61 protein-coding genes and 1 pseudogene (1 of these 62 cut by a window edge) are annotated in these 54,172 nt (G+C 70.6%); 37 read left to right on the top strand and 25 right to left on the bottom strand.

Going from position 1 to position 54,172, the window contains the following annotated elements; translation table 11 throughout:
• On the bottom strand, positions 1–431 hold a 431-nt coding region (locus IPI43_32555), incomplete at its 3' end, for a hypothetical protein (GenBank protein MBK7778792.1).
• 28 nt (positions 432–459) lie between these two features.
• Here IPI43_32555 and IPI43_32560 point away from each other — a divergent pair.
• Positions 460–1,392 (top strand): alpha/beta hydrolase, encoded by a 933-nt coding sequence (locus tag IPI43_32560; protein MBK7778793.1) that lies wholly within the window; start codon positions 460–462, stop codon positions 1,390–1,392.
• Between the two features lie 78 nt (positions 1,393–1,470).
• On the opposite strand, the gene IPI43_32565 is transcribed toward IPI43_32560, so the two are convergent.
• A complete protein-coding gene (locus tag IPI43_32565; GenBank protein MBK7778794.1) occupies positions 1,471–2,589 on the bottom strand; it encodes a site-2 protease family protein in 1,119 nt (372 codons plus the stop codon).
• A 168-nt stretch (positions 2,590–2,757) separates the two neighbouring features.
• Between IPI43_32565 and clpB the strand changes: the two genes are divergently transcribed.
• From clpB to IPI43_32610, 9 genes are all read left to right on the top strand, one after another.
• A complete protein-coding gene (clpB, locus tag IPI43_32570) occupies positions 2,758–5,373 on the top strand; it encodes an ATP-dependent chaperone ClpB (GenBank protein MBK7778795.1) in 2,616 nt (871 codons plus the stop codon).
• A 132-nt stretch (positions 5,374–5,505) separates the two neighbouring features.
• Positions 5,506–5,796, top strand: a complete 291-nt coding sequence (locus tag IPI43_32575) for a hypothetical protein (GenBank protein ID MBK7778796.1) — start codon at positions 5,506–5,508, stop codon at positions 5,794–5,796.
• Positions 5,759–6,073 (top strand): hypothetical protein, encoded by a 315-nt coding sequence (locus tag IPI43_32580; protein MBK7778797.1) that lies wholly within the window; start codon positions 5,759–5,761, stop codon positions 6,071–6,073. Before IPI43_32575 ends, IPI43_32580 begins: the two co-directional genes overlap by 38 nt.
• Entirely contained in the window at positions 6,060–6,299 is a 240-nt protein-coding gene (locus tag IPI43_32585) for a hypothetical protein (GenBank protein MBK7778798.1), read from the top strand. The genes IPI43_32580 and IPI43_32585 overlap by 14 nt, the downstream gene beginning before the upstream one ends.
• A 27-nt stretch (positions 6,300–6,326) precedes the next feature.
• On the top strand, positions 6,327–6,791 hold the full coding sequence (locus tag IPI43_32590; GenBank protein ID MBK7778799.1) for a hypothetical protein: 465 nt from the start codon (positions 6,327–6,329) through the stop codon (positions 6,789–6,791).
• Positions 6,788–7,678: a CPBP family intramembrane metalloprotease gene (locus tag IPI43_32595; protein ID MBK7778800.1), complete on the top strand. Its 891-nt coding sequence runs from the start codon at positions 6,788–6,790 to the stop codon at positions 7,676–7,678. The genes IPI43_32590 and IPI43_32595 overlap by 4 nt, the downstream gene beginning before the upstream one ends.
• Before the next feature lie 3 nt (positions 7,679–7,681).
• A complete protein-coding gene (locus IPI43_32600; GenBank protein MBK7778801.1) occupies positions 7,682–8,767 on the top strand; it encodes a patatin-like phospholipase family protein in 1,086 nt (361 codons plus the stop codon).
• Positions 8,768–8,834: 67 nt separating this feature from the next.
• Positions 8,835–10,235 carry a wax ester/triacylglycerol synthase family O-acyltransferase gene (locus IPI43_32605; GenBank protein ID MBK7778802.1) on the top strand — a complete coding sequence of 467 codons (1,401 nt, stop codon included), beginning with the start codon at positions 8,835–8,837 and terminating at the stop codon, positions 10,233–10,235.
• A gap of 40 nt (positions 10,236–10,275) precedes the next feature.
• On the top strand, positions 10,276–10,716 hold the full coding sequence (locus tag IPI43_32610) for a GNAT family N-acetyltransferase (GenBank protein MBK7778803.1): 441 nt from the start codon (positions 10,276–10,278) through the stop codon (positions 10,714–10,716).
• Positions 10,717–10,742: 26 nt separating this feature from the next.
• On the opposite strand, the gene IPI43_32615 is transcribed toward IPI43_32610, so the two are convergent.
• On the bottom strand, positions 10,743–11,360 hold the full coding sequence (locus tag IPI43_32615) for a DUF2378 family protein (GenBank protein MBK7778804.1): 618 nt from the start codon (positions 11,358–11,360) through the stop codon (positions 10,743–10,745).
• A gap of 83 nt (positions 11,361–11,443) precedes the next feature.
• On the opposite strand from IPI43_32615, the gene IPI43_32620 reads away from it, so the two are divergent.
• Complete coding sequence (locus IPI43_32620; GenBank protein MBK7778805.1) at positions 11,444–11,950, top strand: collagen-like protein; 507 nt, start codon at positions 11,444–11,446, stop codon at positions 11,948–11,950.
• A 2-nt stretch (positions 11,951–11,952) separates the two neighbouring features.
• Complete coding sequence (locus IPI43_32625) at positions 11,953–12,513, top strand: hypothetical protein (GenBank protein ID MBK7778806.1); 561 nt, start codon at positions 11,953–11,955, stop codon at positions 12,511–12,513.
• A 15-nt stretch (positions 12,514–12,528) separates the two neighbouring features.
• Here the strand turns inward: IPI43_32625 and IPI43_32630 are convergent, their stop codons facing one another.
• Both IPI43_32630 and IPI43_32635 read right to left on the bottom strand, forming a co-directional pair.
• Positions 12,529–13,203: a Fe2+-dependent dioxygenase gene (locus tag IPI43_32630; protein MBK7778807.1), complete on the bottom strand. Its 675-nt coding sequence runs from the start codon at positions 13,201–13,203 to the stop codon at positions 12,529–12,531.
• 506 nt (positions 13,204–13,709) lie between these two features.
• Positions 13,710–15,341 carry a GMC family oxidoreductase N-terminal domain-containing protein gene (locus IPI43_32635; protein MBK7778808.1) on the bottom strand — a complete coding sequence of 544 codons (1,632 nt, stop codon included), beginning with the start codon at positions 15,339–15,341 and terminating at the stop codon, positions 13,710–13,712.
• Positions 15,342–15,511: 170 nt separating this feature from the next.
• On the opposite strand from IPI43_32635, the gene IPI43_32640 reads away from it, so the two are divergent.
• On the top strand, positions 15,512–16,873 hold the full coding sequence (locus IPI43_32640; protein MBK7778809.1) for a hypothetical protein: 1,362 nt from the start codon (positions 15,512–15,514) through the stop codon (positions 16,871–16,873).
• 25 nt (positions 16,874–16,898) lie between these two features.
• Here IPI43_32640 and IPI43_32645 read toward each other — a convergent pair whose 3' ends face one another.
• Positions 16,899–18,179, bottom strand: a complete 1,281-nt coding sequence (locus tag IPI43_32645) for an ankyrin repeat domain-containing protein (protein ID MBK7778810.1) — start codon at positions 18,177–18,179, stop codon at positions 16,899–16,901.
• A 102-nt stretch (positions 18,180–18,281) separates the two neighbouring features.
• Between IPI43_32645 and IPI43_32650 the strand changes: the two genes are divergently transcribed.
• Positions 18,282–18,470 carry a hypothetical protein gene (locus IPI43_32650; GenBank protein ID MBK7778811.1) on the top strand — a complete coding sequence of 63 codons (189 nt, stop codon included), beginning with the start codon at positions 18,282–18,284 and terminating at the stop codon, positions 18,468–18,470.
• A complete protein-coding gene (locus IPI43_32655; GenBank protein MBK7778812.1) occupies positions 18,463–19,065 on the top strand; it encodes a nucleotidyl transferase AbiEii/AbiGii toxin family protein in 603 nt (200 codons plus the stop codon). The genes IPI43_32650 and IPI43_32655 overlap by 8 nt, the downstream gene beginning before the upstream one ends.
• Before the next feature lie 30 nt (positions 19,066–19,095).
• On the opposite strand, the gene IPI43_32660 is transcribed toward IPI43_32655, so the two are convergent.
• The 4 genes from IPI43_32660 to IPI43_32675 form a co-directional block, all read right to left on the bottom strand.
• Positions 19,096–20,190 carry a hypothetical protein gene (locus tag IPI43_32660; GenBank protein MBK7778813.1) on the bottom strand — a complete coding sequence of 365 codons (1,095 nt, stop codon included), beginning with the start codon at positions 20,188–20,190 and terminating at the stop codon, positions 19,096–19,098.
• 42 nt (positions 20,191–20,232) lie between these two features.
• Positions 20,233–21,747, bottom strand: coding sequence for a hypothetical protein (locus IPI43_32665; GenBank protein MBK7778814.1), 1,515 nt, complete (start codon positions 21,745–21,747; stop codon positions 20,233–20,235).
• Positions 21,748–21,760: 13 nt separating this feature from the next.
• The gene (locus tag IPI43_32670) at positions 21,761–22,270 is read right to left on the bottom strand and encodes an EF-hand domain-containing protein (protein ID MBK7778815.1); all 510 of its coding nucleotides are present in this window, start codon (positions 22,268–22,270) and stop codon (positions 21,761–21,763) included.
• Positions 22,271–22,421: 151 nt separating this feature from the next.
• Positions 22,422–22,928 (bottom strand): hypothetical protein, encoded by a 507-nt coding sequence (locus tag IPI43_32675; GenBank protein MBK7778816.1) that lies wholly within the window; start codon positions 22,926–22,928, stop codon positions 22,422–22,424.
• Between the two features lie 244 nt (positions 22,929–23,172).
• On the opposite strand from IPI43_32675, the pseudogene IPI43_32680 reads away from it, so the two are divergent.
• Both IPI43_32680 and IPI43_32685 read left to right on the top strand, forming a co-directional pair.
• Positions 23,173–24,469, top strand: a pseudogene (locus IPI43_32680) (replication-associated recombination protein A).
• A gap of 171 nt (positions 24,470–24,640) precedes the next feature.
• The gene (locus tag IPI43_32685; protein MBK7778817.1) at positions 24,641–26,281 is read left to right on the top strand and encodes an alpha-D-glucose phosphate-specific phosphoglucomutase; all 1,641 of its coding nucleotides are present in this window, start codon (positions 24,641–24,643) and stop codon (positions 26,279–26,281) included.
• Here the strand turns inward: IPI43_32685 and IPI43_32690 are convergent.
• The 3 genes from IPI43_32690 to IPI43_32700 are packed head-to-tail and all read right to left on the bottom strand — an operon-like array spanning position 26,278 to position 27,520.
• Positions 26,278–26,847 carry a hypothetical protein gene (locus IPI43_32690; protein ID MBK7778818.1) on the bottom strand — a complete coding sequence of 190 codons (570 nt, stop codon included), beginning with the start codon at positions 26,845–26,847 and terminating at the stop codon, positions 26,278–26,280. The two genes, IPI43_32685 and IPI43_32690, sit on opposite strands and share 4 nt — an antisense overlap.
• A gap of 45 nt (positions 26,848–26,892) precedes the next feature.
• Entirely contained in the window at positions 26,893–27,165 is a 273-nt protein-coding gene (locus tag IPI43_32695; protein ID MBK7778819.1) for a hypothetical protein, read from the bottom strand.
• 10 nt (positions 27,166–27,175) lie between these two features.
• Entirely contained in the window at positions 27,176–27,520 is a 345-nt protein-coding gene (locus IPI43_32700) for a hypothetical protein (GenBank protein MBK7778820.1), read from the bottom strand.
• A gap of 393 nt (positions 27,521–27,913) precedes the next feature.
• On the opposite strand from IPI43_32700, the gene IPI43_32705 reads away from it, so the two are divergent.
• From IPI43_32705 to IPI43_32725, 5 genes are all read left to right on the top strand, one after another.
• Positions 27,914–28,624, top strand: coding sequence for a hypothetical protein (locus tag IPI43_32705; protein MBK7778821.1), 711 nt, complete (start codon positions 27,914–27,916; stop codon positions 28,622–28,624).
• Entirely contained in the window at positions 28,621–28,884 is a 264-nt protein-coding gene (locus tag IPI43_32710; GenBank protein ID MBK7778822.1) for a hypothetical protein, read from the top strand. Before IPI43_32705 ends, IPI43_32710 begins: the two co-directional genes overlap by 4 nt.
• Positions 28,881–29,855: a hypothetical protein gene (locus tag IPI43_32715; GenBank protein ID MBK7778823.1), complete on the top strand. Its 975-nt coding sequence runs from the start codon at positions 28,881–28,883 to the stop codon at positions 29,853–29,855. Before IPI43_32710 ends, IPI43_32715 begins: the two co-directional genes overlap by 4 nt.
• A gap of 112 nt (positions 29,856–29,967) precedes the next feature.
• On the top strand, positions 29,968–30,558 hold the full coding sequence (locus tag IPI43_32720) for a hypothetical protein (GenBank protein MBK7778824.1): 591 nt from the start codon (positions 29,968–29,970) through the stop codon (positions 30,556–30,558).
• Positions 30,559–30,682: 124 nt separating this feature from the next.
• The gene (locus IPI43_32725; protein ID MBK7778825.1) at positions 30,683–31,354 is read left to right on the top strand and encodes a bifunctional phosphoribosyl-AMP cyclohydrolase/phosphoribosyl-ATP diphosphatase HisIE; all 672 of its coding nucleotides are present in this window, start codon (positions 30,683–30,685) and stop codon (positions 31,352–31,354) included.
• A 3-nt stretch (positions 31,355–31,357) separates the two neighbouring features.
• Here IPI43_32725 and IPI43_32730 read toward each other — a convergent pair whose 3' ends face one another.
• From IPI43_32730 to IPI43_32745, 4 genes are all read right to left on the bottom strand, one after another.
• Positions 31,358–32,386 (bottom strand): penicillin-insensitive murein endopeptidase, encoded by a 1,029-nt coding sequence (locus IPI43_32730; GenBank protein MBK7778826.1) that lies wholly within the window; start codon positions 32,384–32,386, stop codon positions 31,358–31,360.
• A 3-nt stretch (positions 32,387–32,389) separates the two neighbouring features.
• Positions 32,390–32,947, bottom strand: coding sequence for an aminoacyl-tRNA hydrolase (locus IPI43_32735; protein ID MBK7778827.1), 558 nt, complete (start codon positions 32,945–32,947; stop codon positions 32,390–32,392).
• Positions 32,948–33,063: 116 nt separating this feature from the next.
• Positions 33,064–33,690: a 50S ribosomal protein L25 gene (locus tag IPI43_32740; GenBank protein MBK7778828.1), complete on the bottom strand. Its 627-nt coding sequence runs from the start codon at positions 33,688–33,690 to the stop codon at positions 33,064–33,066.
• A gap of 74 nt (positions 33,691–33,764) precedes the next feature.
• Positions 33,765–34,706 (bottom strand): ribose-phosphate pyrophosphokinase, encoded by a 942-nt coding sequence (locus IPI43_32745; GenBank protein ID MBK7778829.1) that lies wholly within the window; start codon positions 34,704–34,706, stop codon positions 33,765–33,767.
• A gap of 850 nt (positions 34,707–35,556) precedes the next feature.
• On the opposite strand from IPI43_32745, the gene IPI43_32750 reads away from it, so the two are divergent.
• Genes IPI43_32750 through IPI43_32760 form a run of 3 tightly spaced genes read left to right on the top strand, consistent with a single transcriptional unit; the run spans position 35,557 to position 36,871 of the window.
• Complete coding sequence (locus IPI43_32750; GenBank protein ID MBK7778830.1) at positions 35,557–35,763, top strand: helix-turn-helix transcriptional regulator; 207 nt, start codon at positions 35,557–35,559, stop codon at positions 35,761–35,763.
• Positions 35,760–36,599 (top strand): NUDIX hydrolase, encoded by an 840-nt coding sequence (locus tag IPI43_32755; protein ID MBK7778831.1) that lies wholly within the window; start codon positions 35,760–35,762, stop codon positions 36,597–36,599. Before IPI43_32750 ends, IPI43_32755 begins: the two co-directional genes overlap by 4 nt.
• Complete coding sequence (locus IPI43_32760; protein MBK7778832.1) at positions 36,596–36,871, top strand: DUF1971 domain-containing protein; 276 nt, start codon at positions 36,596–36,598, stop codon at positions 36,869–36,871. Before IPI43_32755 ends, IPI43_32760 begins: the two co-directional genes overlap by 4 nt.
• A gap of 4 nt (positions 36,872–36,875) precedes the next feature.
• Here IPI43_32760 and IPI43_32765 read toward each other — a convergent pair whose 3' ends face one another.
• Positions 36,876–38,165: an EAL domain-containing protein gene (locus IPI43_32765; protein MBK7778833.1), complete on the bottom strand. Its 1,290-nt coding sequence runs from the start codon at positions 38,163–38,165 to the stop codon at positions 36,876–36,878.
• Positions 38,166–38,304: 139 nt separating this feature from the next.
• Here IPI43_32765 and IPI43_32770 point away from each other — a divergent pair, with 139 nt between their 5' ends.
• A complete protein-coding gene (locus tag IPI43_32770) occupies positions 38,305–38,841 on the top strand; it encodes a hypothetical protein (GenBank protein MBK7778834.1) in 537 nt (178 codons plus the stop codon).
• A 33-nt stretch (positions 38,842–38,874) separates the two neighbouring features.
• Here the strand turns inward: IPI43_32770 and IPI43_32775 are convergent, their stop codons facing one another.
• Positions 38,875–39,516 carry an exonuclease domain-containing protein gene (locus IPI43_32775; GenBank protein ID MBK7778835.1) on the bottom strand — a complete coding sequence of 214 codons (642 nt, stop codon included), beginning with the start codon at positions 39,514–39,516 and terminating at the stop codon, positions 38,875–38,877.
• Positions 39,517–39,600: 84 nt separating this feature from the next.
• On the opposite strand from IPI43_32775, the gene IPI43_32780 reads away from it, so the two are divergent.
• A complete protein-coding gene (locus IPI43_32780; protein ID MBK7778836.1) occupies positions 39,601–41,172 on the top strand; it encodes a response regulator in 1,572 nt (523 codons plus the stop codon).
• Positions 41,173–41,178: 6 nt separating this feature from the next.
• Here IPI43_32780 and IPI43_32785 read toward each other — a convergent pair whose 3' ends face one another.
• A complete protein-coding gene (locus IPI43_32785) occupies positions 41,179–41,655 on the bottom strand; it encodes a nitroreductase family deazaflavin-dependent oxidoreductase (protein ID MBK7778837.1) in 477 nt (158 codons plus the stop codon).
• A 9-nt stretch (positions 41,656–41,664) separates the two neighbouring features.
• Positions 41,665–42,117 (bottom strand): DUF1801 domain-containing protein, encoded by a 453-nt coding sequence (locus IPI43_32790; GenBank protein ID MBK7778838.1) that lies wholly within the window; start codon positions 42,115–42,117, stop codon positions 41,665–41,667.
• Between the two features lie 87 nt (positions 42,118–42,204).
• Between IPI43_32790 and IPI43_32795 the strand changes: the two genes are divergently transcribed.
• Positions 42,205–42,540 (top strand): antibiotic biosynthesis monooxygenase, encoded by a 336-nt coding sequence (locus IPI43_32795; protein MBK7778839.1) that lies wholly within the window; start codon positions 42,205–42,207, stop codon positions 42,538–42,540.
• On the opposite strand, the gene IPI43_32800 is transcribed toward IPI43_32795, so the two are convergent.
• Positions 42,524–43,555, bottom strand: a complete 1,032-nt coding sequence (locus tag IPI43_32800; GenBank protein MBK7778840.1) for a GGDEF domain-containing protein — start codon at positions 43,553–43,555, stop codon at positions 42,524–42,526. The genes IPI43_32795 and IPI43_32800 overlap by 17 nt on opposite strands.
• Positions 43,556–43,811: 256 nt before the next feature.
• Between IPI43_32800 and IPI43_32805 the strand changes: the two genes are divergently transcribed.
• The 4 genes from IPI43_32805 to IPI43_32820 are packed head-to-tail and all read left to right on the top strand — an operon-like array spanning position 43,812 to position 48,968.
• Complete coding sequence (locus tag IPI43_32805; GenBank protein ID MBK7778841.1) at positions 43,812–45,362, top strand: cellulase family glycosylhydrolase; 1,551 nt, start codon at positions 43,812–43,814, stop codon at positions 45,360–45,362.
• Positions 45,359–46,855, top strand: coding sequence for an NAD-dependent epimerase/dehydratase family protein (locus IPI43_32810; protein MBK7778842.1), 1,497 nt, complete (start codon positions 45,359–45,361; stop codon positions 46,853–46,855). Before IPI43_32805 ends, IPI43_32810 begins: the two co-directional genes overlap by 4 nt.
• On the top strand, positions 46,800–48,167 hold the full coding sequence (locus IPI43_32815) for a phosphotransferase (protein ID MBK7778843.1): 1,368 nt from the start codon (positions 46,800–46,802) through the stop codon (positions 48,165–48,167). Before IPI43_32810 ends, IPI43_32815 begins: the two co-directional genes overlap by 56 nt.
• A 9-nt stretch (positions 48,168–48,176) precedes the next feature.
• Positions 48,177–48,968 carry a tyrosine-protein phosphatase gene (locus IPI43_32820; GenBank protein MBK7778844.1) on the top strand — a complete coding sequence of 264 codons (792 nt, stop codon included), beginning with the start codon at positions 48,177–48,179 and terminating at the stop codon, positions 48,966–48,968.
• Between the two features lie 4 nt (positions 48,969–48,972).
• Here the strand turns inward: IPI43_32820 and IPI43_32825 are convergent, their stop codons facing one another.
• From IPI43_32825 to IPI43_32835, 3 genes are read right to left on the bottom strand one after another with little or no spacing between them, the layout of a single operon-like run.
• Entirely contained in the window at positions 48,973–49,359 is a 387-nt protein-coding gene (locus IPI43_32825) for a hypothetical protein (protein MBK7778845.1), read from the bottom strand.
• A gap of 31 nt (positions 49,360–49,390) precedes the next feature.
• Positions 49,391–50,407 (bottom strand): hypothetical protein, encoded by a 1,017-nt coding sequence (locus tag IPI43_32830; GenBank protein MBK7778846.1) that lies wholly within the window; start codon positions 50,405–50,407, stop codon positions 49,391–49,393.
• 11 nt (positions 50,408–50,418) lie between these two features.
• A complete protein-coding gene (locus IPI43_32835; GenBank protein MBK7778847.1) occupies positions 50,419–50,931 on the bottom strand; it encodes a hypothetical protein in 513 nt (170 codons plus the stop codon).
• Positions 50,932–51,025: 94 nt separating this feature from the next.
• Between IPI43_32835 and IPI43_32840 the strand changes: the two genes are divergently transcribed.
• From IPI43_32840 to rpsF, 5 genes are all read left to right on the top strand, one after another.
• Positions 51,026–51,766: a hypothetical protein gene (locus tag IPI43_32840; protein MBK7778848.1), complete on the top strand. Its 741-nt coding sequence runs from the start codon at positions 51,026–51,028 to the stop codon at positions 51,764–51,766.
• Positions 51,767–51,779: 13 nt separating this feature from the next.
• Entirely contained in the window at positions 51,780–52,265 is a 486-nt protein-coding gene (locus tag IPI43_32845) for a hypothetical protein (GenBank protein ID MBK7778849.1), read from the top strand.
• 14 nt (positions 52,266–52,279) lie between these two features.
• Positions 52,280–53,074, top strand: a complete 795-nt coding sequence (locus IPI43_32850; GenBank protein ID MBK7778850.1) for a metallophosphoesterase — start codon at positions 52,280–52,282, stop codon at positions 53,072–53,074.
• Between the two features lie 68 nt (positions 53,075–53,142).
• Positions 53,143–53,709, top strand: a complete 567-nt coding sequence (locus tag IPI43_32855) for a helix-turn-helix domain-containing protein (GenBank protein MBK7778851.1) — start codon at positions 53,143–53,145, stop codon at positions 53,707–53,709.
• Between the two features lie 85 nt (positions 53,710–53,794).
• On the top strand, positions 53,795–54,172 hold the 5' portion of the coding sequence (rpsF, locus tag IPI43_32860) for a 30S ribosomal protein S6 (GenBank protein ID MBK7778852.1). 156 nt of this gene lie beyond the right edge of the window; the window shows 378 of its 534 coding nt (coding positions 1–378); its start codon is at positions 53,795–53,797; the stop codon falls past the right edge of the window.

The following is a 54,172-nucleotide window of genomic DNA, read 5'->3' on the forward strand; positions in this document are numbered from 1 at the left end:
AGCGTCACGTCACACGCCAGCATGGAGCCCTGCGAGAAACCGCCCAGCACGGTGCGCGCGTCGGTCACGCCGAGCGAGGCTTGTAGTGCGTCCAGCATCTCCACCACCACGTCGTGGGCGGAGGTGAGCCCGGGCGGAAGGTCGCCCGTGAGGTCGCGTGGCTGCCCGCTGGCGAACGCGCGCTCGATGGACGCCATGTCGATCTCCCACCAGGCGCGCGCGCCGTACATGCCCGGCAGCGCGTGCGGCGCCGCGGGGAAGGCGAAGCGCACCTCGCGCGGCACATCGAAGGCGCGGTAGAGGCCTACCAGGTCGTCGCCCGACGCGCCGAAGCCGTGCATGAGCACCACCAGCGGGCCGTCACCGCCACCGAGTCGGTCGGTGCCGCCAGCCAAGACCACATCCAAGGAACCGAATCGTTCGCGACGCATGGCGGGGGTATAGCGCACACTCCCGCTCATGCGCAGTCCGCACCGCCCGCTCCACGAACACCGCGTCTCCATCGGCCGTGGCCGCACGCTGGGCGCCGCCGAATTCGGAGACCCCAACGGCTTCCCGGTGCTGTGGTTCCACGGCACGCCGGGCGGTCGCCTGCAGGTGCCGCCAGATGGCCCAGCCTCAGCTGCGGCGCGTGGCATCCGCTTGTTCGGCGTGGAGCGCCCGGGTACCGGCTGGTCCACGCCCCACCGCTACGGGCACGTGCGCGACTTTGCCACCGATGTGCGCGCGCTGGCCGACAAGCTGGGCTTCGAGCGCTTCGCGGTGGCGGGGCTCTCGGGCGGTGGCCCCTACACGCTGGCCTGCGCCCACGACCTGCCGGACCGAGTGGTGGCCGCGGCCGTGGTGGGTGGCATCGGCCCCACCGCAGGGCCCGACGCCGTGCGTTCCTACACACGTGCCCTGCGTGCGCTCGGCCCGGCGCTCGCGCTCATCGCCGAGCCCATGGGCAAGCGGCTTCCGGGGCTGCTCGCGCCGGTGGTGCCCCACGCCGAGAAGGCCGTGCGCGCGTTTGCGCTCGTCGCGCCCAAGGCCGACCGGCCCATCCTGCGCGACCCGCTGTTCATGCAGGTGCTGGCCGGTGACTTGATCCACGTCATGGGCGACGGCCTCACGGCGCCCATGCACGACGCGCGGCTGTTCTCACGGGACTGGGGCTTCCGCCTCGAGCACATCCGAGTGCCGGTGCACTTCTTCCAGGGCGACGCCGACGGCATCGTGCCCGAGTCGCACGGGCACCATCAGGCGGGCCTGGTGCCCAACAGCGCGCTCACCATCCTGCGCGGCGGCGGCCACCTGGCGGGGTACGTGGACGCTGGCCGGGTGTTCGACACGCTGGTGCCGTTCATGCCGAGCCGGCCGGTGAGCCGGGTGGCCGGGCAGCCGGCGGAGTAGCCGTCGTTTGAAGGTGCTTCCGTCGCCGTCGCCGTCGCCGACAACGCTCAGGTCAACGTCCACGTGGGGGGAGCGTCTTCAGGGCGCGATGATCGGCGCGACGGCGGGGACGCGGGCGCCCGCCTCCACCCCCGGGACGGGCAGCAGCATCAGGAGCGTGAGCACCGTGAACACGAAGCCGAAGGCGAGCGCGCCGCGGAAGTCGCCCTCGGGCGTCCCATCGTTCTTCCATACGCGGTAGGCCGCGCCGGCGGCAATGAACAGCAGCAGCCCGTCGCGCACCACGGCGAAGCCGGCTAGCACCAGCACGAAGAGGGCGATTCGCTCGGGACGCGAGAGCGGCGCGAAGGCGCGGCCTCCGTCCAGCTGCCAGACGGGGATCAGGTTGAACAAGTTGATGAAGGCTCCCACGTGCACCAGCGCGGCCCAGATGGGCGAGCCCGTCAGCTGGTAGACGCCCAGGCAAGCGAGCGCCGCGCCCAGGCCCCACCAAGGGCCGCCGAGGCCGATGCGCGCGTCTTCCATCGGGGAGCGCGGGGCCTCTTTGAGCCGCACGAAGGCCCCCACGAAGGGGATGAACATGGGCGCGCTGGCGGCCAGGCCGGCGCGGCGCAGGGCCCACACGTGCCCCATCTCGTGCACGTAGATGCTGAGCACGAACCCGGCGGCGAAGGCCCAGCCCCAGATGCTCCAGTAGGCGCCGAAGGCCAGCAGCATGGACAGCAGGGTCTTCCACTTGGTGAAGCCCATGAGCAGCAGCTTGCCCTTGCTCAGGATCAACAGGAGCACCCCCTTGAACTTCCAGAGCATGAGCCCGAACACCCCCAGGGGCGCCAGCCACTTGGGCAGCTTCGACTCCTTGTGGCGGTCGTAGGCGTCGGGCCCGGGGCTCAGCTCGTCGGCGTTCTCGTCGGTGGGGCGCGCGGTGGCTTCGCCAGCAGCAGGCTGCCCGGGCGCGGTGAGCAGGGCGCTCAGCTCGGCCTCCAGCAGCGCGTGCTCGGGGTGGTCTTCAGGCACCAGTTGGACGGCGCGGCGCAGCGCCCCGATGGCCATCTCCGGGTCCTTGGCCATGCGCCCGATGCGCGCCCGCGTGCGCAGCTCGGCCACCTGCTCGGCATGCACCAGGGCCCCGCACTCGCAGACGCGGTCGTAGAGGGACCAGGAGGCACCACAGGCGCTGCAAGACTTGGCTGGCACGCAGGCGTTGTAGCGCGGCGGCGGCCCCGTGCGAGTGGCCCCGTTGCGCGCCGGGTAACGGTGCTTAGCTTGGCGACGCCTGTCTGACGCGCGGCGTTGGTGACCCGCAACAGATGGGGCGACCCGACACACTGGGCACGGCGCCACGCGCCGTGGATGGAGACACGAATGCGAATCGACCGCCTGACCACCAAGACCCGTGAAGCCCTCATCGCCGCGCAGCAGCTGGCTGCGGACAGAGGCCACCCCGAGGTCTACCCCGAGCACTTCCTCGTGGCCCTGCTGGCGCCCGCCGATGGCGTGGCCGCCGCGGTCCTGACCAAGGCGGGCAGCGACCCGAAGGCCGTGTCGGCCGAGGCCGCGCGGGCGCTCGGCAACAAGCCCACCGTGCAGGGGGGCGACGAGGCCAGCCTGTCACGGCGCGTGCGCGACATCCTGACCGAGAGCTGGAAGCAGACCGAGTCGTTCGGCGACGAGTACACGTCGGCCGAGCACGTGCTGCTGGCCATCACCAAGCTCGAGCCCAAGCTCCTGCCCGTGAACGAGAAGACGCTGCGCGCCGCCGTGGACCAGGTGCGCGGCAGCGCCAAGGTCACGGACGCGGACCCCGAGGGCAAGTACCAGGTCCTCGAGAAGTACACGCGCGACCTCACCGCCATGGCGCGCGCCGGCAAGATCGACCCTGTCATCGGGCGCGACGAAGAGATCCGCCGCGTGCTGCAGGTGCTCAGCCGCCGCACCAAGAACAACCCGGTCATCATCGGCGAGCCGGGCGTGGGCAAGACCGCCATCGTGGAGGGCATCGCCCACCGCATCGCGCAGGGTGACGTGCCCGAGGGGCTCAAGAACAAGTCGGTGCGCGCGCTCGACCTGGGCGCCCTCATCGCCGGCGCCAAGTTCCGCGGCGAGTTCGAGGAGCGCCTCAAGGCCGTGCTCAAGGAGCTGGAGGGGGCCGAGGGCTCCATCATTCTGTTCATCGATGAGCTCCACACCCTGGTGGGCGCTGGCGCGGCCGAGGGCTCCATGGACGCCAGCAACATGCTCAAGCCCGCCTTGGCGCGCGGTGAGCTGCGCTGCATCGGCGCCACCACGCTCAACGAGTACCGCAAGCACATCGAGAAGGACGCGGCCCTGGCGCGGCGCTTCCAGCCCGTGTTCGCCAACGAGCCGAGCGTGAACGACACCATCGGCATCTTGCGCGGGCTGAAGGAGCGCTACGAGGTGCACCACGGCATCCGCATCCAGGACAGCGCCATCGTGGCCGCGGCGATGCTCAGCAACCGGTACATCACCGACCGCTTCCTGCCGGACAAGGCCATCGACCTGGTCGACGAGGCCGCTTCCAAGCTGAAGATGGAGATCGACTCGCTGCCCGGCCCCATCGACCAGGTGCAGCGCAAGGTCATGCAGCTGGAGATCGAGCGGCAGGCGCTCAAGAAGGAGAAGGACGACGCCAGCAAGAAGCGCCTCGAGCTGCTGGAGTCCGAGCTGGCCGACCTGAACGAGCAGCGCAGCGCCATGCGCGCGCAGTGGATTCGCGAGAAGGAGGCCATCACCGAGATCCGCGAGAAGAAGGCGGACGTGGAGCAGCTGCGCATCGACCTCGAGCGCGCCCAGCGCGTGGCGGACTTCGACCTGGCGGCGCGCCTGCAGTACGGTGAGATCCCCGCGGCCGAGAAGGCCGTGAAGGCCGCCCAAGACGAGCTGAAGGCCGTGCAGAAGGACCAGAGCTTCCTCGAGGAGGAGGTCACCGAGGAACACATCGCTGCCGTGGTGTCGCGCTGGACGGGGGTGCCCGTGAGCAAGATGCTGGAGAGCGAGAAGGCCAAGCTGCTGGACATGGAAGAGCGGCTCGGCAAGCGCGTGGTGGGCCAGCACGAGGCCGTGGTGGCGGTGTCCAACGCGGTGCGGCGCTCGCGGGCAGGCCTCGGTGAGCCCAACCGGCCCATCGGCAGCTTCTTGTTCCTGGGCCCCACGGGCGTGGGCAAGACCGAGCTGGCGCGCGCGCTGGCGGAGTTCATGTTCGACGACGAGCGCGCCATGATCCGCCTCGACATGAGCGAGTACATGGAGAAACATTCCGTGTCGCGCTTGATCGGCGCGCCTCCCGGCTACGTGGGCTACGAAGAGGGCGGCCAGCTGACCGAGCCCGTGCGCCGGCGCCCCTACAGCGTGGTGCTCTTCGACGAGGTGGAGAAGGCCCACCCCGACGTGTGGAACGTGCTGCTGCAGGTGCTGGACGACGGCCGCCTGACCGACGGCCAAGGCCGCACGGTGGACTTCAAGAACGTGGTCATCATCCTGACCAGCAACATCGGCAGCCACTACATCCTCGAGAGCTCGGGCGACGGCGCCGACGAGAGCGCCATGCGCGAGGCGGTCACGCGCGAGCTGCGCGCGGCCTTCCGCCCGGAGTTCCTCAACCGCCTGGACGAGACGGTCATCTTCCACCGTTTGGACAAGCAGGAGATCGGCCACATCATCGACATCCAGCTGCAGCGCTTCGCGGGGCGCCTGAAGGAGCGCGACCTGGACCTCGAGCTCAGCGACAGCGCGCGCACCTTCCTGGGCAACGTGGGCTTCGACCCGGCCTACGGCGCGCGGCCCCTCAAGCGGGCCATCCAGAAGCACCTCGAGAACGGCCTGGCCGAGGCCATCCTGGCGGGGCGCTTCAAGCCCGGCCAGGTGGTGGTCGTGGACGCTCGCGACGGTGGGCTGGTGTTCGAGGCGCGCGATGGCGCGCCACGGGAGCGGAAGAGCAGCCCGCCGGTGGCGCAGGCCTGAACACAAGGTGAGACCGAGGACTCGGGATCCGAGAGGACCCGGGGTCCTCGGTGACCGGCCGCCATCGACCGTCCCGCAGCCTGCCGGGAGGGAGATCTTGATTCACGCGTGGTACTATTTATAATGGTACCCGTGCCCATCGAGATGCAGCCAGCGGAGGTAGTCCCAGCGTTCGACGAGTTGCTCGCCGCATGTGGACTCCAATTCACCGGAGTCATCATCGGCGGCTCTGCGCTCGTGCTGTTGGGCGTGGTTCAACGGACCACAGAAGACTGCGACATCCTTGACCCGGACATTCCGTCTGCCGTGCGGGAAGCAGCCGAGGCCTTCGCTGAACAGCGAGGAATCGACCGCGACTGGTTCAAACTGCAAGGCCCACGACTTCGTGACCATCGAAGGCTGCGTTCCGATGGGGTGGCGTGAGCGCTTGCGAAACGTGTTTCAGGGCAAGGCACTCCAACTCCAGACCCTTGGAGCGCAAGATCTGCTCTGCACCAAGCTCGTGGCGCTAATTGATCGCGGCACCGACTTCGACGACTGCGTGGCGCTCGGGCCCAGCGCGGAGGAGTTGGTGGCTGCTTGGCCGTTCGTGGCCGAGTACGAAGGCAATCCGGAGTCACGGGCCAAGCACTGGATTCCATTGGCAAGGAAGCAGCTGGAGCGGCTTGCCAAGAGGCTTGGGTACGATGTCGTTCTCTAGGACATCACCGGATCTGCTGACGGGCGACGCGCTGGACGAGGCCATCCGAGGAATTGGGCTGCGCCTCGGTCCCACGGCCGCAGGCTCGAGCGTTCCCGCAGACATAGAGCTCACGTTGGTCTCGGCTGTCGAGGACTCGTTGCCGACGGGCTATCGCACGCTCGGAGTGGTCACCGCGTGGCTCGAGGTGCACCACACACACGTGAACGTGCCGCGGTTGCTTTGACTCGTGGACCGGAGCGAGTTGGCCGCGGTGGCACGCGCATACTGGGCTGCCGTCGGCGCATGGCTCGGGCAACGCGACAAGCGCTGGCAGACGCTGGCTCGCGTGTACTCCGGTCCACCGGTCACGCTCGAAGACCCGGAGATCACAGCCATGCAGATAGCCCGTGTCGGTGAGGACCCACGCTTCGCTGGAACACCGCTGAGGATCCACGCGAAGCTGCTGCGCTCGCGGAGCGCGGACGTGGATACCCCCACCCAGCTCGCCGCGCGCCACCCGGGTTACCTCCGGCGAGTGCAGTTCGGAGCCAACCATCGCGCTGATGTATGGACCGCACTCGATGCCGACCCCGACGCCACACCTGCCGAGGTCGCTCGCCGCGTGGGGTGCGCCTACGAGACGGCCCGAAACATCGCCCAAGACTTCCACATCGTGAGCGACGTGGCGCGGGCCCGCTTTCCCGCGGCGGCACTTGCTGGTATCCCGCGCAAGTGAGCGTGTCTCGGCCCCCCACCCCACCGGACGACGTGCCCGATGACGCAGCCCTTCCCGCGCTGAGCGTGCCGGCTGCCGTGGCGCTCACGGCGCTGGGCTTCGCGCTCACCCACGCGCTGTTCTACGCGGCGGGCGCGCTTATCGCGTGGCGCGCCAACGGGCCACTCGGGGCGGGGCTCGAAACGGCCCACGCCGACGCGCTGGTGCACGGGCTCGCGCTGGCGTTCGGGTTGGGCACGGTCACGTTGCTCGTGATGCTACGGGGGCCGAGCACGCTGCGTCTGCGCGACCGCGTGGGCCTGGTGGCCGTGCCCCTCGGCGCGCTCGGCTGGGCGGCCCTGCTGGGCGTGAGCGTGCACGTGGCCGGCGCCGAACTGGTGAACGTCATGCGCGAGTGGTTCCCGCTACCACCCGCGCTCGCCATCGCGCAGCAGCGCCTGCTCACGCCCATGACGTGGCAGCAAGGGGTGGGCGCGGTGCTCGCGTTCGTGGCGCTGGCACCGCTCGCGGAAGAGGTGTTCTTCCGCGGCGTGGTGTTCCCCGGACTCACGCGCCGCTACGGGCACCCGTGGTTCTCGCTGCTGATCTCGGCGCTGCTGTTCGGCATCTCCCATGTGGAGCCGGTCGCCATCTTCTACGCCGCGTTGTTGGGCGCGGGCCTCGGGCTGCTCACGGTGCGCGCACGGTCCATCGTGCCGGCGCTGGTGGCGCACGCCGCGCACAATGCCGTGCCGCTCTTGCTGCCCGAGAGGCTCGTGCGCATCGAAGGGCTCAACACGCTGGGCGAGGCGAGCTACCATCTGCACCCGCTCGTCGTGCTGGCCGCGACGTTGAGCGCCCTGCTCGCCGCCCGTGCCCTGCACCACAGCCTCGAAGGCCCTCCCTGACACATGCCTGCCACTGACTCGGCTCCTCAATTGCCCAAGCTCGGCTTGTCCCTCCTCGGCGGAGGCATCACCGGCGCGATGTACAGCGTGGGCGTGCTGGCCGCGCTCGAAGATGGCCTCGAGGATTTCCGCGCCACCGAGCTGGACGCCTACGTGGGCGCGGGCACGGGCGCCGTGCTGGCCGTGGGGCTGGCGGGCGGCTTCACGGCGCAGCGCCTCTACCGCGCGCTGCTCAACCCGGCGGACGACCTCTTCCCCATGAAGCGCAACCACCTGCTGCGCATCGAGAAGCGGGAGCTGCGGCGCGCGTTCGGGGCCACGTTGATGGCCACCCAGAAGCTCTTCGGCAGCGTCACGCGCCGGCCCCTCGACGTGGACCTCTGGAACCAGGTGGACCGCTTCTTCGACGCGCTCCCCGCCGGCGTCCTGACCATGGACGCCTTCGAGCGCTTCCTGAACGACGTGGTGGACCGCCGCGGCATCCCCAGCACGCTGGACGCGTTCGAGCGGCCCTTGCGCATCATCGCCAACGACCTGGACGCGGGCACGCGCGTGGTGTTCGGCGAGACCCCGCACGAGACCATCTTCGTGACGCGCGCCGTGGTGGCTGCGTGTGCCGCGCCGGTGCTCTTTGCGCCCGTGGAGCACGAGGGCCGCGACTACATCGGCAGCCACGCGGGCGAGATGGGGCACGTGGACGTGGCGGCGCGCCTGGGCTGTGAGCACGTCCTGGTGATCAACCCGCAGGTGCCCATCCGGGTGGGCCCCGACAGCGACCGCGTGCAGCGCCTGCGCCACCGCGGGTTACTGTGGGTGTACTCGCAGAGCTGGCGCATGGTGGCCGAGGCGCGCCTGCTGCAGGGCCTCGAGCGCTTTCGCGCGCTGCACCCCGGGGTGGCGCTGCACCTGGTGGAGCCCGACCGCGACGACACCACCATGTTCACGCACTCGCCCATGAACTTTGCGGCGCGCCGAGAGATCCTCGAGGACGCCTACCGGCGCACCACGCTCTCGTTGCGCGAAGGGCGGCACCCGCTGCGCCTGGCGCTCGAAGCGGCGGGCCGGCGCGTGCGCACCATCCCCAGCTGAGGGCCGCGACGACGGCCACCGCTCAGGTTGCTTGACCCGCGCGCGCCGAACCACGGACGATGCGCGCATGCCATACCAGAAGCGCCTCGGACCCCTGGACCTCTCGTTCCTCGCCGCCGAGACGCGCGAGTCGATGATGCACGTGGGCGCGCTGCTGCAGTTCTCGCCGGTGGCCAAGGGCGCACGCGAGGACTTCCTGGTGGAGCTGATGGACGAGATCAAGCGCGACGCCACCATCGCGCACCCGTGGAACCTCAAGCTGCGCTTTCCGGAGCTGCTGGCCAGCCCACTGCAGACGTGGGTGGAGGACACGCACTTCGACGCGGAGTACCACGTGCGCCGCTCGGCCCTGCCGCGCCCCGGCGGGGAACGCGAGCTGGGCATCCTGGTGTCGCGCCTGCACAGCCACTCCATCGACTTCCACCGGCCGCCGTGGGAGGTGCACTTCATCGAGGGCCTCGGAAACGGGCGCTTCGCGCTGTACTTCAAGGTGCACCACTCGCTGGTGGACGGCTACACCGGCATGCGCCTGCTGTCGCGCTGCCTCTCGAGCGACCCGGAGGAACTGGACACGCCCATGTTCTTCGAGCGTGGCGTTCCTCCGCGCGCGCCCAAGGGCGAAGAGGCCGCGCCCACCCTGTCGGTGCTGCTGGAGCGCGCGCGCGAAGAGCTCATCGGAACGCGTGCGGCGGCCAACGCCCTCAGCCGCGTGTTCCGCGCAGGGCAGCGTCACGACCGCGACCTGATCGCGCCGCGTGAGGCGCCGCGCTCGGTGGTCAACCGCGCCATCGGTCGCAACCGCCGCTTCGCCACGCAACAGCTCGAGACCAAGCGCTTGCGCGACGTGGCGCAGGCGCTCGACGGCACGCTGAACGACGTGATCCTGGCGCTGTGTGCCGGCGCGCTGCGCCGCCTGTTGAGCGAGCAGGGCGCGCTCCCGACGGAGCCCATGACGGCCATGATCCCCGTGAACACGCGCCCGAAGGACGACCCTGGCGGCGGCAACGCGGTGGGCGCCGTGCTGGCCACGCTGGCCACGGACCTCGACGACCCGCTCGAGCGCTTCCACAACATCACCGCGTCCACGCGCCGCGCCAAGGAGCAGCTGGCGGGGCTGTCCCAGAACGCCATCCTGCAGTACAGCGCCATGATCATCGCGCCCGTGCTGTTCTCGCAGATCCCGGGTGCAGCCGAGCGCGTGCGCCCCGCGTTCAACATCGTGGTGTCCAATGTCCCGGGCCCGCGCGAGCACCTCTACTTCCGCGGGCACCGGCTGGATGCGTACTACCCGCTGTCCATCCCGTTCCACGGCTACGCGCTCAACATCACGGCCGTGAGCTACGGCGACACGCTCAACTTCGGGTTCACGGGGGACCGTGACGCGGTGCCCCACATGCAGCGGTTGGCGCTGTATGCCCGCGGCGCGCTCGAAGAGCTGGAGGCGTGCGTGGCGGCGCAGCAGACCTGACGTTGGGCGCCGTCGGCCAGCCCGCTGCTATCCTGCGGGCATGGAGATTCGCCCGGCGACCCCTGCTGACCTGCCGACCCTGCTGCCGCTGGTGGAGCGCTTCTGGGTGTTCGAGAAGCTCCCATGGGAGCAAGTGGACGTCCGCAGGGTGATGGGTGCCCTGCTCGCGGATCCGACGCTGGGGAGGGTGCTGATCGCCGAGCACGAGCAGCAGATCAGTGGATACCTCACGCTCACCTTCGGATACAGCATCGAGCACCGCGGCCGGGACGCGCTGGTGGACGAGCTCTACGTCGAGCCCGCCACACGAGGCCTGGGCACGGGCACGCTGCTGCTGGAAGCGGCCGCCGAGGTGTGTTGTGCGCTCGGGATCACACGCGTGCACCTCGAGGTGGACCACACCAACCCGCGCGCCCATGCGCTGTATGCGCGGCTCGGGTTCCGCGGGCAGGACCGCCAGCTGCTGACGCGCCCGCTCTGAGCCCGTGGCCCCGTGCCGCTCGGCCCTCAGCGCGGCAGGCGAACCACGTAGTCCGCGTCACGTGGACTGAGCACGCTCACCTCGATGCTGTAGTCACTGCGGTAGTGTTTGCAGGTCCCTTCGATGGTGCCGATGGGATAGAACTCGACCGGGCCCGCATAGTCGCGGTAGCGGATGGTCACGCCCGTGGGCGTCTCCTCGGACTCGACGCGCGGGCCCTTCAGCACCTGCGCGTAGAACGCACCCGACTTGCCGAGCGTGGACTTCGCTGTCCCGGTGAAGGCCAGCATCACGCTCCCGAGGCGGCTCTCGGCGAACTCCGTGAAGTCGTGGCTGGAGACCCGACGCATGGCCTCCGGCAACGCGACGCGGGGGTGCTGTGCGCGCCCCACGGCAGCCACCCAGCGGAAGTAGTCGGTCACAGGGTAGTCGCCGAAGGCCGAGTAGCGGTCGCCCGGCTGTGCATGCTGGAGCTGCGCCGCTTCGGCCGTCACGCCCAGGTACTTGGCCACCTCCACCACCCGCCGATAGAACATCCCCTTCACGGTGTCGCGCGAGGTCGCCGAGGCCAAGCGCGCCTCGAGGTCCAGGTTCGAGGTCAGCACCGACGTGGGTGTCACGAGGAAGGTGTGGGTAGCAGCCATGTCCCAGCGGGAGCATACGCGTGCCACGATGGAGACTGGCTGGAAAAATACCGTGCGCGAGGAGACGGCGCTTCGTGGTACCCATGCGAGGCGCGAGCCTGTGCGCACCACCTGCGAGGAACACGATGAAGCAACTTCGACTACTGGGAATCATGCTGGCTCTGATGGGGGTCGGCTGTGGCGAGGACGCTGGAGCAACGGGTCCGGCTGGCCCCGCTGGCCCCACCGGCCCCACCGGGCCGCAGGGCATCCAGGGTGAGCCAGGCCTCCAGGGTGATCCGGGCATTCAGGGCGACCCCGGCATCCAGGGCGACCCCGGCGTCTCCCCCGTCACGGCCTTCGTGGGCACGTGCGACACCGTCGTGGGCCCGTTCACTTGCACGGTCACCTGCCCCGGGGTGGGCGCCGTCGCGATGGCCAGCGGAGACTGGGACAGCACGGCAACGCAGGTCCAGTACGCGCTCTACCTGAACTCCGACAACCGCAAGGTCGATGACGTGGCCTCGTGGGAGTTCAACTTCGGCACCGAGGGTGTCGAGGTGGGCGTGCCCATCAACATGACCGTCATCTGCTTCACCCCGCCCACCTGAGCGTGACGGCGGGCAACGACGGCAAGCCGCAGACCCAGCCCGGACTGCTGCAGATCCTCGAGCAACTCGCGCCCGAGGATCTGCACCGTGACGTCTGGGCGGCCTGCATGGCGCCGCGCTGGTTCTTCGGGAACCGCTCCACCGACGCGCAGTCGAGCCGCCCGTTCTGGAAGATGGACCTCGAGGGCGTGGACGCGGTGGACCGCCTGTGGCGGCACGCGCAGCTCGAATGTGAGCGCCTGGCGGGGGCCCCGCTGATGGTGGCCCGGCAGTACGCCAACGGGCACACGTACGGCCTCGGCGGGCGGCCGCACTACGACGACCTGCGCGCCGGCACGTTCACCCTGCTGTACTACCCCATGCCCAAATGGGAGCCCGCCTGGGAAGGGGAGACCCTGTTCTTCACGCCAGCCGGCCACGTGGCCGCGGGCATCGCCATCGCGCCCAACCGCGCGGTGCTGTTCGACTTGCGCATGTCGCACTCGGCGCGCGCGCCCAGCCGGGACTGCCCCGAGCTGCGCGTGACGCTGGCGTTCAAGCTGGAGCCGGACCGCACGCGCTGACGGCGGGGCTCCTGCTCAGACCTCCGCCCAGCGGCGCAGCAAGTTGGAGTGGCTCTTGATGAGCAGGTCGTAGACGCGGCTCTTGCCCTCCGACGCGTGCACCAGCTCCATGGCCACGCTCAGGTCCCAGAGGGTCTCGCGCGCGGACTGCTCGCGCACGAAGCTCTGGATCCACCCCAGCACCACCAGCCGCTCGCCGTGAGTCACCTCGCGCACCTCGTGCAGCTGGCCCGTCGGGTACACCACCATGTGCCGCGCGGGCAGCTTCAGGCGTGCGTCGCCGCTGCCCGTCTCGAGGCACAGCTCGCCGCCCTCGTACTCTTTGGGCTGGCTGAGGAAGAGCGTGAACGACAGGTCGGCGCGAAGGGCCATGGGGCCGTCTTGCATGAGCGGCGCGTCCACGTGCTTCCCGTACCGCATGCCGGCGCGGTAGCGCGACAGCCGCAGCGAGTGCACCTGGCGGGGAATGGTGGCTGCCCGCAGCGCGCTGTGCCGCGAGAGCGCTGCGCCCACGATCTTGGCCACGTCGGCGCAGGCCGGGTCGGCCAGCATCATCTGCTCGTTCAGCTTGGTGCCGGCCAGCCGCTTGTTGGCGGTCTCGAGGCCCGAGACGAAGGTGGTGCGGCCCGCGATGGCGAGCAGCGCCTCGTGCTCTTCGGGCGTGATGACGTCGGGGAAGGTCTGCAGCATGACGCGCATGGTGCCGGCACGCGCGCCCGGGGTCGAGCGCTTCGCGTGCCGGCTGTGCGGGCAGGGGGGGCCCGCGGGGGGGGGGGGGGGGCGCCGGGGGGGGGGGGGGCCCGGGGCCCCCCCCGGGGGGGGGGGCCGGGGGGGGGGGGGGCGGGGGGGGGGGGGGGGCGGGGGGGGGGGGGGGGGGGGGGGGGGGCGGGGGGGGGGGGGGGGGGGGGGGGGGGGGGGGGGGGGCGGGGGGCGCCCCGGGGGGGGGGGGGGGGGGGGGGGGGGGGGGGGGGGGGGGGGGGGGGGGGGGGGGGGGGGGGGGGGGGGGGGGGGGGGGGGGGGGGGGGGGGGGCAGGGCGCCGCCGCGGGCCCTGGGCGGGCCCCCCCAGAGGGCGGGCCTGCGCACCCACCGAAGGCGGGGGGGGGGGGAGGCGGCCGGCGGCGTCCCACGCTGCGCGCCACCTGACGACGAGCCCACGTGGCGCCGGCGCTCGCCGGGCCCGGCGATGCCCGCGGCCTCAGCCCTGACGGATGATGGCCGCGGCCTTCTCGCCGATCATGATGCAGGGCGCGTTGGTGTTGCCGCCCGTGATCTGCGGCATGATGGACGCGTCCGCGACGCGCAGGCCCGTCACGCCGTGCACGCGGCACTTCGGGTCCACCACGGTGTCCTTGTCCCAGCCCATGCGGCAGGTGCCCACGGGGTGATACACGGTGGTGGCGCGCAGGCGCACCTCGTCGGCCAGCGCCTCGTCGCTCGCGGCGTGCGTGCCGGGCTGCAGCTCGTCGCCCAGCAGCCCGCGGATCTTGGGGCTGCTCATGATCTGGCGGCCCAGGCGCATGGCCGTCACCAGCAGCTTCATGTCGTCCGGGTGCTCCAAGTAGTGCGGGTCGAAGATGGGCGTGCCCTCTGGGTCGCTGGTGCGCAGCTTCACCTCGCCGCGGCTCTTCGGGTAGATGAGCGTGGGCATCAGGGTGAAGCAGTAGCCGTCGTCCACGTGCGGGCGGTCCGGGCCGTCCTGGTTCGGGTCGGGGTAGCCCCAGGGCAGCGTGTGGAACTGGATGTCGGGGATGGGCTGGTCCGGCGAGCTCTTGAGGAACGCGCCCGACTCGAAGACCGTGCGCCCGAACCAGGTGCCGCCGCGGCCCATGGTGCCCAGCGCCAGCTCCTTGAACATGCCGGCGAAGAAGTGCCCCGGCGAGCCACGATGCCCGCTGGTGGGCGCGCGGAAGGTCATGGGCACGAACAGGTGGTCGTGCAGGTTCTGGCCCACGCCGGGCAGCTCGTGCACCACCTCGATGCCCTGCTCGCGCAGGTGTGCTGCGGGGCCCACGCCGCTCAGCAAGAGCAGGTGCGGCGAGCCCACGGCGCCCGCCGCCAAGATGACCTCGCGCTTGGCGCGGGCGGTGAGCAGCGCGCGCTCCTGGCGGTAGCGCACGCCCACGCAGTGCTTGCCCTCGAACACCAGCTTGCGCACGTGCGCGCCGGTCTCGAGCGTGAAGTTGGGCCGCTTCAGCGCGGGCTGCACGAAGGCCTCGCCGGTGCCGTAGCGCAGGCCGTCACGGCAGTTCATCTGGAAGAGCGAGGGGCCGTGCTGCTCCTTGCCGTTGAAGTCATCCGTGCGCGGCACGCCGGTCACGTCGGTGACGGCCTCCATGAAGGCGCGCGAGACGGGGCTGATCTCGCGCTCGTCGTGCTTGCCGATCTTCACCGGGCCGCCGCGCCCGTGCCACGTGTTGGGCGCGTCGGGGTGGTCCTCGAAGGACTTGTAGTAGGGCAGCACGCCCTCGTAGTCCCAGCCGTCGGCGCCCATCTCGGCCCACTTGTCGTAGTTGGCCTTGTTGCCGCGCAGGTAGAGCATGCCGTTCACGGAGCTGCAGCCGCCCACGACCTTGCCGCGCGTCTGCGGCACCTTGCGGCCGTTCATGAAGGGCGCGGGCTCGGCCTTCACGCCCCAGTCCACCTTCTCCTTCAGCTCCTTCACCTGATGCAACAGGGAGATCATCCCGGGCACTTGCACCATCTTCTGGCGGTCGCTGCCACCGGCTTCCAGGAGCAGCACGCTCACGCTGGGGTCCTCGGCGAGGCGGGCGGCGATGACGGCCCCGGACGACCCGGATCCCACGACGATGTAGTCGAATTCACGCATGCGGTGCTGTCTCCTTGGCCGGCGCAGGTCCTGCGCGCCGCGCTCAGTGGGCGGCAATATACAACGTACACACCCACCCTCAACCCTTACCGTTCCGGGCGGAGTGCGACGCTTGGTGTAGCGGCTAGAGAGGGTGCGCGAGGCGCGCGCGGTGTATGCTCCGCGCCCTCGTGACCTGGTTCCAACGCGCCCGCATCCCGCTCGCCCTCTACGTGCTGACCGCCGGGGTGTACTGCGCCGTCTTGGGGCCACGCTTGCTCGAGACGTCGCCGGACAACCACTACGCGCACTTGGCGGAGGGTTTCCTAGAAGGGCGCTTGTCGCTCCCCGGTCGCCCGCCGGGCACCAACGACTGGGCTTGCTACGACACGCAGCTGCGTGGCCCCTGCCCGCCGGGCTTCTTCTTCCCGGGCGCCGAGCCGGGCCGCTACGTCTGGTACGTGTCGTTTCCGCCCTTCCCCGGCGTAGTGATGACGCCGCTGGTGGCGGTGATGGGCGTGGACGCGCCAGACAGGCTCTTCTGGGCGCTCATCGCGGGGCTCGGGCCCATGCTGCTGTTCATCACGCTGCGGCGCCTGCGCGAAGACGGGCTGAGCGAGCGCTCGCTGCGCGACGACCTGCTGCTCACGCTGCTCTTCGCGTTCGGGAGCGTGTTCTTCTTCGTGGCCGTGCAGGGCACCGTGTGGTTCGCGGCGCACGTGGTGGCCACCACGCTGCTGTGCTTGTACGTGCACTTCGGCCTCGGCGCGCGCCGGCCCGTGCTGGCCGGGCTCATGCTGGGGCTGTGCTTCCTCACGCGGCCCACCACGGCGCTCCTGGCCATCGTGATGGCGCTCGAGATCGTGCGCGTGGCACAGCGGGAGCGGGCCGCGACCGAGGCCGGTGAGAGCCCGCCGGCGGGTGCACTGGCCAGCTTGCGCAACCTGGACTGGCCGCGCGCGCTGCGCCTCGGGGCCCTGTTCAGCGCGCCCATCTTGGTGTGCGGCGCCGTGGCCATGTGGATGAACCAGGCGCGCTTCGACGACCCCTTCGAGTTCGGCCACTCGCTGCTGCAGATCAGCTGGCGCGGGCGCATCGAGAAGTGGGGCCTCTTCAACTACCACTACGTGGGCCGCAACCTCGCGGTGTTCACTTCGTCGCTGCCCTGGCTCACCGCCGAGCCGCCGCACTTCATCATCAGCCGCCACGGCCTCGCGCTGTGGGTGACCACGCCCGCGCTCCTGCTGCTGCTCTCGCCACTGCGCCAAAGCCCCGTGCTGCGGGCGCTCACGTGGGCGGTCATCCCCGTGGTGATCGTGAACCTCATGTACCAGAACAGCGGCTGGGTGCAGTTCGGGTATCGCTTCGCGCTCGACTACCTACCGCTGCTGTTCGTGATGCTGGCGCTCGGCGGGAGGCGCTTCGGCAAGCGCTTCATCGTGGTCGGGGTGTTCGCGGTGGCGCTCAACACGTTCGGGGCGGTCACGTTCGACCGAGCGCACCAGTTCTACGACGGGGACCGCACGCAGACGGTGCTGTTCCAGCCGGACTGACGCTCGCCGAGAGACTGACACGCACTCAGGCCGGAGGCAGATCCTTTCGCTGCGCCTGGGCGGCGATAACCCGCTGCACGTGCTCGTCGGTGGCGTTCGCGCGCGCATAGTCCAGCAGCGGGACCTTGGTCTCCACGATGCCTCCGGCGGCGAGCAGCAGGTCCAGGATGGCCACCGGGGGCAGCGGGTCGGGGTGCGAGACGGTGACTGCGGTGTGCAACGGGGTGTGGTCGTACGAGTCGCGGCGCGAGGTGCTGCCGCCGGCTGCGAGGAGCTTCGCCACGAGCGATGTGCGTCCGCGCGCCACCGCTAGGTGCAGCACCGTCGCGCCGTTGACGCTGGGCCCGTTGGGGTTCGCGCCACGCGCCAGCAGTAGGTCTTGTACGCGGTCGTCGCTGGACCACATGGAGCGAGCCAAGGCGGACCCGTACCTGTCCCTCGCGTTGGCGTTCGCGCCGGCGTCCAGCAGCAGCGTCACCGCGTCTGGCCGGTCGTGGTGGGCGGCCACGCACAGCGCCGCGTCCAAGTGCTCACGACCGAGGCCGCGAGCGGACGCATCGGCGATCAGCTCCGCGAGCCGGCGCACGGCCCCTTGCTCGGCAGCCGCGAGCAGCGCCTTGCTCAGCTGCGCGTCGCTCAGCTTCTTGGCCTTCTTCGCGGACGCGGCCGGCACCACGGGCGCGTGCTGCACGCTGCCTGGCGCGGGCCCCGGCGCGGGCGTGGGCAAGCGCTTCGGCACGTCGCTCAGGTCGAGGTCCGTCTGGCGGTTCCAGAGGCGCTTGGCCGTGGCCTTCTGCTCCGCCGCGAACGCGCGCGGCCCCAGCATCCCGAGACGCCGGCCCAGCCACACGTCGAAGCCGGGCGCGTCCACGCTCATGACGGGCACGTCGTCTTGGTCGAGCTCCAGCACCGGGTACTCGCCCTCGACGTCCGGATCGCCCAAGTACACGAAGCTGAGCGTGTCACTGCTGCGCTGCAGCGGCAGCACGCGCCCCGGGAACCGCGCCGCGATGGCCTCCGCATAGGCGGGCCAGAGCTCCCCTGCCCAGGCCTCGATCACCTCTCCCGCCGGCCGCGCGGCGAGCGCGCCGCCCTGGAACCAGCCCAGCTCGTGCGCCACCCAGGAGTGGTCGAGCGCCAGCAGCGCATGCATGGTGGGCGAGAGCGCCACGCCGGCGGCGACCTCGGCGGCGTGGAGCGCATCGCTCGCGAGCGGCTGGGCCTCCCCAATGGGCGAGTCGGGCGAAGCCAGCATCGCGACCAGCGCCTCCACCAACCCGCGACCACGCTCCTTCGGTGCCTTCATGCGTTGCGCAGTGTAGCGCGGCTCGCGCTGAGCAGAGGGTGCATCCGGGATGCCCGCCGCCGACGTTGCGGCCCGTGCGACGACAACGCTACGCTCTGCCGCATGGATCCCCTGCGCGCAGAAGAGATTGAGCGGTACCGGCGGCAGCCGAGCGCTGAGCGGCTGCTAGAGGCGCTGCAGGTGATGGCCGACGGCATCGCACTGAAGCGCGGGAACCTGCGGCGTCAGTTCCCAACGCTGAGCGAAGCCGAGATCGACGCGAAGCTGGACGCGTGGCTGCAGCGTGAGTGAAACAACGCCCCTCGGAGCGCTCCAGCATGCGGTGACGTCGCTCACGCGCACCGGGCGTGCGTTCGCGCTGGTGGGAGGCATCGCCGTGACCGTTCGCTCCGAGGTGCGCTTCACGCGGGATGTCGACCTCGCCATTTCCGTGCATGACGACGCGGACGCCGAGCAGCTCATCTTCTCGCTCCGCGACCAAGGCTACGTGGTCACCGCCACGGTGGAGCACGAGACGCAGCAACGGCTGGCGACCGCAAGACTTCGTGGACCATCCGCCGTCATCTGCGATCTGCTGTTCGCTTCGAGCGGCATCGAGCACGAGACGGTGGCGCGCGCCACGCTGCTCGAGGTCGCCCCTGGCCTCTCGGTTCCGGTCGCCCGCGTCGAGGAGCTGCTGGCCATGAAGGTGCTGGCCTCGGCCAAGCGGCGCCCCCTGGACGAGCTCGACATCATTCGACTGATCGAGTTCAACCCCGACTTCGACGAGGCGGCGCTCCGAGCGAATCTCGACCTCATCGCGGCGCGCGGCTACTCACGCGGCGAGGACCTCCACCAGAAGCTCGAGGCTTGCTTTGCACGCGCGCGAGAGGTGCTCGGCCCCTAGAGATGGTGAACGCGCTGGACGCTGGCTGTCTCAGATGGACACGCGGAACGTCCACGCCCACCGCGTGTCCTTGAGCCGCGGGTAGCGGTCCACCGAGACCTCGAGGCCGATCAGACGCGGGTGGAGGGACATCTGCACGCGGAAGCCGCCCGCAGGCTCGGGCAGGATCTGGACAGGAACCCCAACTCCGAATGAGAGGCTCGGGAAAATGATGACCGCGGAGGTCGCGACTTCCGCGAGTACGGCGACCACCAACACCTCGCGTCCGTCCGTCTCGACCAAGCCACTGAGCGACACCATGGTGGGCTCCACGACGAACGGGTGCTCATAGCCGCCGCGCAGCCACGCGCGGTCTCTGGCGACACGTCCCAGCCCAAGGAAGGGGCCTCCACGATTTCGGGGCCGGCTCGTGCGGACCGCCAGATCGGCGTGGATCGTCTGGCCGCCGACGGGCACGTGGATGCGCGTGGTCCGACCGTCGTGGCTTCGCTCGAAGTCCACGCCGTCGTCCGGACGGTCATCACTCAAATGCCACGAGCTGGGGTGAGTGACCACGATGACCAGCGGCAGGTCCGCAACCGCAGCGTCTTCGACGCGGATCGAGAGCCAGGGCGCTCCATACCATCGTGGCGTCGCGTACCGACCGACCACGGCGTGGCGCGCGAACGCCCCAGGGCACCCACTGTGCACGTTCCCCCAGCAGTCTGCGTTCCATGGTCGCCCGTGGAAGTGACTCTGCGAGGCCACGCTCTCCACCTCGACTTGGCGAGGCTGGCCTGGCGAGAGCTCGACGGCTAGTTCGTACCCCGCCCGCTCACCGTCGTCTTCCACCCCATCCAGGCGCACGACGGTCGGCATCTCGGTGAATGAGAACACCGCATCGACGGGGACGTCGCCCCGCGCGACGACCGTGAAGCGTGCCACGAACGCGCAGGTCGCCCCGTAGATCCCGTCTCGGCAGCGGGCCTCGAGATGCGTCAACGCGACCTCCACGCCCTCGGCTTCAGTCTCGAGGAGGGCGGGCGACAGCGGCTGCGCTCGTGCGCGCGCCGTCACGAGCAGCAACGCGCCGACCGCTGCCACGATGGCGATGGTCCAGCTCCGATTTCCCTCCGTCAGCTTCACGCCGTCAGTCTGCCACACCGTCGCGGCGCACTCCCACCGGCCTCAGTACTGGATGCTCGTCGCAATCTCCGCGAGCGGGATGAAGCCATGCCCCGCGAGGTTCTTGTCGTACGCAGCCAAGGCATCCGCGAAGCCCCGGTTGGCCTGCTGCAACGCAGGCTCCTCGAACCCGTAGTCCACGTCCGTGAGCTTCCGCAGCGGCCAGGGCCGCACGTAGAGCTCGTGCCACATGTACTGGCGCAGGCGGTCTTCCACATGCGTGAGGGCGGCCGCGTCGAACGTCTGCCCGCGCTTCTCGAACGGCGGCGGGACGCGCAGGCGCGTGGGCTTGTGCTCCATGGGGATGCCGTAGAACTCCCAGTGGTCCGCGCTGTGCACCACCGAGCAGTTCCACATGATGGTGGCCACGCGGAACGCCAGCTGCTCCTTGTCGAGCACGCCGTCGGCCGGCCCGAAGCCACGCGAGTAGTGCGCGCACTGCTTGGCCCACTCGCGCACGGCGTCGTCGAGCTCCATGTCGGCCAGCACCTCGCGCACGAAGGCGAGGATGACCTGGTGGTAGCCCGCCATGAACTCGAGGTACGCGTTGCGTTCGCGCTCGAGCAGGAAGCCGAAGTGATAGGGAGGGAAGGCCGCGTGCCCGGCCATGCCCGCGAACGAGTACTCGAAGAGCCGGTACTGCGAGCGCCCGCCACCGCTGAACGCGGTGTAGTACAGGCGCGGGTCGTTGTACCCGGGCCCGTTCTTGATGTGCAGCACCGAGTAGTCGAGCGGCACCTGCAGGTACATGTGCGGGTCGAGCAGCTTCCACACGCGATGCGTCTCCGGCAGGCACGTGCGCGTCACCGCGATGATGGCGTCCATCGGGAAGTGGCAGCGCGGGTGCGTGACGAAGAGCGACAGGTACGTGGCGCCCTGCAGCGCGTGCACCTTGGCGAGCTTCCACGCGCTGCCATCCGTGGGCAGGATGAGCTCACCCGGCTGGAACTCGCGGTCCACCATGGCGATGCCCAGCACCTCGAACTCTGCCGGCGACACCTCGCGGAAGTAGCAGACCGAACCCGCGCAGTGGAGACCGGGGAAGGCCTCCACCGTGCTCACGGGCGAGAGGTCCGACTTCCACACGGAGCGGGCGTCGATGCCGTGCGCGGCCAGCAGTCGGAGGTCCGCGTCGTCCAGCTCCCGCGTCAGGAAGTAAGAGTAGACCGAGTGCGTGAGGTGACGGGTGAAAGTGGCGTCGTCGGGGCAGTCGAGGTGCGGCGTGCCCTTCAGGTAGGTGATGGCGGCCAGCCACGAGTAGGTCACCTGCCGCTGGAAGCGGCTCACGATCTGCGCGAGGAACTCCTGCTTCTCCTCCGCGGGCACGTGCAGCACGGCCGGCGGCATCTTGTCGGAGATGGGCGACGGCTGCGGCCACGCGCGGTCGGTCTTGAACCGCACCATGGGCGACTTGCGCAGCCAAGGGTACGGCACGCCCCACTCGCGGTAGAGGCTGACGCGCAGCGAATGCACCACGCCAGACACGACGTGCGCGACGATCTCGGTCGTCTGGCTCATGCGCGGCAGCTGCTCAGGGAGCGCCGAGGAAGTTCGTCGCGGGTGAGCTCTCGTCGGCGCCCTGGAAGAAGTCCTGCAGCACGGCGCGAATGTCTTCCACACCCATCAGGCCGTCGCGGTGGGCGGACAGCGCGGCCCACCTCTCGGTGGCGCCCTCCTCGCCGATGCGCAGCACGCGGGAGAACTGCACGTAGTCGTCGGTGTCGTTCTTCCCGTCGCCGTCGTGATCCAGGATGGTGCACGTCATCTGCGTGATGGCGCCGATGATCTGCTCGTAGAGCGCGGCGTCCTTCATGAGGTTCTCTTGGAAGCCGAGGAACTCCTCGAGCGTGACCTTGCCGTCCTGGTTGTGGTCCGCCATCTGGATGATGCCGCCGTACCAAGCGCGGTAGGCCGCCTCGAGCGTCGCGAGGTGCGCGGGCTCCGCTCGCCCGGCGCTCTCGGTGGCGTGGCGGCCGACCACTAGCTCCACGTCCTCGGCGTCGAGGGCGCCGTCGCTGTTGATGTCGAGGGCGTTGAACATCCGAGTGAACTTCCGGACTTGGAAACTGGTGAGCATGGGGCTGACTCCTGATCTGACGCTGTGAGAGGAAGCGTCAGCCACCGCTGCTACGCAATTTTCCAGTACGTCAGGAGCGCCCGGCGCGTCAACACATACCGCGGAACCGGGCGGATTAGGCCGCTGGCGCCGGGATGGACGGGCGCGGCGCCTGCGCCACCTGCGCGTGCTGCACGGGCAGCGTGGCCGCGCGCCAGCGACGCGTGCCCTCCACCAGCTTGCCGCGCGTGGGCGCCCCGTTGAAGGTGAGCCGCGTGACGCCGTGCGTGCTGCCGCTGACCACCGCGGGGAACGCGTAGCGCACGTCGGCCACGGGGTCTTCCACCTCCACCAGCACGGAGGCCCCCACCGCGGGAGAGACCCGCATGCGCGCCTCGAGGCCGCTGCCCGACACGTGCTTCACGTGGGCCACGTGGAAGGCGCCGGACACCGCCACGCGCACGTTGCCGGGCACGCGCACCTGCGGCGACGCCAGCTCACCGCGCGTTTCCGCGCGCTCTCCGCGCAGCAGCTGACCGAGACCGAGGAGCAGCGCCTGCTCGGTGAGCCCGAGGGTCTCGCCGCTGCGCTCGCGCGCGCTCAGCCGTTGATGGTCGTAGATCAGGTCGAAGAGCGAGTGCATGAAGCCTCCAACGCGGGTTGATACCGAAAACTTTCAGCAACCCCCGTGCCACCCGCTGATTTGTGCGGCGTGGTGCAAAAAGCTCACGATCTGGGCCGTCACGGTGTGGCGCCCATGACACGGATGTCGCGATCGCCCGTGTGTTGCGTAACCCACCGTTGGAGAGCGTCACACACGCTGCTACACCGGCGACGTGGATCTCTTCGATCACAGCGCCACCAAGAAGGGCCCCCTGGCCGACCGCATGCGGCCCGAGCGCTTCTCGGAGCTGGCCGGTCAGCCGCATTTGTTCGGGCCGGACAAGCTGCTGGCGCGCCTGATCCGCGCGGACCGGGTTCCGTCGCTGATCCTCTGGGGGCCGCCCGGCACCGGCAAGACCACCACGGCCGAGGTCATCGCGCGCGAGACGTCGGCCAGCTTCGAGGCGTTCAGCGCGGTGCTGGGAGGCGTGGCCGACCTGCGCAAGATCCTGGGTGCGGCACGTGAGCGAGCGCGCGTGTACGGCAAGCGCACCATCTTGTTCGTGGACGAGATCCACCGCTTCAACAAGGGGCAGCAGGACGCGCTCCTGCCGCACGTGGAGGACGGCACGGTCACGCTGATCGGGGCCACCACCGAGAACCCCAGCTTCGCGGTGAACGCCGCGCTGCTCAGCCGCGCGCGCGTGTTCCGCTTGGAGCCGCTGGGCGTGTCCGACCTCGAGCAGCTGCTGGGGCGTGCGCTGCGCGACTCGCGGCGGGGCCTCGGCGAGCTGAACCTCGAAGCCGAAGACGGCGCGCTGCACGCCATCGCGGAGCAGGCCCACGGTGATGCCCGGCGGGCGCTGTCGGTGCTGGAGGTGTGCGCGGATCTCGCCCACGCCAGCGGAAGCAAGCTGCGCGTGGACGACGTGCAGCAGGCGCTCTCGAGCAAGACGCTGCTCTACGACAAGAGCGGCGAGGAGCACTACAACGTCGTCAGCGCGTTCATCAAGTCCATGCGCGGCAACGACCCGGACGCGGCGGTCTACTGGCTGATGCGCATGCTGGAGGCCGGCGAGGACCCGCGCTTCGTGCTGCGCCGCATGCTCATCTTCGCGAGCGAGGACATCGGCAACGCCGACCCACGCCGCGCTCGAGCTGGCCGTGGCGGCCGACCAGGCCTTCGCGCGCCTGGGCACGCCCGAGGGCATGTTCGCCATCGCCCAGTGCTGCACCTACTTGGCGTCCGCGCCCAAGTCGAACGCCAGCTACGAGGCGTGGACCAGCGCCCAGGCCGACGTGCGCGAGCGCGGCGCCCTGCCCGTGCCGCTGCGCCTGCGCAACGCGCCCACCGCCGCCATGAAGGAGTGGGGCTACGGCGAGGGCTACCGCTACCCGCACGCCGAAGGCGGCCACGCTGCCGGCGAGTCGTACCTGCCCGACGAGCTGGTGGGAAAGCGCTACTACCGGCCGCGGGCTGAAGGCCTCGAGACGCGCATCGCGAGCCGGCTGGCGCGCCTGCGTGGGGAGCTGCCAGCGGGTGGTGGCGGCGGAACGGGCGACGACGAGAGTCAGGGCTGAGCCGTCCTCACTCGGGGCCGATTGTGGCTGCCGACGATCGGTGAGACGCTGCCCTCAGGTTCCCGTGCGGCGAACCGAGAGCCCCGTCGATCCCCTTCACCTTGGTGCGACGGGGCTCGCCCATTCCGTCGGCGGGAGGCCGCGCGGTCTTCGGTGTAGAGTGCGCACGTCATGGCCCACCCTCTCGCTGGAAAGCCCGCGCCCGCGTCCATCTTGGTGGACGTGCCACGCCTCGTGTCGGCGTACTACACGCGTCGCCCCAACATGGACGACCCGGCCGAGCGCGTGTCGTTCGGCACCTCGGGGCACCGTGGGTCTGCGCTGCGAGGCTCGTTCAACGAGGCGCACATCATCGCCATCTCGGCGGCCATCGTGGAGCGGCGCGCGGCGGACGGCGTCACCGGGCCTTTGTACCTGGGCATGGACACGCACGCGCTCTCGACGCCCGCGCTGCACACGGCGCTCGAGGTGTTCGCAGCCGCTGGCGTGCTCGTGTGCATCGACGCGGCCGACGGCTATGCGCCCACGCCCGCCATCTCGTTCGCCATCTTGGAACACAACCGCGGGCGCAGCAGCGGGCTGGCCGACGGCGTGGTGGTCACCCCCTCGCACAACCCGCCCGAGGACGGCGGCTTCAAGTACAACCCGCCCAACGGTGGGCCCGCGGGGGGCGACGTCACGCGCGCCATCGAAGACCGCGCGAACGAGCTGTTGCGAAGCGGCGTTTCGCGCGTGCCCCGCGTGAGCCTGGCTCAGGCGCTGCGGGCCGAGACCACCGCGCGCCACGACTACGTCACGCCGTATCTCGCGTCCCTCGAGCAGATCATCGACATGCAGGCCATCGCGAGGGCGGCGCTGCGCATCGGCGTGGACCCCATGGGCGGCGCAGGCATCGCCTACTGGGCGCCCATGGCCGAGCGCTATGGGCTCGACATCACGGTGGTGAACCCGCGCGTGGACCCCACCTTCGCGTTCATGGCCGTGGACAAGGACGGCAAGATCCGCATGGACTGCTCGTCCCCCTACGCCATGGCCAACCTCGTGGCGCTGAAGGACGACTACGACATCGCGTTCGGCAACGACACGGACTACGACCGGCACGGCATCGTGACGCGGAGCGTGGGCCTCATGAACCCCAACCACTACCTGGCCGTGGCCATCCACTACCTGTTCCAGAACCGCCCGGGCTGGGCGGGCAAGAAGGTGGGCAAGACGCTGGTGTCGAGCGCCATGATCGACCGCGTGGCCGCGTCGCTGGGCGCGCCTCTCCACGAGGTGCCGGTGGGCTTCAAGTGGTTCGTGGACGGGCTGGTGAGCGGCGAGCTCGGCTTCGGCGGCGAGGAGAGCGCTGGCGCCTCGTTCTTGCGCATGGACGGCTCTGTGTGGACCACCGACAAGGACGGAATCATCCTGGATCTGCTGGCCGCGGAGATCACCGCCAAGACGGGCAAGGACCCGGGTCTGCACTACCGCGCGCTCGAGCAACAGCACGGAGCCCCGCTCTACGAGCGCCTGGACGCGCCGGCCAACCGAGAGCAGCGCGCCATCCTCGGGCGGCTCTCTCCCGAGCAAGTGCGCGCCGAGACGCTGGCGGGCGAGCCCATCGTGGCCAAGCTCACGCGTGCGCCGGGTAACGGCGCGGAGATCGGCGGGCTCAAGGTGGTCACCGAGAACGGCTGGTTCGCGGCGCGGCCCTCCGGCACCGAGGACGTCTACAAGATCTACGCGGAGAGCTTCCGCGGGCGTGAGCACCTGAGCGCCATCCAAGAAGAGGCACAGGCCATCGTGAAGGCCGCGTTCGAAGCGAGCTAGCCCGGCGCAGGCGCGACGGCGCGGCGACGCTCACGCAGGGCCTCGATGACGAGCGCGAGCAGCACCACCAGGGGCGGGATGCCGTAGATCCCAGGCACGATCCAGAGCACCAGCACCCAGGTGAAGAGCGCGTCGTCGCCCGAGTAGCCGAGCGGCAGCGGGCTGAGCAGGGCAAGCGTGGTCACGCCGAGCGCGAAGTCGGTGGAGCGCAGCGGGGCCACGCGCTGACCCACGCGAAACGCCACGAGGAACACCGTGAGGAAGCTCGCGCCGAAGAAGGCGACGCCCGGGAGGAACCACTCGCCCACGTCGACCTCGCCGCTGGCGAAGTAGAGCGAGGCGAGCCCGAGCACCAGCGAGGTGCCCGCGAGCGCTGCCGGCGCTGCCAGCGTGATGGGGACCTCACGCCGGGCGAGGCGCACGAGGCCCGCGACCAGCGCGTAGCCCACCGCGACGGCGAGTGGCGTGACCAGCAGGACCACGGTGCTGGCTTCGTAGCCGTTGGGCACGCAACCGCTCAGCGTGGCGCCCAACCACAGGGCGAACAGCGGTGTGACCTTCGTCATGGCGGCCATCTCAACACGGAATACACCCGAGGGGCGTGACCCGGATCACTCGAGGATTCCGAACGCCAGCATGATGAACACCATGACGCCCGTGAGCGCGCCGGCGCTCATCCCGACGACGTAGTAGGGCTGCAGATCCGCGTGTGCCCGCCGGTAGCGCGCTAACCCAGCGCGGTAGCTCAGCAGCGTGACCAGCGCTCCTAGCGGTGCGACCACCGCGGGGCCCGTCCAGTCGTGCGGGTGGGCGACCAGCCAGCCGAGCGCGAAGCCCAGCATGGCCGGGCCCCAGACGAACATCAGCGTGAACAGCCGGCCCATGAGCGCAGCGTCAGCCTGGGACCTTGGGGATGTCGAGCTTCAGGTCCGGCTCGCTGGCGTAGAAGCGCAGCAGGAGCGACCCCACCAGCTCGCGGTCGGTCTCTCCGGCCGTTCGCTCCCGCTCGAGCTGGGATCGACTGGCTTCGCTCAAGCGCGCCCCCGCCGCGAACAGCCGCTCCGCGAGACCCATGACCGCCCGCTGCGTGAGCTCGAGGCGAAAGACCAGCGCCATGCCGCCCAGCGATTCGGTGCCCGTGACGAAGCCGCCCTCCGCCACCAAGGCGGCGAGGACACGCGGGATGGCTTCGTTCCGCGGCAGCTTGGTGGTTGCCTCGAGCGCGATGAAGGAGGGCACGGGTCTCTAGAGTGGCACGCGGGGTGACGACGCCCAAGGGGCGACCCTCCTCTGAGCGAGGTGAACTTTCTTCGCGACACGAGCAAGGCGCGCTGGCGGCGGCCGATGAAGGGGCACACGCGCCGACAGCTCGTCGGCCCCGTCCCGAGAGGTCCCATGTCGTCTTCCATGCCTGCCGCTGCGGTGCTGCCGCCCGTCGCCGATCCCCACCGTGAATCGCGTGAGCGCGCCGAGCGCCTGCTGGCGTCGGTGGAGCGCGAACTCCGGGCGAACCCCAGCCACGCCTCCCACGCGGCCCACGCCGCGACATCCGTCCCGTCCCTTTCCTTCATCCACGGCCTTCGGGCCTGACACGGAGCCACGCCCATGTCCTCGACCACGACCACGACCACGATGAGTACCGGAACCCAAAACGCCCTCGCCATCATCGAGGACAACCAAGCGCACCGCCGCGCGGCCCGCAGCGCCCAGCTCGACGCGCTGGAGTCCGGCGCCACGCCCGAGGAGGCCTCGCGGGTGTTCGCAGAGGTGCTGAGCGGCGCGCCGCCTCCGCAGGCCCGCGTGTACATCCAGCAAGCCATGGAGATGCTGAACGTCACGCCCGAGGGCTTCATGGTGCTGCTGCAGACGCAGGTGGAGCGGGAGGACCAAAAGGTGCTCGAGTCGCGCAACAGCATCGAGGCCGCCCTCGCCCAGTCGCGTGAGCTGAGCGAGCGCATGGGCGTTCTCCAGCAGATCCACCAGCGCCTGTCGCAGGAGAGCGACGGCGACCTGAAGATGGGTGACGGCACCATCACGGTGAACGACCGGATCATGACCATCGCCGAGGCAGTGGTGGAGTTCGGCCTCGAGAAGGAGCTCAACCTCACGGACGACATGAGCAGCAGCCACTGGCCTGAGGGCGTGGCCTTGCGCGAGGAGTCCGTGCAGAGCGCCATCGACGCACTCCGCCAAGAGCAGCAGACGGTCACGTCGGCCAACGAGCTGAACATGATCGCCATGCAGCAGGCCATGCAGCAGCGCGGGCAGCACCTGCAGCTGGTGTCGAAGGTGCTGTCCATGATGGGCGACACCGACCGCGCCATCGTGGGGAACATGCGATGAGCGCCGGGCTCGCCGCCGTAGCGCACCTGGCTGACCTGCTGCACCTGCCGCAGGCCCAGCGCGACGCGCTCTTCGCCCTCGGTGAGCAGGAGCTCGCTGCCGGGAAGCACGCCGAGGCCATCGAGACGCTCTCGGTCGCGGCGCACCTCGACCCGCTGAACCCCACGCGCTGGACGCGGCTCGCAGACGCGCTGCGTGCGGGCGGCCGCACCAAGGAAGCTGACCTCTACACCCACTACGCCCTGGAGATCGCCAAATGAGCTCGACCGTTCACACGTCCACCCCCATGTCGCCCACCGCGGCGCCGCCCGCCCCCGCAGAGGTGACTCCGGTCGCGCCGCGCACCAGCGCGCCCGTCGAGCCGACGTCGGCGCAAGGGCTGGTCGTGCCGCCGCCACCCACGCTCCCCACCTTCGCCGGGCCCGCGCGCACCGTCGAGGTGGCGGCGGCGGTGAACACGCTCAACGCCATCCTCGACAGCTTCGGCTCGATCTTGTTGGCGCAGCAGCAGCTGCGCACCGAGGGCGTGGAGCGCGGCACGCAGTCGGCCGAGGCGGGTGAAGCCAACGCCGACAACGCGCTCGAACGCCAGCGCGAGGCCCTGGAGGCCACGGAGCGTGCGCAGCGTCGGGCGAACGGCCTGCTGGGACGGGCACCCCGCTGGGTGAAGAAGCTGGTGGCGGGGCTCATCACGGTGGCAGGCGCCGTGGCGGGTGCGTTCACGGGCGGTGTCGCGGCGGGCCTGGCCATCGCCGGAGCCGTCCTGATCCTGGCCGGCGATGCGGTGTCCAAGCTGCTGGTGAAAGCCGGCGTGGACCCCGACAAGGCCATGTGGGTGGGCTTCGCGGTGAAGATCGTCGGGACCGCGCTGTCGCTCGGCGCGGGCGCTGCGGGCGGCGCCGCGTCAGCCGCCGGGACCGCGAGCCAGGCCGTGCGGACGGCCACGCAGGTCATCGACACGGCGACCAAGGTGGCCACCACGCTGAGCGCCGGCGCCCAGCTGGGCCTCGATGCCACCGCGGCCGCATTCAACTACCAGGCCGACCGCGCCAGCGCGAACGCCGACGAAGCGGGCCTCGAGCTGGACGTGGCGCACGACCAGCAAGAAGACGGCATCGCCGTCCTGCGTGACGCACACACCGACTACCAGCGCGTGGTCACCCGCATGCAGACCTGGCTCACCACCCAGCAGCAGACCACCAGCGCGATGGTCGCGCACCTCAGCGCCTAGCCGGCGCGCCCTCACGTCACAACCGCCCCGAAGATTGGAGACCTCATGACTTCCGTGAACACCACCCGCCCTCCCGCCATGGCGTCGCACGCCGCCCCCGCCCCCGCCCCCCATGCACGTGCCGCTCGAGAACGACGGCGGCATCGAGAGCATCGTGCTCGAGCTGGAGGACCAGTCACGCCGCTCGCGGGAGCTGCGCAACGACGCCCGCGACGCGGGTCGTGACCAACAGGCCATCGGCATCAAGGAGGCGCGCAAGTCCGCCACGCTGGCACTGGTGGGCTCGCTGGTGAAGACCGCGGCGGAGACGGCTGCGAGCATCGGCAGCGCCGCCCGGTCCGGCCAGAGCGAGACGCCAAGCACGGGCGCCACGGGCGCGCCCGCGGGGGGCGCGCCCGTGGCGACGGCCGCCGCGAACACGCCGCCGGGTGCCGGCACGCAGCCCGAGAGCGGTTCCGGCGCCGGCGTGGAGGTCGGCGTGGGCGTGGGCAAGATGACCAGCGCCGTGTTCGACCACTTCGCTGCGCGCGCCACCACCCGCGGCGAAGTGGCTGGCCACGCGGCCGACGCCTACGGCGACGTGGCCGACGACGCCGCCCAGGCCGAGCAGGACGCGCAGCGCATGAGCGACCGGGCGCTCCAGCACCTGGACGCCATCCAGACCGCGCGTCGCGAGGCCGAAGCCGCCATCCTCCGGGGCTGAGGCTCACGACGCGGGGCATGGACACCAACGGCACCGAGGCACCGGCTGTGCTGGTGGGTGCCCGGCGCCTGCCCCACGCGCGGCGCTTGCCCAGAGGCGCCCCGTCGCGTACCCACAGCCCGGTATGAAACTCTCGGAGCTCAAGTGGGACGCGGCGGGTCTCGTGACGGTGGTGGTGCAGGACCGCGAGAGCGGTGAGATCCGCATGCTGGCCCACGCCAACCTCGAAGCCCTCGAGGCCACGCTGGCCACGGGCCAGGCGCACTTCTTCAGCCGCTCGCGCAACGAGCTCTGGCTGAAGGGCGAGACCAGCGGCAACACCATCGCGGTGAGCGACGTGTGGGCCGACTGCGATGGCGACGCCGTGCTGTACCTGGCGTCGCCGGCCGGGCCCAGCTGCCACACGGGCCGAGACACCTGCTTCTTCCGCCACGTCACGACAGAGGGCGTGGCCGACAGCGCGCACGACCACGGCCGCCCCACGCTCCTGGCGCTCGAGGGGGCGCTCGCCCAGCGGGCCGCGTCCACGGCCGACAAGAGCTACACCAAGTCGCTGCTGGACAAGGGCGCCGCCAAGATCGGCGAGAAGATCCGCGAAGAGGCCAACGAAGTCAGCGTAGCCATCGCGCAGGAGCCCGACGAGAACGTGGCCAGCGAGGCGGCCGACGTGCTGTACCACCTGATGGTGGGGTTGCTGTTCCGCAACATCCCGCTGCGCCGCGTGCAGGCCGTGCTGGGCGCCCGCTTCGGCGTGTCGGGGCACACCGAGAAGGCCGCGCGCCCGCCCAAGAACTGACGCTCAGGGGGCAGGCGGCGCCGGCGCGGGCTCTTCGCGCGGCGCGAACACGGTCACCCCTTCGATGACTGGGGGCGCGTCGATTTCCCGGATGGGGTGCTCGCCCGTGAAAGGGGCCAGCAGCGGCGGCACCGGCGTGTCCTCGCCGATGGACACGTGGAAGTGGAAGTCGTGCAGCGGGTTGTGGCGCTGCATGGGCCGCCCGAACGGGGTCACCAGGCCGCGCGCGTCGAACCAGGCGTGAAAGCGGTCGCGCACCGTGATGTCGTTGTAGTAGATGCGCACGCGTCCCTCGGTGCACACGGCAAGGATGCGGGCCAGCGCCTCCACCCGGTGCCGCGCGTGCTCGATGTTCACGTTGGACATGGTCCGGTAGTTGGGCCGATAGCGCCGCGCCCCGAGGTTCTCCACCAGCAGGGTGTTGGGCAGGTAGAGGTCCACGTCCACGCCGGTCTTGTGCGTGACGTGGCGCGGCCCGGGCGCGTCCAGGTCGCCGACCAGCAGCTCCTGGTTCGGGAAGCGCGCGCGGAACGCGTGGGCCGTGGCCAGCATCACGCCCACCAGCGCCGGCCGCCCCCAGGTGTGTTCGTCGATGGTGTTGCGCCAGCGCGTGTAGAGCCCGCCCACCTCGTGGGTGTCCGGCATGGCCCACTTGCACTCGGGGTACACCGCCCCCGCCGCGCAGGCGGCCGGCCGCGCGATGGGCATGGGCGGCATGCGGCAGTCGATCTCCGAGTCCCAGGCCAGGGCCTCGCCCGTGGGGACCAGGGTGCCGACCGTCGGGGTTCCCCCGGCTGGGGCCCCGGCCTGAGCAGCCGCGCCTCCGTCCTCGGGGCTGGCATGGGCGTCCTCCGAGGCACCAGTCGCTGAGTGGGTGTCCCCCGAAGCGCCCGGCGCGCCACCGCTCGGGTGGGTGTCCTCGGTGGTGGCTTCCGTGGTGGGCCCCTCGGGCTCGGCCCCGCACGCCACGGCGACGGCCAGGCAGAAGGCCCCGAGCGCCGCGAGGCGCACTACGTTGCGGTCGACCGTCATGGTTCAGCCCCCGTGATAGCGGTTCATGGCCACCGTGGCACCGTCGGTGAGGCAGGCCTCGACCATGTCGCAGGCCTTGTCCAGCAGGTCACCCAGCTCGGCGCGTTCGCTGGCACCGAAGTCACTCAGCACGTGGGACTCGGTGCGCCCCTGCGGACGCCCAATGCCCACTCGCAGCCGCAGGAAGTCGTTGCCCCCGCAGTGCTGGACCATGGACTTGAGCCCGTTGTGCCCTGCCGTCCCACCGCCGGTCTTGATGCGCAGCACCCCGAACTCGAGGTCCAGCTCGTCGTGCACGCACAGCACCTGCGGGAGTGGCACCTTGTAGAACGCCATGGCCGGCTGCACGGACTCGCCGCTCAGGTTCATGAACGTCTGCGGCTTGAGCAGCACCACCTCGTCGGCCCCGAGCTGGGCCTTGGTGGTGGCGGCCCGAAACTTGTCGCGGAACGCCGCCGCCGACCAGCGCGACGCCAGCCGGTCCACGACCATGAAGCCCACGTTGTGCCGGTTTCCGCTGTACTTTGGCCCGGGGTTCCCGAGCCCGACGACTAGGTGCATGGGACTCTTCCTGCTTGCCGCGTGGCCGAGAGAACGCGAAAGGGCGGCGCCGCGCGAACGTCGCCGCCCTCCATGGGGAGCCGAGGGGACCAGCCGGTGGCCAGCCCCCTAGCGGATCACTTCTTCTTACCCTTGGCCGCCGGGGCCGCCGCCGCAGCCGCTGCCGCAGCCTCGGCCGCCGCGATGGCGCGACGGTTCTCGGTGACGGACACCAGGGTGCGGTCGGCCGGGAGGGTGGAGCTCACGCCCTCGGGGAGCACGAGGTCCTTCACGGCGATGAGGTCGCCGAGGTCCAGGCCGGTGACGTCCAGCAAGATCTCCTCGGGGACGAGCTTGGGGGGCGACAGGAGCGGCACGGTGCGCAGGGTCACGTTGAGCTGGCCGCCCTTGACCACGCCCTTGGCGCGGCCGGTGGTGGCGAGCGGGACCGTCACGCTGACGGCCTTGTCGGGCGCCACGCTCAGGAAGTCCACGTGAAGCAAGTCACGGGTGACCGGGTCGACCTCGAGGTCACGCACCATGACGAGCGTTTGCTTCCCGTCGAAGGTGAGCTCGTAGGCGACGTTGCGGCCGCGCTTGCTGCGCAGACCCTTGAGAAGCTCCGTGGGGTTCACCGTGAGCGGCGTCGGTTGGATGCCCGGGCCGTATACGACCGCCGGGATCTTGCCGCTCGCACGCAGACGACGAGCCGGCCCCTTTCCGCTCTCTGTGCGGACCTCAGCCTGCAGCGCCATCGTTTCCATGTTGGGTATTCTCCTGATTTCGTGGGTTCTTGGCCGCGCCGGAGCACCCGCGCGCGGCAAAAGTGGGGGACCGCTCAGACGAAGAGCGAGCTGACCGAGTCGCTATGGTGGATCCGCTTGATGGCCTCGCCAAGCAGACGGGCCACGCTCAGCACCCGGAACTTGCCGGTGGCCACGGCGGCGGCCGAGAGCGGGATGGTGTCGGTGACGATCACTTCATCGAGGCAGGACGCGGCGATGCGCTCCACCGCCGGGCCCGAGAGCACCGCGTGGGTGGCCGCCGCGAGCACCTTCTTGGCGCCCTTGTCGGACAGGGCCTTGGCGGCGTTGGTGAGCGTCCCGGCCGTGTCGATCATGTCGTCCAGGATGACGCAGTCGCGGTCGCGCACGTCCCCGATGATGTGCATGACCTCGCTGACACCGGCGCGCTCGCGGCGCTTGTCGATGATGGCCAGGTCGGCCCCCAGGCGCTTGGCGTAGGCGCGCGTGCGCTCCACACCACCCGCATCCGGGGACACGTAGACCGGCGGTTCCGTGAAGCGCGGGCGCAAGTGCTCGAGGAACACGGGCATGGCGAAGAGGTGATCGAAGGGGACGTCGAAGAAGCCCTGGATCTGCGCCGCGTGCAGGTCGATGGCCACGACGCGGTTGATGCCCGAGGCGCTCAACAAGTCCGCCACCAGCTTGGCCGTGATGGGGGTGCGCGGGGCCGCCTTCCGGTCCTGACGCGCGTATCCATAATAAGGAAGCACGGCGGTGATGGAGCCGGCCGAGGCGCGCTTGAGGGCGTCCGCCATGACCAGCAGCTCCATCAGGTGCTCGTTCACCGGGGCACACGTGGGCTGGATCACGTAGACGTCCACGCCGCGGACGTTCTCCTGGATCTCGGCGAAGACCTCGCCGTCGGAGAAGCGCGGGGTGCGGCAGCGACCGAGGGGAAGCTCCAAATAGCCGGCAATTTGCTTGGCCAGCTCTGGATGAGCGCTGCCCGAGAACACACAGGTGGACTTGAACATCGGGGCTTCCTTGAATGTGTTCACGTGATCTGTGCTCGCAGGACGGGGGCGCGGGGCGTAGCAACAGAGCTCCCCGATGTCAACCGCGCCTCCCCGGCTTTGCCCTGGTTTTGATGCGTGACGGTCCCTCGTTCCTGTGTAACGGTCGCCGCCTGAGACGCCCGGGACCCCCCGCCGGGCAACGTGGGTTGAGCGCGAAGGCCACCTGCGGTAGATCTCGCCGTCCCGCTTCCCGGGGTAGAAACCCATGACCGCCACCGTCACGCTCCTCACCGACCGAAACGCGTTCCACGATACATGGCGTGCAGCGCTCGAAGCCGCAGGGTTGAGCGTCCTCACGCTGGCCCCGGACGCGCTCGGCTCGCTCACCTCGTCACAGCCCGCGCTCGTCATCGACGCGGCCTCCACCGGCCTCGACGAAGACGGCCTGCTCGAGGCCGTTGGCTTCGCGCTCGCGTGTCGCTCCGTCACCTGTGTGGATGCGTCCGCGAGCGAGGCTCCCATCGACGACGTGGTCGACGAGATGTGCCGCGGTCTCGTGGCGCGCAGCACCGCTGACATCGTGCGACTGGCGCAGAGCCTGGCCCGCCGCCTCGACGACCTGCGCCAGAACAAATTCGAATTCGTGACCATCAGCCCACGAGAGGGCGAGGTGCTCGCCATCCTGGGCGACGGAGGGTCCGTGCTGCTCAAGCGCCCCCTCTCCCCGGAGGACGACGGCAGCGACGTGGAGTCCATCGACCTCGAGGACAACGCCACGCGCGCCATGCTGGGCCTGGCCTCGGGGATCACGCTGGCTCTCGAAGCCCGGCGGGTGGGCCCGCGCGGTGCTCTCACGGATGACACCCCCATGGACGGGGCACGGCTCGGCGCTCGCCTGCGCGCTCTGCGGCTCGAAGCCGGGCTCACGCAGGCCGAGCTGGCGCGTCGAACCGGCATTCACCGCCCCAACATCGCCCGCGTGGAGGCCGGCCGGCACACGCCGTCGCTCGAGACCCTGGCGCGCCTCGCCCAGGCCATCGGCGTCTCGACCAGCCACGTGTTGGTCGAAGAGTGAGCGGCGGCACGCCAGAGACCCCGCGCGACGCGTCCACCGTGGTGCTGGTGCGCGATGCGGCGGGGGCTGCTGGCGTGGAGGTCTTCCTCATGCGCCGCCACGCACAGGTGGGGTTCCTGGGCGGCATGCACCTGTTCCCGGGCGGCAAAGTGGACGCGCCGGACCGCGACCCGGCGCTGCACGCCCTCATCCAGGCGGAGGACCTCTCCGCCGCCCCCCGGCGTCTCGGCGAGGACATCGACGTGCCCACCGCGCTCGGGCTGTTCATGGCCGCGTTCCGCGAGACCTTCGAGGAGTCGGGCTTGATCCCGGGTGCCGCGCCCGAGGTGGAGCCGGCTCGCCTGGCGGCCCGCGCGAAGCTGGCCGAGAGCGGCTTCCTGGCCGCCGTGCAGGGCCTCGGCGCCCCGCTCGATCTCGACGCCATGGAGCCGTTCAGCCGGTGGATCACCCCCGTGGTGGAGACCCGCCGCTTCGACGCGCGCTTTTTCCTGACCGAAGCGCCAGCGCATCAGGAGGGCCTGGCCGACGGCGAAGAGACCGACAGCGTGCTGTGGATCGGCGCCCGTGACGCCCTCTCGCAGCACGCCGCCGGCGAGCTCAACCTGCTGCCGCCCACCTGGATGACGCTGAGCGCCCTCGCCGCGTTCGACAGCGCCGCCGAGGCCATGGCCAGCACGCGGGCCACGCCCACCCCACGGGTCCAGCCGGAGCTGGTCTCCACGCAGGGCGGGTTCACCCTGTGCTTCCCGGGCGACCCGGCGCACAGCGTCAGCACCCAGGCGCTGCCCGGCCCCACGCGGCTCACGCTGGACGCCGGCCGCTGGCGCGCCGGGTGAAGGCGCTGCCCCCGGAGGTCGCGGCCTACAAGCGCACCCCCGAGTTCCGGGAGGACACGATTCCCCCGGCGCTGCGCCGCGCCCACGACACCAAGGCGGGCACGTGGGGGCGCATCGTGGTGCTGGAGGGCGAGCTGCTGTACCGGATCCTGGACCCCGCCGTGGAGGAGACCTGGCTCCGGCCCGGCGTGGACGGCGTGGTGGAGCCCACGGTCCGGCACGAGGTGGAGGCCCCTGGCCCGGTGCGCTTCTACGTGGAGTTCCTGCGCTGAAGCCCTACACCACCCGCAGGTCGATCGTGTTCGGGATGTCGCAGCACACGATGACCACGGTGCCGTCGCTGATGGCCACGCGGCGGCTGTAGGTCACGGCCATGCGGCCCGAGGCCATGCTCACGTAGGGGCGCGTGGTGTAGGTGACGCTGCCGTCGGCCACGCCCAGGAAGTAATCCTTCAGGGCCAGGTCGGTGCCGGCCACGGCGGGACGGAAGCTGGCCTTGCGGGGGCCCTCGAAGCGCAGCCAGGTCGACGTCAGCTGGATGCCGCTCTCGTCGAGGACGTAGAGGGCCTCTAGCCCCGTGACCGCGTCCAGCGTGTCGGCGGCGGCGAGTTCGAGGGTGCCCAGCGAGGCGCGCACCAGGCGGCCCACCACGGAGTTCACCACGCGGTCGTGACGCTGCCGCAGCTTGCGGCGCCGGTCGAGCTCCAGCTCGGCGCGGGCACGCAGCAGCGGACGACGCGACGCGATCTCGACCTCGGCGCCGGCGGTGCCCAACGAGATGTCGGCGTTGGGGCGGGCCAGCAGGAAGCCCTGGAACAGGTCGATGCCCATCATGGACAGCTCGACCAGGTCTTGGTCGCGCTCCACGCCCTCGGCGATGACCACGGCCCCGATGGCGCGGGCCAGCTCCGCCACGGACCGGCAGGCCTCGCGGCGCGGGATGGACGAGGCTGCGCCGTGCACCAGCGCGCGGTCGATCTTGAGGATGTCCGGCTCGATGCGCACCAGGCGCTCCGGGTTCGAGTGCCCGGTGCCGTAGTCGTCCACGGCGATGAGGAAGCCCTCGGCCTTGCGGTCCTCCACGAAGCGCACCAGCGCGTCCAGATTGGGGGCGCGCCCCTCCAGCACCTCGATGACCACACGCTCGGGGGCGATGTGGTTGCGCATCACCGTCCGCAGGAACTGCTTCGGGTCGTCGTCCACCGCGCCGAGCGTGCGCGTGTCCCAGTTCAGCGTGAGGATGACGTCGTGCGGCTTGGTGCTCTCGGCGAAGACCTCGATGGCATGCCGCCGACAGAAGCGGTCGAACGGTGCCAAGAGCCCCACGCGCTCGGCGTCCGCGAAGAGCGAGAGCGGCGGGATCGTCTCGCCGGTCTTGAGGTCCTTCGCGCGGCTGAGCGCCTCGACGGCCCACGTGGTGCCCGTACGCATGGACACGATGGGCTGGAAGTCCGTGCGCAGCTGACCACGGCTCACCAAGACCGGCGGAGTGGTCTCGCGCACCGCACGCTCTCGGGGCGTATCGGTGCCGTCGCTGTCGTCTGCGTTCCTGCTCTCGTCGGTCATTCGAGCCCTGGGGGTGGCTGCCTTCGAACCCTATCGGTCGAGGCTAGAGTGCACCCGTTTCGTTCCGATTTCGGAGCGGTAACGATTGACGCGACGTGACCGTTCCGGCCGCTTCGTGCGACGCTGAGCCATGGGCCTGATGCCTCCCTACGATCCGTTCACCGATGTGGCGCTGCTGTGGGGTGTGGTGCGCGTCCTCAGTTGTGAACCTGCCAGCCCCACATGGCGGAACCCCGGCGTGGTGACGCTCGCCGTGGAGCAGACGCTGCGAGGCCCGCTGCCGGCGCAGGTCACGGTCTGCTTCGAGGCTCCGCGCGAGGCGGGCCAGGAGCGCTTCTACGCGGTGCGCAGCGCCACGCCGGAAGACGCCGCGCGGCAGCTGGCGCAGCTGGACGAGCGCAGCATAGCGGTGCCCGCGCTCGGCTCGCGCGTCATCGTGTGGCTCCTACCACCGGCTCCACCGCCTGTGCTGCCCGAGGGGTTTCTGATGGGACCGCCGGGTGGGCCGACGGTCCTGCCGCCGGGGATGACCGTCACACCGCCAGCGCCCGTGGGTGGCTTCTGGACGATCCCCACGCTGCGCCAGTTCTCGCCCAGCGACCTGCCCATGCAGCAGCGTTGGATCGAGTACAGCGCGTCGGTCGAAGCCACTGTGCGGCGGCGCCTCGGCGTCTGACTCCGACTGGGGGGGAGAAGCCCTCGCGGTCGGTCAGGCCGGCGACACGGCAGGCAGCTCGGCGGTGAGACCCAGCGTGGCGCCCGCGGCCACCAGCGCCCTCGCGATGCGCGCGATGTTGCGGCAGTCGTCGATGCCGCGATGGTGACGACCCTCGAGTGAGAGCCCCAGCTTGGTGAGCATGTGCGGCATGCCAGCGGGCCCGCGCTTCTCCTTCATGGTGGCGCGAAAGGGGTGCTTGATGTTGATCCAGCGGCGATAGGCCAGGGGCACGCCATGGGGATCGAGCCCGACCGCGCGCAGCTGCGCCGGGAGCATGGTCTTGAGGTCCCAGTCCCCACACGTCACGAACGCGTAGGGCAGGCCCTGCTGGGTGGGGACCCGTGGCAGGCCGTGCGCGAGCATCCACGCCTGATGCGCGGCGAACACGTCCACGAACGCGGGCGCGCCATCCACGTCACCCTGGTGAATGCCCGTGAGCTCCGTGCAGAAGGGCGTGAGCACCGGGTGGTGGGTGGGCCGCACGAACGACTCGAACTCGGCCACCACGTCGAGCGTGTGCGCGGACAGCAGCACCGACGGGAACTCGATGATCTCCTGCGGGCTCGGTGGGTTGGTGTCGTCACAGGTGGCCTCGAAGTCGAGGACCACCAAGTAGTCGAGCGGATGGGTCATGGCGGCGTGGTCGGCCGCCCATTGTGTCATTTGCGTCACGCATGTGCCCGCGTGCAGGCGATACGTGTATCTTCGCGCCACGTCATGTCGCCGGACTCACTGAACATAAGCGGCGAGCTGATCGCAGAGCTCGCCGAGGTGAGGGCGCAGCTGCACTCCGTGATCGGCTCCATGCCCATCGTGCTCTGGGCGGTGGACTCGGCGGGCATCGTGACCCTGTCGGAGGGGCAGGGGCTGATGTCCCTCGGCCTGGTGCCGGGGCAGCTGGTGGGGCTGTCGGTCTACGACGTGTACGCCGACGCGCCCGAGGCGCTCGAGGCGATCACGCGGGCGCTGCGCGGCGAGGCCAACGCGGAGGACGTGACGGTGGGCGGCCGCATGTGGTCAAACCGTTACTTCCCGCGGGTGGACCCCGACGGGAACGTCATCGGGCTGACCGGTCTCTCCATCGACGTCACGGAGAGCAAGCAGCTGGAGCTCGAGGCCAAGCGCCTCGAAGACCAGGTGCGCCACGCCCAGAAGCTGGAGAGCCTGGGCCTCCTGGCGGGCGGCATCGCGCACGACTTCAACAACCTGCTGGCCGCCATCCTGGGCAACCTCAACCTGCTGGCCCGCGAGGTGGCGCCGGAGTCGCGCGCCAAGCTGCTGGTGCGCGAGGGAGAGCGCGCCGCGCTGCGGGCCGCCGAGCTCACGCACCAGATGCTGGTCTATGCGGGCCGCGGTCACTTTCGCGTGGGCCCGGCCGACTTGAACGCGCTCATCCTGGACATGGCGAGCCTGATCGCGTCGGGCCTGTCGAAGCGCGCGGGCGTGGTGTACGACCTGGCCGCAGACCTGCCTCCGGTGACGGTGGACTCGGCGCAGATTCAGCAGGTGGTCATGAACCTGTTGACCAACGCCTCGGACGCGCTCGCCGGAAACCCCGGTGAGATTCGCGTGGTGTCGGGACGCACCGAGTCCAGCCCCTTCGCCGCAGGGCAGCGGCATGGCGGCGTCATGCACGGAGACTCCGTGTTCTTCGAGGTGAGCGACACTGGCGAGGGCATGGACGAGGCCACGCAGCGGCGCATCTTCGAGCCCTTCTTCTCCACGAAGCAGACCGGTCGCGGCCTGGGCCTGTCGGCAGTGATGGGCATCGTGCGCGGCCACGGCGGCAGCCTGGATGTGCGGAGCGTGCGCGGCGAGGGCACTACCTTCCGGGTCACGTTACCGGCCGACGTCAGCGCCACCGCGAGCCCCCCCAGCATCCCTCCGGCAAGCGCCAGCGACGAGACGCGAGGGAGCGCGCCGCGAGCTGGTCGGGTGCTCCTGGTGGACGACGAAGACATGGTCCGCAGCGTGGTGCGCGAGGCGCTCACGAACGCGGGCTTCGAGGTGGTGGCATACGCCTCGTCCACCGTGGCCGCCGCGCACATCGCCACCAACGCAGCCAGCTACTCGGCCGCGGTCATCGACGTGATCATGCCCGGCATGACGGGCAACGACCTGGTGCGCCGGCTGCGCGAGCACGCCCCGCAGCTGCCCATCGTGATGATGAGCGGGCTCGACGCCGACGCCGCCGACGCCGTGCACGACGCCCCGAGCCGCACCGTGTTCATGCAGAAGCCGTTCCTGCTGAACGCGCTGGTCGGCGAGCTGCTGCGCCTGCGGAACTAGCGGCTGCTAGGGCGCCGGGTCGATGACCACGACCGGGATCTGGCGGTCGCCACACCACGCGAGGTAGCGGTTGAAGCGTGGATGTTCGTCCGCCACCGAGTCCCAGAGGCGCTGGCGCTCGTCGCCCATAGCCGTGCGCGCGACGCCGCGGTACACGCGGCCGCCGAGCTCGTAGCTCACGTCCGGGTTGGCGCGCAGGTTCACGTACCACGCGGGGTTCACCGTGTTGCCGCCGTAGCTGGCGATGGTGAGCACCTTCCCCTCGCGCCGGAAGTACGGGATGGCGACGGTGCGCTCGAGCCCAGTCTTGCGACCCCTGGTGGTCAGCAAGAAGATGTCGAGGCCGTCGACCCGGCCTCCCACCAGACCGCGCGTGCGTCGGAAGAGCTGGATGTGCAGCTTGCCGATGCGCTTCATGGTGTCGGGCTTCGGCACCCAGGGGATGAACCAGCGCCGTCGCGCCGGACGATGGGAGTCGCTCATGGACGCACTCTACCTGCGAACGCTCGCCTCGTAGGTCTCGATCCATTTCGCCACCGTCACGCGCTCCGCCAGCTGGCCGATGAGCTCGTAGGGGACGTCATCGAGGCGCTTGAGCCGGACACAGCACTTCCCCATGTCGAGCTTCCGCTTGGTGGTCTCTGCCCACGCGGCGCGGAACCAGTCCAGCAGCGGACCGTCGTAGAGCCCCATGTGGTAGAGCGAGACGTAGTTTTTCTGCGACGCGATGTTGATGAAGGGGAGCGGCTTCGAGGGGTCGCTGTGGTAGCCCGCCGGATAGCGCTCGTGGGGCACGACGTAGGCGAGCATGCCGTAGTCCATCCGCTCTTCGAACCCCTTGGGGAGGCTCTTCAGCACGGTGTTGCGCAGCTTGGTCACCACCGCACGGCGGTCGTCGGGGAGGCTGGCCAAGTACGCGAGGGGGGTGGCAGCGTCGGAGCGCATGCTCGGGATCCGACACTGGACCCGGGCACATCGTCAAGCGCGAGGTGTGAGTTGACGGTAGCCGCACGGCGCGATCACGCTGCGCGCATGAGCCGCTTCGCGCCCCTCCCCGAGCCTCCCTACTATGCCGTGGTCTTCGCGGCCCAGCTGCGCCCCACCGATGACCCGAGCGACTACGCGCGCACGGCCGCTCGCATGGTGGAGTTGGCCTCGGCGCGCGAAGGATACCTAGGCATGGAGTCCACGCGGGACGCCGCGGGCTTCGGCATCACGGTGTCCTACTGGCGGGACGAGGCGTCCATCCTGGCCTGGAAGGCGGAGGTCGAGCACACCGCCGCGCGCGAACGGGGGCGCAGCCACTGGTACTCGGGCTACACGCTGCGCGTGGCGAAGGTCGAGCGCGCCGTCAGTTGGCCATGGTGACGCGATCGCGCCCCTCCGACTTGCTGGCGTAGAGCGCGCGGTCCGCGGCGCGCAGCGCGGCTTCGACGCCCACCTCAGCGTCCACCGCGACGGTGGTCACGCCGATGGAGACTGTCACCCCGAACGGCTCACCGCCTGCCTGGAAACGCAGCGCCGCGACCCCGGCACGGACGCGCTCGCTGACCTCGAGCGCTGTCGCGCCCGCGCAGCCATCCAGCAGCAACACGAACTCCTCGCCCCCGAGGCGCCCACAGGCATCCTCACGGCGCGCAGCCGCGACCAGCGCGCTGGCCACCCCACGCAGCACCTCGTCGCCCACGGCGTGACCGTGAGTGTCGTTGACACGCTTGAAGTGGTCCACGTCCACCATCAACACGCTCACGGGCTCGCGGGGGGAACGCTTGGGGTCCAGCAGCGTGGCCAGGCGCTCGAGCACGTAGGCGCGGCTCAGCAGCTGGGTGAGCGGGTCGGTGGTGACGGCCAGGCTCACCCGCTCGCGCCAGCGCTCGAGGACCTCGGCGTACAAGAGCGAGAAGCCGGCCGATGTGGTCGTGAAGATGGCGAAGGCAGTGGTGCGCACATCGAAGAAGCCGCGCCCGCCCGAGAGGAAGAGCACGGCGTAGAAGGTGAATAGGCCTCCCAGGATGGGGAACGCGGCATAGCGCGCGCCGCCCGGCATGATCAGGCTCCAGCAGAAGAGCACCGTGCAGAAGCTCACGGAGTACGGCCCTTCGGCGCCCCCGGCGTGGTGGCCCGCGCGCGCCAGGATCGCGACGACGATGATCATGAGGACGTTCGCCTCGAGGAAGGGCCGACGGCGAGCGACGGGCACCGAGCGGCCGACGAGATAGGCGAGCAGCGCTCCCGCTGCGCCACCGAAGTACCGCACGGCCGCGTCGTGCACCGTGTCATCGGAGAACCCTGGCTGACGCCGCAGCAGCAGCTCCGTGAAGAACTGGGCCACGAGTCCTGCCACCACCACCAAGTAGCTCTGGGTGACGGCGGTGATCGCCAAGCCGCGAAGCTCGTGTGTCTCGTAGGGAGTTCGGCGGCGGCGCTCGGGCGGGGTCACAGGCAGCACAACGTACCGCGCGCACACCGTGTTGGGAACGCAGGTTCCAGGACGTCGCCACGGTCCACCGCCGCGCACCGGCCAGCGGCCGCGCGCACCGAATAGAACCCGGGTTTCATTACATCGCTGCGAGTTCGGGAGGTTCCCTGCCAGCTTGTGACCTCGGTTGGCGCCGCAGCGCGCTGAAAGGATCCCCAGGATGCGATGGACGAGCGGGCAGTGGTCGAGCGTGGTCTTCCTCTTCGGCGTGCTGCCGATCTTGCTGCTGACACGCCCGCGTCGGAGCCCAACTTCTCGAGCTGGTTCCTGCGAGACCCCTCGCTGGGGGTTGCTGCTCGCGCTCACGCTCTGCGTCTCCTGCGGCGGCGCGACGGGAGAAGATCTCTCCCTCACCCGACCCGAGCTCACCTCGCGGCGGCTCACCACTACCGGGACGTGGCTGATCGACGCGCTCGGCCGGAAGGTCCTGCTGCGCGGCGTCAACGCGGGCGGACGCGCGAAGATGCCACCGTTCGCGCCGTTCGACTACGAGGAGGGGGAGTTCGACGCCGCGGCCGACGCCTACTTCGAGGGCGTTGCCGGGCTGGGCTCGAACGTGGTGCGCTTGATGCTCTCGTGGGAGGCGCTCGAGCCCACCGAGGGTGTGCGGGACCTCGAGTACTGGGGCCGGTACGTCGCCATGATCGACGCTGCGCACGCGCACGGCATAGGGGTCATCGTGGACTTCCACCAGGACGTCTACGCCTCACCCTTCTGCGGTGACGGTTTCCCGCTGTGGACGCTGGGCAGCCTCCCGCACGGCGAGCCGCGGTACGACTGTCAGTTCTTCGAGTGGCCCATGCAGTACTACAGCTCGTCGAGCTCCGTGAATCAGGCGTTCGAGCGGCTCTGGACGAACGAAGACGGCATCCGCACCAAGCTCGGCGCCATGTGGCGCTTCGTCGCGAGCGAGCTTCGTGACCATCCAGGCATCGTCGGCTTCGAGCCGATCAACGAGCCCGGCGTGGGGACGGGCCCGCGGGAGACGTTGGAGACCTCCGTGCTGCCGGGGTTCTACGAGGAGATTGGCGGCATCATCGAGGAAGAGGCCGGCGCTGCGGTCATCTTCGGCGGGTCCACGGCGGGTGACTCCACCGTCGTGCACTCGCTGGTCCGTCCGGCGCTCGACCACTTCGTCTTCGCGCCGCACTCGTACGACGCGCTCGGCTTCATCGGGATCACGAACGCGAACTACGACCGGCTGCGGCGGGGAACCATCACGTCGATCACCTGGTCCGGCCAGGACTCGGCGCCCACCATCGTGGGCGAGTGGGGCTTGCCGAACACCAACTCGGCCAAGGCAGCCTACCTGGACGTGCTGCTGGACATCTACGACGAGCTCAACCTCAACGCCGTGCACTGGGACGCCCACGTGTCGGCCACCAAGTGGAACAACGAGGACTTCACCACGTTCCACCCAGACGGCTCGGAGCAGAGCTGGGCCGGGTCGCTCGACAGGCCCTTCCCGCGCGCCGTCTCGGGCGAGGACCTGCGTTTTTCGTTCGACCGCGCCGCGGTGCACTTCACCGCCGAGGTGACGAACGCAGGCACCGCGGTGAGCGAGTTCTACCTCCCCGTCCGACGCTTCGGCACAGCCCCGAGCATCGTCGTCCGCGGCGCTCGCTTCCGCTACCTCGCCGAGCACCAGCTCCTGCTGGTCCGTGCGGGTTCCGGCGCGAGTTACTCTGTGGACGTGCTCCCGACGCCATGAGCGTGACCCCCACGCCGCACGTTGCTCCGCCCGCGACCGCCATGACCCAACCAACATCCCTCACGCCACCCATCCTCGTCACGGGCGCCCTCGGGAGCTTGGGTGAGCACGTCCTCGACGCCCTCCACACCACGGGCTCGCGCGTGGTGCTGAGCGACCTGCCGAGCCGCGACAACCGCCGCCGCGCGCGCGCGCTCCTGCAGCGCCTGGGCCCGCGGTTCGAGGTGCAGTGGGCCGACCTGCGGGATGGCGAGGCCGTGGAGAAGCTGGTCCAAGCGACCAAACCGAGCGCCGTGATCCACCTGGCGGCTGTGCTGCCGCCCCTCAGCGAAGCGCCCGGCACGCCCACCGAGGCGGTCAACCGCGACGGCACGCGCAACCTGATTCAGGCACTCACCCAGCGCGCCCCGAGCGCCCGTGTGGTCCTGGCGTCGTCCTACGCGGTGTACGGGCCGCGGCATCCCGGTGCCCCGGGGCCGGATGGCCGCCCAGCGCCCGCGCTGTTGCGGGCCGACAGCCCCACGAACCCGGTCGACCGCTATGGCCGCTCCAAGCTCGCGGCAGAGAAGATCGTGGCGGCGAGCGGCCTGCCGTTCGTGGTGCTGCGGCTCGGCGCCGTGGTGCCGTTCGACAACCGGCTCGACTCGCTGCTCACCATGCGGATGCTCTTCGAGATCCCGTGGGACGGCCTGCGTCATGCGGTGGATCCGCGCGACGCGGGGCTGGCTTTCGCGCGGGCGGCAAGCGTGCCAGCGGCCGTGGGGCGCACGCTGCTGATCGCGGGGGACTCCTCGTTCCGTACGCAGCACGGCCCCAGCATGGCTCGCCAGCTGGAGCAGCGCGGGCTGCCGGCGTTGGATTACGAGGTGTTCTGCCCCCCGCGGGCTGCGGCAGACGCCTACTTCACCGAGGGCTACATGGACACCTCGGAGGCGCAGGCGCTGCTGGGCTTTCAGCAGCACACGCACGCCGACTACGAGGCCGAGGCACGCCGTCGCGCGCCGCGAGGCAGCGCCCTGATGCCGCTGGTCGCGGGGCCAGCTCGGCTGTTCTTGCGTGGCCTCTCACCCTACCGCGCGGGTGCCGAGGCACCACGGACGCCGCTGCACCAGCGCGTGGCGGCGCTGCACCGTCCCCACGGGGAGCTCGCGAACGTGCACGCCGAGCACTGGTCTCCCTTGCCTCCCCACGCGCTGCGGCACCAGCTGAACGAGCCCGGCTGGGACGAGTGGTCCGTGTTCCTGAAGACGCTACACATCCGGCAGGCGCCGGGCGAGAGCGCGCCCATGGGAAGAGGCACGCTGCGGCTGCGCGCCCCGGGTGGCCACGGCGTCCCCGTGCCGGTCGCGGTGCTCGAGACGTCCGAGCGCGAGCTGCGCTGGCGCGGCGGCATCCCCGGCGTGTTCGAGGGTGAGCACTACCTGCGCTTCGAGGGGGATGGGTCAGGGTACCCGCATCTCACACGGCGAGCGCTTCACGGGCGTGCTGGGTGAGCGCGTGGCCACGGCCATTCGGCCGTTCGTGGACGCCCTCTACGAGCGCGAGGCCGCCTCGCTGGCGGGGCGCAGCCAAAGCGGTGCGCCGCGGCCACCCGTAGCGCTCCCGCGCACCGCCCTGGGCCTGGACGCGGCCTGGCTCGAGCGCGTGCTGGCCGAGCAGCACCCCGACGTGCGCGTGGCCGAAGTGCAGCTCGAGAGCGAGTCGCACGCCGGTGATGGGCTGGCGAGCACGGCAGACCGCCTGAGCCTGCGCGTGCGCTACGAGAGCAACCCGGGGGACGCGCTGCCGGAGCGCATGTTGCTGAAGACCATCTTCCTGGGGGGCGCGCTGCGTGTGGGGCCGGGGACCATTCGTGGGCTCGCCGCCGCGAGCAACGCGCTGTCTCGCGTTCCGGGTGGCGTGGCCCTGCGGCACCGCGCCTTCCACGGCCTCACGCGCTTCCAGGAGCGCTTCCCGCAAGCGCCCGACGCCATGTACGCGAACGAGGTGCGCTTCTATCGCGACGTGCGCCCCTCGCTCGCCATCGAGACACCGGCGGCCTATGCGTCGGTGCGAAACAACGAGACGCGCAGCTTCTTCGTGCTCATGGAGGACCTCGCCGCGCGCGGCGCGCACTTCCCCAACGCCACCGAAGCCCTGAGCGTGGCCGCCATGAAGGGGCTGCTGGAGACCCTGGCCGCGCTGCACGCCAGCCACTGGCTGAGCCCCGCGCTCGAGGGGCCGCTGCGCTGGGTGCCGACGTCCACCTCGGGAGGCATGGCGCAGGTGTTCGCGGGCCTCGGGCTCGAGCTGATCCGTGCGCAGCTCGCGTTGTATCCCGAGAAGGCCGCGCTGATCGCTCCGCTCGGCCGCAGCCTGGATGAGCTGTGGGCGGCGATGTGGCAGGTGCAGGCGCGCATGGCGGAGACGCCGCAGACCCTCCTGCACGGCGACGTGCACATCGGCAACACCTACCTCCTGCCAAGCGGACCGGGAGGCCTGCTGGACTGGCAGCTCATGATGCGTGGCTGCTGGGCCCACGACGTGGCCTACGTGATCGCCACGGGCCTCGACACCGAGACGCGCCGCGCCAACGAGCACGCGCTGCTCGCGCACTACCGCGAGCACCTGCTCGCCCACGAGGTGCACCTGGCCCCCTCTGCGAGCGAGGCCTTCGAGCTCTATCGCCGCGCCATCTCGTGGGGCTTGGTGATTGGCTGGCTGATCACGCCGCCGCAGAACTATGGCGACCGCATCACCCACGCGAACATCGCGCGACTGGTGGCGGCCGCGCATGACCTCGACACGTTCGTCGGGCTCGGCTAGTGCAGCGAAGTGCCCACGCCGAACATGCTGCTCGATCTGAACCTGCGGGACCTGGGCGGGCTCACCACGCAGGACGGCCACGTGGTGCGCTCCGGTCTGGTCTATCGCGCCGGGGCGCTGTCCCGGCTGGACCCACGCACGCGCGCCGCCCTCGATGACCTGCGCCTGCACACCATCGTGGACCTGCGCACGCCCTACGAGCGCGAGCGCTACGGCACCAGCTACACGCCCGCGGTCGCTCGGCTGGTGCTCTTGCCCATGGACTCGGGCGACCTGACCAAGACGCTCGTGCCCGCCATCAAGGGCGGCCGGTTCGACCAGGTGCCGCTCGACGTGCTGTCGCAGATCAACCGCGCGCTGGTGCGCGGCGCATACCCGCAGCTGAGCGTGTTCCTGCGCTTGTTGGCCACGCCGTCACGGCGCCCGCTGCTGTTCCACTGCAGCCACGGCAAGGACCGCACGGGGCTCGCCGCCGCGCTGCTGCTGAGCGCCCTCGGAGTGAGCTGGAGCACCGTGCTGGCCGACTACCTGCGCTCGAACGACACGCCGCATGCGCACAACGTGGCGTTCCGTCGGCGCCTCCATCGCATGGCGCCGTGGCTGACGCGCCGCCCCTGGGAGACACCCAACGTGGCGCCGCTGGTGCGGCTGCTCTCGGTGGACGCCGAGTTCCTTGGCGCGGCGCTCGACGAGATGCAGGCCTCGCACGCGGGCGTGGACGGCTACCTGGGGGAACGCCTGGGCATCCACCCGGCGCTCCGCGAGACGCTGCGCAGCGCCCTCCTGACACCGGGACCCTGAACGGTCAGCCCCGCGCGGTGGTGTGCGCGCTGCGGGTGCGCAGCACCACGAGGCCCGAGACGGCGCCGGCCACCGCCCAGCCGCCCAGGATGGCGAGGCCACCGAGCGGCGCGTCGTCGAGCGTGAGCCACACGCGGGCGCCGGCGAGCACCGCCAGGGTCTTGTAGACCAGCATGTATTCGAAGAAGACGGCGTAGCGCGCGGGCTGCCGCGCACCGAGCGTGAACATGACCCCCTCGGCCGCGATGGCTCCGGCGTAGATGGCCTGCGCGAAGGGGTTTCCGCCCACGCCCAGGAGAGACCAGAACGCATCGGGCGCCACCAAGAGCCACAGCGCGAGGGGATACGACGAGAGCGCGAAGAGCACACAGACGATGCGCGTGAGGGCCATGCCGGCATCCGAACCCGAGACGGGCGGCGCGTCAACCGACCGGACGCGCTTCCCCGACCGAGCACGCGTGCAGGAACGCCGCGGCGGTGAGCGGAGAGGTGGCATCCAGGCCCAGCCAGTGCGCCAGGCGGTGGGCAGGCTCCTCGGCGGCAGCCAGCAGCGCCGCGTCGGCGTCCACGCCATCCTGCATGCCCACGCGATCCACGAACGTCCGCAGCGAGCGCGGCACGGCGTCGCTGGCGAACAGCAAGCTGGGGTGGGCCAGGCCGGCACCCGGAGCCTGTCGGAGCGCCTCGGTCCACTGGGGCACTTCGCCCGCAGTGAACAGGGCATACCCAACGGCACCAACCGGCAGCCCGTGCGCGAGGGCGCCGCGGGTGTGCCCGGCGCTGCCCGCCGCCAGCGCTTCGAGCTCCAGCAGCGCGTCCAGCGCCTCACGAAACCACGGGGCGCTCAGCGCCGTGATCGGCTGCTCGGCGCCCGTCGCGCGCAGCGCCTGCCAGACCCGCGTGATCTGCGCCCGGCTGCCCGCGCACACCTGCGTGGCCCCAATCAGCCACGGGCGCTCGTGCAGCCACGCATCCAGCGTGTCGTCCCCGGGGGCCGGCTGATCCGCGTCTACGCGCACCTCGAGCAGCATGGCCGCGCACAGATCGCTGAACCCCAGCGTCACCTTGTGGAGCGCCGCCACCGCCACCGGTACGGGCGCGCGTGTGCAGAGCGCCAGCAACGGCGCGAGGCGCACCCCCGCGCTGATGCGCCGCAGCGTGCGTGCCAGCGTGTCGGGCCGCTCCGCGTCGAAGGCCGACAGCGCCGCCAGCAGCATGGGCCACGTGGCATGCAGCTGGGCCAGCGCCGCCACGTTGCAGGGCAGGCCGCTCGCGTCGCGCGCATCGCCGAACGGGCGCAGTTCTTCGCGCCGTGGCGTGGTGGCGTAGCGGGGAGATGCCTGCTCACCGAGCGGGCGTCCCTGCTCGTCGGGCCACGAGCGCGCGGCGCCGCCCAGCAGCCAGGCGACCACGCCGTCGGTGGTTGCGGCGGGGAGCAAGCCGCTGACGCTCACCGTCGAACGTTCAGCGTCAGCTGTCCCGTCAGCCCGGCCAGCGCCGCGAGCGCCGCCCGGTCAGCCTCGGGTCCCGTGCCTGCTTGGTCCCTCAGCTGCGTGCGGAGCGTGAGCGGCACGTGCCCCATCGCATAGGCCGGCCACTCACCCGTGAACGTGTCGTAGGCCAGCTCTCCGCCGGCGGGGATCACGACGCGCCGGCCCAAGCGAAACCCAGCCCGCGAGCGACGCTGGAACGCGAGCCCCTCGGACTGCAGCTCGACGTCTTGCTGCCCCTCGGGGCCCATGTCGATGAGCGCGAAGACACGCAGGGCGGTGGCCGGCAGCTCCACGCCAACACCCACGGGACCGCGCAGGTGGAGGGTGACGTGCAGCGCCGGCAGCGCCACCTCCCAGCGCGGGGTGAGCACCAGCACCTCGTCCGCCCCCGCGAGCGAAGGCAGCCACAGGGCCGCGAGCCCAACCCCCGTCGCGCGCACGAAGCCGCGTCGCGTGAAGACGTCACTCATCCCCACAGGATACCGAGCGACTGGCCAGCAGCCTCCCCCCGAGGCGAAAAAGATCCTGTCGATCATTCTCGCCTCTCGCGCGTACAACCAGCGGATGGCCCACACGGCACTCACCCACGACAGCCGGCGCCTCGTGTGCTCGGTGGGCCTCGCCCTGCTGGGGCTGGCCGTGCTGCTACCGGCAGCCCACGCCAGCGCCTACGGAGAGGCGGTGGCAGCGGCCAGACGGCCCCGTGAGCCCCCGCCGTCCTACGCGCGCCAGGTGCACGTTCAGGTGGACGAGCTCGAGTGGAAGGCGCACGAGTGCGCGAGCCAGACCGAGACGCGCGCCGCGAGCGTGCGCCTCACCGTGGTGGTGTTTCCGGATGGCCAGTGGTCCGCGACCCTCGACCCGACGCGGCGGCTCACCGCGCCCGGCGCGCGTGGCAGCACGCCGCTCGAGCGCTGCTTCATCGGATACCTCGAGAGCGCGCTCGGCGCCCAGCTCCCTGCCCCACCCGGCCCCCGGCGGGGGGCGCGCGTGACGCACCGCTATCGCCTGCCCGTGGCCGCCAACGCCTCCCAGGCGCGCGCCATCGCCCGCGCCGTGCAGCGTCACACCGAGGCCCTCACCGGCTGCATCCCGGACCGCTCGCTCTCGCCGCGGGTGGACTACCAGCTCCTCCCCAACGGCAACCTCAACGTGGTGTACGTGGACGGAGTGGCCGAGGCCGGCTTCTCGGATGCGCTGGTGTGCCTGCGGAACGAAGCGGCTAACATCCGCGGCCTGCCCACGTACGTGACGTACACGGGCTCGCTGACGCTGGCCCCTGCGCCACCACCCTCTCCTCGCTGAAGCTCGCCTCCCCATGCCCACCTCTCGTGCGCCGCGCGCGCTGCCTTGGCTGTTTCTCGCATCCACCTGCCTGACCGGCTGCGCAGCGCCCGCGCGGGACGGCAGCGACACCGCCGAGGTCGAGGCCACCGCGCGACGCTGGTCCGAGCTGGATCACGACGCGCGCATGGCGGTGATGAGCACCGAGGTCATGCCCGCCGCCCGCCGGCTCTTCCAGGGCTTCGACGCCGAGCGCTACAGCAGCGTGAGCTGCGGCACGTGCCACGGCGAAGCGAGCGCCGCGCGTCACGAGTACGCCATGCCCAACCCAGACCTGTACCCCCTGTTCCCCACAGGGACGCCACAGCAAGCCGCCATGGTGCAAGAGCACCCCGAGATGGTGCGCTTCATGCACAACCACTTGCTCCCCGAGATGCAGTCCATCTTGGGCGCGGACGCGTACGACCCCGAGACCCAGACGGGCTTCTCGTGCTTCTCGTGCCACCCGCGCGGCGAGTAGCGCACACTCGGGGCATGCTCGCCTGGGCCACCGACGTTCACCTCGACTTCCTGGAGGCCCCCGAGCGCCGGGCCTTCGCCGAGCGCCTTGCCGCCACCGGCTGCGAGGCCGTGCTGCTGACCGGAGACATCTCGGACCAGCGCGCCCTGGGCAGGCACCTCGTGGAGGTGGCAGAGACCGCAGGGGTGCCCGTGTTCTTCGTGCTGGGGAACCACGACTACTATCACGGCTCGGTGGTGAGCGGCCGTGACCTGGCGCGCGCGGTCTGCCAGCAAGTGCCGCAGCTGACTTGGCTGCACGTCGCCGGAGTGGTGCCGCTGCGGCCCGGCGTGGCCCTGGTGGGTGTCGACGGCTGGGGCGATGCACGCCTCGGCGCGCCGGACACCACACCCATCCTGTTGAACGACTTCCGCTTGATCGAGGAGCTGGCGTGGAAGCCCACGCCCGCGCGCAACGCGTTGCTGCGCGAGCTGGGGGACGAGAGCGCGGCAACGCTGGCCACCACACTGCACGAGGCGCTGCGCGAGCACACGCGCGTGATCGTAGCCACGCACATCCCGCCTTTTGCCGAGGCCTGCTGGCACGAGGGCGCGCTGTCCAACGATGACTGGCTGCCGTTCTTCACGTGCGACGCCGTGGGGCAGGTGCTGCTGCGTGCAGCCGAGGCGCACCCCGGCAAGCAGCTCGAGGTCTACTGCGGCCACACGCACTCGCCGGGAGTGGCCGAGCTGCGACCCAACCTGGTGGTCTACACAGGCGGCGCCCGCTACGGGCACCCCGACGTGGCGGGCCGCATCGCGCTCCTCTGAGTGACTGCAAGGAAAGGAGGCCATTGCGGGGAAGCGCATAGCCCCGTTTGCGGTATAATCCATCCCGAATGGCAACCACCTCACGGGACCTGCTGACGGCGGCGGACGTTGCTCGTTGTTGCCGCGTGGACATCAAGACCATCCATAACTGGACCAGCCGTGGTGAGCTCCCGCACTTCCGCACGCCTGGCCGGCACCTGCGCTTTCGGCGTGCCGATGTACTCGATTTCCTTCGTCATTACGGCTATCCGGTGCCCGCCTGGCTGCACAGTGGGCCCCCGAGCGTGGCCCTCTTGGGGCCGGCGACACAGCTCGCGGCGCTGCAGCCCACCCTCGCCGAGGACTTCACCCTGTCCCTCTATAGCGAGCCCTGTGGGTTCCTGCTCGCCATGGGGGCTGCCCCACCCGATGCGGCCGTGCTGCTCTCGATACAGACGCCTCCGTGTCCCCCGCCCTTGCTGGTGCGCGTGCTACGGGCCCACGCCGGGACGGAGCACACCCGCCTGGTCACGATCGGCCCACCCGAGAGCAACGGCCTCGATCTGGGTGCCTCGGCGCACCTGCCCTCCCTCGAGGCAGGCTCCCTGCGTCTCACGCTGACGGCGCTGCTGGGCACGCGGCGGATCACTTCGTAGCTGGCGCCCGCCGCCGTTCTCCGCTATAGAGCGCCTCCTTTCCTCGCTCCGGCACAGGGCCGGGGCCGATTGCCCAGGAGGAAACATGACCAGTGCAGCAGCGGCACCCACACGGTGGGCCCGCGAATACGAGACGATTTACATCCTCCGTCCCAACGTGGACAGCGCCGAGGCCGAGAAGGTCGCCACGCGCGTTCGCGAAGTCATGGGCCGCCTCAACGCGACCCTGACCAAGGTGGACACCTGGGGCAAGCGCCGCATGGCGTACCCCATCCAGAAGCACACCCGCGGTATCTACGTATACCTGCGCTACGTGGGCTTCGGCGACATCGTGGCCGAGCTGGAGCGCAACCTGCGCCTGCTCGACGCCGTCATGCGCTTCCAGACCATCGTGCTGGCCGACAAGATCGACCCGGCCTCGGTGACCGTGGACGCCGCCGAGGTGGAGTTCGAGACCATCCAG

The organism is Sandaracinaceae bacterium, assembly GCA_016706685.1.
Lineage (GTDB): Bacteria > Myxococcota_A > Polyangia > Polyangiales > Houyiibacteriaceae > JADJJE01.

Bases quoted from the DNA above. Each gene is read 5' to 3' on its own strand.
- IPI43_32670 (MBK7778815.1), bottom strand. From the start codon at position 22,270: ATGTTCAACGCCCTCGACATCAACAGCGACGGCGCCCTCGACGCCGAG.
- IPI43_32695 (MBK7778819.1), bottom strand. From the start codon at position 27,165: ATGGGCCGGCTGTTCACGCTGATGTTCGTCTGGGGCCCGGCCATGCTG.
- IPI43_32825 (MBK7778845.1), bottom strand. From the start codon at position 49,359: ATGGCCCTCACGCGCATCGTCTGTGTGCTCTTCGCGCTCTCGTCGTAT.
- IPI43_32630 (MBK7778807.1), bottom strand. From the start codon at position 13,203: ATGCTGCAGACCTTCCCCGACGTCATCACGCCCGAAGAGCACGAGGCG.
- IPI43_32855 (MBK7778851.1), top strand. From the start codon at position 53,143: ATGGCAACCACCTCACGGGACCTGCTGACGGCGGCGGACGTTGCTCGT.
- IPI43_32620 (MBK7778805.1), top strand. From the start codon at position 11,444: ATGCGAGGCGCGAGCCTGTGCGCACCACCTGCGAGGAACACGATGAAG.
- IPI43_32690 (MBK7778818.1), bottom strand. From the start codon at position 26,847: ATGACGAAGGTCACACCGCTGTTCGCCCTGTGGTTGGGCGCCACGCTG.
- IPI43_32845 (MBK7778849.1), top strand. From the start codon at position 51,780: ATGCCCACCTCTCGTGCGCCGCGCGCGCTGCCTTGGCTGTTTCTCGCA.
- IPI43_32705 (MBK7778821.1), top strand. From the start codon at position 27,914: ATGAGTACCGGAACCCAAAACGCCCTCGCCATCATCGAGGACAACCAA.
- IPI43_32785 (MBK7778837.1), bottom strand. From the start codon at position 41,655: ATGAGCGACTCCCATCGTCCGGCGCGACGGCGCTGGTTCATCCCCTGG.
- IPI43_32750 (MBK7778830.1), top strand. From the start codon at position 35,557: ATGGACGGGGCACGGCTCGGCGCTCGCCTGCGCGCTCTGCGGCTCGAA.
- IPI43_32600 (MBK7778801.1), top strand. From the start codon at position 7,682: ATGCCTGCCACTGACTCGGCTCCTCAATTGCCCAAGCTCGGCTTGTCC.
- clpB (MBK7778795.1), top strand. From the start codon at position 2,758: ATGCGAATCGACCGCCTGACCACCAAGACCCGTGAAGCCCTCATCGCC.
- IPI43_32645 (MBK7778810.1), bottom strand. From the start codon at position 18,179: ATGAAGGCACCGAAGGAGCGTGGTCGCGGGTTGGTGGAGGCGCTGGTC.
- IPI43_32725 (MBK7778825.1), top strand. From the start codon at position 30,683: ATGAAACTCTCGGAGCTCAAGTGGGACGCGGCGGGTCTCGTGACGGTG.
- IPI43_32585 (MBK7778798.1), top strand. From the start codon at position 6,060: ATGTCGTTCTCTAGGACATCACCGGATCTGCTGACGGGCGACGCGCTG.
- IPI43_32710 (MBK7778822.1), top strand. From the start codon at position 28,621: ATGAGCGCCGGGCTCGCCGCCGTAGCGCACCTGGCTGACCTGCTGCAC.
- IPI43_32815 (MBK7778843.1), top strand. From the start codon at position 46,800: ATGGGTCAGGGTACCCGCATCTCACACGGCGAGCGCTTCACGGGCGTG.
- IPI43_32665 (MBK7778814.1), bottom strand. From the start codon at position 21,747: ATGAGCCAGACGACCGAGATCGTCGCGCACGTCGTGTCTGGCGTGGTG.
- IPI43_32605 (MBK7778802.1), top strand. From the start codon at position 8,835: ATGCCATACCAGAAGCGCCTCGGACCCCTGGACCTCTCGTTCCTCGCC.
- IPI43_32635 (MBK7778808.1), bottom strand. From the start codon at position 15,341: ATGCGTGAATTCGACTACATCGTCGTGGGATCCGGGTCGTCCGGGGCC.
- IPI43_32610 (MBK7778803.1), top strand. From the start codon at position 10,276: ATGGAGATTCGCCCGGCGACCCCTGCTGACCTGCCGACCCTGCTGCCG.
- IPI43_32770 (MBK7778834.1), top strand. From the start codon at position 38,305: ATGCCTCCCTACGATCCGTTCACCGATGTGGCGCTGCTGTGGGGTGTG.
- IPI43_32745 (MBK7778829.1), bottom strand. From the start codon at position 34,706: ATGTTCAAGTCCACCTGTGTGTTCTCGGGCAGCGCTCATCCAGAGCTG.
- IPI43_32685 (MBK7778817.1), top strand. From the start codon at position 24,641: ATGGCCCACCCTCTCGCTGGAAAGCCCGCGCCCGCGTCCATCTTGGTG.
- IPI43_32835 (MBK7778847.1), bottom strand. From the start codon at position 50,931: ATGAGTGACGTCTTCACGCGACGCGGCTTCGTGCGCGCGACGGGGGTT.
- IPI43_32850 (MBK7778850.1), top strand. From the start codon at position 52,280: ATGCTCGCCTGGGCCACCGACGTTCACCTCGACTTCCTGGAGGCCCCC.
- IPI43_32805 (MBK7778841.1), top strand. From the start codon at position 43,812: ATGCGATGGACGAGCGGGCAGTGGTCGAGCGTGGTCTTCCTCTTCGGC.
- IPI43_32715 (MBK7778823.1), top strand. From the start codon at position 28,881: ATGAGCTCGACCGTTCACACGTCCACCCCCATGTCGCCCACCGCGGCG.
- IPI43_32795 (MBK7778839.1), top strand. From the start codon at position 42,205: ATGAGCCGCTTCGCGCCCCTCCCCGAGCCTCCCTACTATGCCGTGGTC.
- IPI43_32675 (MBK7778816.1), bottom strand. From the start codon at position 22,928: ATGCACTCGCTCTTCGACCTGATCTACGACCATCAACGGCTGAGCGCG.
- IPI43_32650 (MBK7778811.1), top strand. From the start codon at position 18,282: ATGGATCCCCTGCGCGCAGAAGAGATTGAGCGGTACCGGCGGCAGCCG.
- IPI43_32840 (MBK7778848.1), top strand. From the start codon at position 51,026: ATGGCCCACACGGCACTCACCCACGACAGCCGGCGCCTCGTGTGCTCG.
- IPI43_32735 (MBK7778827.1), bottom strand. From the start codon at position 32,947: ATGCACCTAGTCGTCGGGCTCGGGAACCCCGGGCCAAAGTACAGCGGA.
- IPI43_32780 (MBK7778836.1), top strand. From the start codon at position 39,601: ATGTCGCCGGACTCACTGAACATAAGCGGCGAGCTGATCGCAGAGCTC.
- IPI43_32740 (MBK7778828.1), bottom strand. From the start codon at position 33,690: ATGGAAACGATGGCGCTGCAGGCTGAGGTCCGCACAGAGAGCGGAAAG.
- IPI43_32775 (MBK7778835.1), bottom strand. From the start codon at position 39,516: ATGACCCATCCGCTCGACTACTTGGTGGTCCTCGACTTCGAGGCCACC.
- IPI43_32810 (MBK7778842.1), top strand. From the start codon at position 45,359: ATGAGCGTGACCCCCACGCCGCACGTTGCTCCGCCCGCGACCGCCATG.
- IPI43_32730 (MBK7778826.1), bottom strand. From the start codon at position 32,386: ATGACGGTCGACCGCAACGTAGTGCGCCTCGCGGCGCTCGGGGCCTTC.
- IPI43_32765 (MBK7778833.1), bottom strand. From the start codon at position 38,165: ATGACCGACGAGAGCAGGAACGCAGACGACAGCGACGGCACCGATACG.
- IPI43_32790 (MBK7778838.1), bottom strand. From the start codon at position 42,117: ATGCGCTCCGACGCTGCCACCCCCCTCGCGTACTTGGCCAGCCTCCCC.
- IPI43_32560 (MBK7778793.1), top strand. From the start codon at position 460: ATGCGCAGTCCGCACCGCCCGCTCCACGAACACCGCGTCTCCATCGGC.
- IPI43_32615 (MBK7778804.1), bottom strand. From the start codon at position 11,360: ATGGCTGCTACCCACACCTTCCTCGTGACACCCACGTCGGTGCTGACC.
- IPI43_32720 (MBK7778824.1), top strand. From the start codon at position 29,968: ATGCACGTGCCGCTCGAGAACGACGGCGGCATCGAGAGCATCGTGCTC.